General features: G+C 45.0%; 53 protein-coding genes (1 of these 53 running past the window's edge). All 53 read left to right on the top strand.

From position 1 onward, the window contains the following. Positions 1-1,208: the 3' portion of an ABC transporter ATP-binding protein gene (locus tag VM640_RS01470; protein ID WP_325389186.1), read on the top strand. It extends 307 nt beyond the left edge of the window; the window shows 1,208 of its 1,515 coding nt (coding positions 308-1,515); its start codon lies off the left edge, out of view; it ends in the stop codon at positions 1,206-1,208. 1 nt (position 1,209) lies between these two features. Then, positions 1,210-2,280 (top strand): ABC transporter permease, encoded by a 1,071-nt coding sequence (locus VM640_RS01465; RefSeq protein ID WP_325389184.1) that lies wholly within the window; start codon positions 1,210-1,212, stop codon positions 2,278-2,280. Further along, a complete protein-coding gene (locus tag VM640_RS01460; RefSeq protein ID WP_325389182.1) occupies positions 2,277-3,206 on the top strand; it encodes an ABC transporter permease in 930 nt (309 codons plus the stop codon). The genes VM640_RS01465 and VM640_RS01460 overlap by 4 nt, the downstream gene beginning before the upstream one ends. Positions 3,207-3,374: 168 nt before the next feature. Next, entirely contained in the window at positions 3,375-3,974 is a 600-nt protein-coding gene (locus VM640_RS01455) for a DUF3786 domain-containing protein (RefSeq protein ID WP_325389181.1), read from the top strand. 126 nt (positions 3,975-4,100) lie between these two features. Then, entirely contained in the window at positions 4,101-5,021 is a 921-nt protein-coding gene (gene ku / locus VM640_RS01450; RefSeq protein ID WP_325389179.1) for a non-homologous end joining protein Ku, read from the top strand. A 25-nt stretch (positions 5,022-5,046) separates the two neighbouring features. Continuing rightward, a complete protein-coding gene (locus VM640_RS01445) occupies positions 5,047-5,979 on the top strand; it encodes an ATP-dependent DNA ligase (RefSeq protein WP_325389177.1) in 933 nt (310 codons plus the stop codon). Between the two features lie 147 nt (positions 5,980-6,126). After that, positions 6,127-6,363 carry a hypothetical protein gene (locus VM640_RS01440; RefSeq protein WP_325389175.1) on the top strand — a complete coding sequence of 79 codons (237 nt, stop codon included), beginning with the start codon at positions 6,127-6,129 and terminating at the stop codon, positions 6,361-6,363. A gap of 164 nt (positions 6,364-6,527) precedes the next feature. After that, on the top strand, positions 6,528-7,439 hold the full coding sequence (ligD, locus tag VM640_RS01435) for a non-homologous end-joining DNA ligase (protein WP_325389173.1): 912 nt from the start codon (positions 6,528-6,530) through the stop codon (positions 7,437-7,439). Positions 7,440-7,516: 77 nt separating this feature from the next. Further along, complete coding sequence (gene dprA / locus VM640_RS01430) at positions 7,517-8,680, top strand: DNA-processing protein DprA (RefSeq protein ID WP_325389171.1); 1,164 nt, start codon at positions 7,517-7,519, stop codon at positions 8,678-8,680. A 107-nt stretch (positions 8,681-8,787) separates the two neighbouring features. Then, on the top strand, positions 8,788-10,878 hold the full coding sequence (gene topA, locus VM640_RS01425; RefSeq protein ID WP_325389169.1) for a type I DNA topoisomerase: 2,091 nt from the start codon (positions 8,788-8,790) through the stop codon (positions 10,876-10,878). A 12-nt stretch (positions 10,879-10,890) separates the two neighbouring features. Beyond that, positions 10,891-12,204 carry a methylenetetrahydrofolate--tRNA-(uracil(54)-C(5))-methyltransferase (FADH(2)-oxidizing) TrmFO gene (gene trmFO, locus VM640_RS01420; RefSeq protein WP_325389167.1) on the top strand — a complete coding sequence of 438 codons (1,314 nt, stop codon included), beginning with the start codon at positions 10,891-10,893 and terminating at the stop codon, positions 12,202-12,204. A gap of 39 nt (positions 12,205-12,243) precedes the next feature. Next, the gene (gene xerC, locus VM640_RS01415) at positions 12,244-13,140 is read left to right on the top strand and encodes a tyrosine recombinase XerC (RefSeq protein WP_325389165.1); all 897 of its coding nucleotides are present in this window, start codon (positions 12,244-12,246) and stop codon (positions 13,138-13,140) included. Positions 13,141-13,486: 346 nt separating this feature from the next. After that, complete coding sequence (hslV, locus tag VM640_RS01410; protein WP_325389163.1) at positions 13,487-14,017, top strand: ATP-dependent protease subunit HslV; 531 nt, start codon at positions 13,487-13,489, stop codon at positions 14,015-14,017. A gap of 11 nt (positions 14,018-14,028) precedes the next feature. After that, the gene (gene hslU / locus VM640_RS01405; RefSeq protein WP_325389161.1) at positions 14,029-15,411 is read left to right on the top strand and encodes an ATP-dependent protease ATPase subunit HslU; all 1,383 of its coding nucleotides are present in this window, start codon (positions 14,029-14,031) and stop codon (positions 15,409-15,411) included. A gap of 33 nt (positions 15,412-15,444) precedes the next feature. After that, positions 15,445-16,233, top strand: a complete 789-nt coding sequence (codY, locus tag VM640_RS01400; protein WP_325389158.1) for a GTP-sensing pleiotropic transcriptional regulator CodY — start codon at positions 15,445-15,447, stop codon at positions 16,231-16,233. Between the two features lie 47 nt (positions 16,234-16,280). Beyond that, on the top strand, positions 16,281-16,727 hold the full coding sequence (locus VM640_RS01395; RefSeq protein ID WP_325389156.1) for a hypothetical protein: 447 nt from the start codon (positions 16,281-16,283) through the stop codon (positions 16,725-16,727). A 181-nt stretch (positions 16,728-16,908) separates the two neighbouring features. Continuing rightward, on the top strand, positions 16,909-17,652 hold the full coding sequence (gene rpsB, locus VM640_RS01390; protein ID WP_325389154.1) for a 30S ribosomal protein S2: 744 nt from the start codon (positions 16,909-16,911) through the stop codon (positions 17,650-17,652). 167 nt (positions 17,653-17,819) lie between these two features. Continuing rightward, the gene (tsf, locus tag VM640_RS01385; protein ID WP_325389152.1) at positions 17,820-18,473 is read left to right on the top strand and encodes a translation elongation factor Ts; all 654 of its coding nucleotides are present in this window, start codon (positions 17,820-17,822) and stop codon (positions 18,471-18,473) included. A gap of 103 nt (positions 18,474-18,576) precedes the next feature. Further along, the gene (gene pyrH, locus VM640_RS01380; protein WP_325389150.1) at positions 18,577-19,305 is read left to right on the top strand and encodes a UMP kinase; all 729 of its coding nucleotides are present in this window, start codon (positions 18,577-18,579) and stop codon (positions 19,303-19,305) included. Beyond that, complete coding sequence (gene frr, locus VM640_RS01375) at positions 19,298-19,855, top strand: ribosome recycling factor (RefSeq protein ID WP_325389148.1); 558 nt, start codon at positions 19,298-19,300, stop codon at positions 19,853-19,855. The genes pyrH and frr overlap by 8 nt, the downstream gene beginning before the upstream one ends. Positions 19,856-19,919: 64 nt before the next feature. After that, the gene (locus VM640_RS01370; RefSeq protein WP_325389146.1) at positions 19,920-20,687 is read left to right on the top strand and encodes an isoprenyl transferase; all 768 of its coding nucleotides are present in this window, start codon (positions 19,920-19,922) and stop codon (positions 20,685-20,687) included. 11 nt (positions 20,688-20,698) lie between these two features. Next, positions 20,699-21,487, top strand: coding sequence for a phosphatidate cytidylyltransferase (locus VM640_RS01365; protein ID WP_325389144.1), 789 nt, complete (start codon positions 20,699-20,701; stop codon positions 21,485-21,487). A gap of 7 nt (positions 21,488-21,494) precedes the next feature. Further along, the gene (gene ytvI / locus VM640_RS01360; RefSeq protein WP_325389142.1) at positions 21,495-22,601 is read left to right on the top strand and encodes a sporulation integral membrane protein YtvI; all 1,107 of its coding nucleotides are present in this window, start codon (positions 21,495-21,497) and stop codon (positions 22,599-22,601) included. 18 nt (positions 22,602-22,619) lie between these two features. Further along, entirely contained in the window at positions 22,620-23,768 is a 1,149-nt protein-coding gene (locus tag VM640_RS01355) for a 1-deoxy-D-xylulose-5-phosphate reductoisomerase (RefSeq protein ID WP_325389140.1), read from the top strand. A gap of 49 nt (positions 23,769-23,817) precedes the next feature. Then, positions 23,818-24,882, top strand: a complete 1,065-nt coding sequence (rseP, locus tag VM640_RS01350) for an RIP metalloprotease RseP (RefSeq protein ID WP_325389194.1) — start codon at positions 23,818-23,820, stop codon at positions 24,880-24,882. 13 nt (positions 24,883-24,895) lie between these two features. Beyond that, the gene (gene ispG / locus VM640_RS01345; protein WP_325389138.1) at positions 24,896-25,981 is read left to right on the top strand and encodes a flavodoxin-dependent (E)-4-hydroxy-3-methylbut-2-enyl-diphosphate synthase; all 1,086 of its coding nucleotides are present in this window, start codon (positions 24,896-24,898) and stop codon (positions 25,979-25,981) included. Further along, entirely contained in the window at positions 25,982-27,703 is a 1,722-nt protein-coding gene (locus tag VM640_RS01340) for a proline--tRNA ligase (protein ID WP_325389136.1), read from the top strand. Positions 27,704-27,736: 33 nt separating this feature from the next. Beyond that, complete coding sequence (locus VM640_RS01335) at positions 27,737-31,432, top strand: PolC-type DNA polymerase III (protein WP_325389134.1); 3,696 nt, start codon at positions 27,737-27,739, stop codon at positions 31,430-31,432. A gap of 309 nt (positions 31,433-31,741) precedes the next feature. Then, positions 31,742-32,200 (top strand): ribosome maturation factor RimP, encoded by a 459-nt coding sequence (gene rimP / locus VM640_RS01330; RefSeq protein WP_325389132.1) that lies wholly within the window; start codon positions 31,742-31,744, stop codon positions 32,198-32,200. Between the two features lie 17 nt (positions 32,201-32,217). Next, positions 32,218-33,573: a transcription termination factor NusA gene (gene nusA / locus VM640_RS01325; RefSeq protein WP_325389130.1), complete on the top strand. Its 1,356-nt coding sequence runs from the start codon at positions 32,218-32,220 to the stop codon at positions 33,571-33,573. Between the two features lie 4 nt (positions 33,574-33,577). After that, positions 33,578-33,844, top strand: coding sequence for an RNase P modulator RnpM (rnpM, locus tag VM640_RS01320; RefSeq protein WP_325389128.1), 267 nt, complete (start codon positions 33,578-33,580; stop codon positions 33,842-33,844). Then, positions 33,841-34,137, top strand: coding sequence for a L7Ae/L30e/S12e/Gadd45 family ribosomal protein (locus VM640_RS01315; RefSeq protein ID WP_325389126.1), 297 nt, complete (start codon positions 33,841-33,843; stop codon positions 34,135-34,137). Before rnpM ends, VM640_RS01315 begins: the two co-directional genes overlap by 4 nt. A gap of 46 nt (positions 34,138-34,183) precedes the next feature. Continuing rightward, entirely contained in the window at positions 34,184-36,790 is a 2,607-nt protein-coding gene (infB, locus tag VM640_RS01310; RefSeq protein ID WP_325389124.1) for a translation initiation factor IF-2, read from the top strand. Positions 36,791-36,886: 96 nt separating this feature from the next. Further along, positions 36,887-37,264, top strand: coding sequence for a 30S ribosome-binding factor RbfA (rbfA, locus tag VM640_RS01305; protein WP_325389122.1), 378 nt, complete (start codon positions 36,887-36,889; stop codon positions 37,262-37,264). After that, complete coding sequence (locus tag VM640_RS01300) at positions 37,254-38,234, top strand: DHH family phosphoesterase (RefSeq protein ID WP_325389120.1); 981 nt, start codon at positions 37,254-37,256, stop codon at positions 38,232-38,234. Before rbfA ends, VM640_RS01300 begins: the two co-directional genes overlap by 11 nt. After that, positions 38,218-39,102, top strand: a complete 885-nt coding sequence (gene truB, locus VM640_RS01295) for a tRNA pseudouridine(55) synthase TruB (RefSeq protein ID WP_325389118.1) — start codon at positions 38,218-38,220, stop codon at positions 39,100-39,102. Before VM640_RS01300 ends, truB begins: the two co-directional genes overlap by 17 nt. A 36-nt stretch (positions 39,103-39,138) precedes the next feature. Beyond that, complete coding sequence (locus VM640_RS01290; RefSeq protein WP_325389116.1) at positions 39,139-40,101, top strand: bifunctional riboflavin kinase/FAD synthetase; 963 nt, start codon at positions 39,139-39,141, stop codon at positions 40,099-40,101. 94 nt (positions 40,102-40,195) lie between these two features. After that, positions 40,196-40,462 carry a 30S ribosomal protein S15 gene (gene rpsO, locus VM640_RS01285; protein WP_325389114.1) on the top strand — a complete coding sequence of 89 codons (267 nt, stop codon included), beginning with the start codon at positions 40,196-40,198 and terminating at the stop codon, positions 40,460-40,462. Between the two features lie 252 nt (positions 40,463-40,714). Then, a complete protein-coding gene (locus VM640_RS01280) occupies positions 40,715-42,907 on the top strand; it encodes a polyribonucleotide nucleotidyltransferase (protein WP_325389112.1) in 2,193 nt (730 codons plus the stop codon). 169 nt (positions 42,908-43,076) lie between these two features. Continuing rightward, the gene (locus VM640_RS01275; protein ID WP_325389110.1) at positions 43,077-43,832 is read left to right on the top strand and encodes a polysaccharide deacetylase family protein; all 756 of its coding nucleotides are present in this window, start codon (positions 43,077-43,079) and stop codon (positions 43,830-43,832) included. 20 nt (positions 43,833-43,852) lie between these two features. Then, the gene (locus VM640_RS01270) at positions 43,853-45,124 is read left to right on the top strand and encodes a D-alanyl-D-alanine carboxypeptidase family protein (RefSeq protein ID WP_414647861.1); all 1,272 of its coding nucleotides are present in this window, start codon (positions 43,853-43,855) and stop codon (positions 45,122-45,124) included. Positions 45,125-45,129: 5 nt separating this feature from the next. Continuing rightward, on the top strand, positions 45,130-46,398 hold the full coding sequence (locus VM640_RS01265) for a M16 family metallopeptidase (protein ID WP_325389108.1): 1,269 nt from the start codon (positions 45,130-45,132) through the stop codon (positions 46,396-46,398). 20 nt (positions 46,399-46,418) lie between these two features. Further along, the gene (gene dut / locus VM640_RS01260; RefSeq protein ID WP_325389106.1) at positions 46,419-46,898 is read left to right on the top strand and encodes a dUTP diphosphatase; all 480 of its coding nucleotides are present in this window, start codon (positions 46,419-46,421) and stop codon (positions 46,896-46,898) included. Between the two features lie 61 nt (positions 46,899-46,959). Continuing rightward, positions 46,960-47,262, top strand: coding sequence for a hypothetical protein (locus VM640_RS01255; RefSeq protein ID WP_325389104.1), 303 nt, complete (start codon positions 46,960-46,962; stop codon positions 47,260-47,262). A 15-nt stretch (positions 47,263-47,277) separates the two neighbouring features. After that, entirely contained in the window at positions 47,278-47,559 is a 282-nt protein-coding gene (locus VM640_RS01250) for a YlmC/YmxH family sporulation protein (protein WP_325389102.1), read from the top strand. 116 nt (positions 47,560-47,675) lie between these two features. Further along, positions 47,676-48,479 carry a 4-hydroxy-tetrahydrodipicolinate reductase gene (gene dapB / locus VM640_RS01245; protein WP_325389100.1) on the top strand — a complete coding sequence of 268 codons (804 nt, stop codon included), beginning with the start codon at positions 47,676-47,678 and terminating at the stop codon, positions 48,477-48,479. Positions 48,480-48,564: 85 nt separating this feature from the next. Next, positions 48,565-49,500 (top strand): dipicolinate synthase subunit DpsA, encoded by a 936-nt coding sequence (gene dpsA / locus VM640_RS01240; RefSeq protein WP_325389098.1) that lies wholly within the window; start codon positions 48,565-48,567, stop codon positions 49,498-49,500. After that, positions 49,497-50,084, top strand: a complete 588-nt coding sequence (locus tag VM640_RS01235; protein ID WP_325389096.1) for a dipicolinate synthase subunit B — start codon at positions 49,497-49,499, stop codon at positions 50,082-50,084. The genes dpsA and VM640_RS01235 overlap by 4 nt, the downstream gene beginning before the upstream one ends. 113 nt (positions 50,085-50,197) lie before the next feature. Continuing rightward, positions 50,198-51,193: an aspartate-semialdehyde dehydrogenase gene (locus VM640_RS01230; protein WP_325389094.1), complete on the top strand. Its 996-nt coding sequence runs from the start codon at positions 50,198-50,200 to the stop codon at positions 51,191-51,193. A gap of 253 nt (positions 51,194-51,446) precedes the next feature. Then, on the top strand, positions 51,447-52,673 hold the full coding sequence (gene dapG / locus VM640_RS01225) for an aspartate kinase (RefSeq protein ID WP_325389092.1): 1,227 nt from the start codon (positions 51,447-51,449) through the stop codon (positions 52,671-52,673). Positions 52,674-52,695: 22 nt separating this feature from the next. After that, positions 52,696-53,574, top strand: coding sequence for a 4-hydroxy-tetrahydrodipicolinate synthase (gene dapA, locus VM640_RS01220; RefSeq protein ID WP_325389090.1), 879 nt, complete (start codon positions 52,696-52,698; stop codon positions 53,572-53,574). 309 nt (positions 53,575-53,883) lie between these two features. After that, positions 53,884-54,966 carry a cytochrome c3 family protein gene (locus VM640_RS01215; protein WP_325389088.1) on the top strand — a complete coding sequence of 361 codons (1,083 nt, stop codon included), beginning with the start codon at positions 53,884-53,886 and terminating at the stop codon, positions 54,964-54,966. A 309-nt stretch (positions 54,967-55,275) separates the two neighbouring features. Then, complete coding sequence (locus tag VM640_RS01210; RefSeq protein WP_325389087.1) at positions 55,276-56,940, top strand: ribonuclease J; 1,665 nt, start codon at positions 55,276-55,278, stop codon at positions 56,938-56,940. Positions 56,941-57,671 lie beyond the last annotated feature (731 nt).

Here is a 57,671-nt window from a genome sequence, read left to right as displayed (position 1 = left end):
GCGGAGAACTAGGAAAGGTACATTACCGGCGCAAGGAGAATGAAGCCCTGGTCCGGGAACTCTCAGCACAATATCATCTGGAGATAGACCCCTCGATGAAGGTGAAAGACTTGACCGTAGGTTTGCAGCAGAGAGTAGAAATTCTGAAGGTTTTTTACCGTAAAGCCAGACTTTTAATTTTAGATGAACCGACGGCTATGCTCACTCCTCAAGAAGCAGAGGAACTTTTCTTAGTTATGGATAAACTCCGTTCGCAAGGAGTACCCATTCTTTTTATTAGCCATAAGCTTGATGAAGTCAAGAAGATTTCGGACCGCATAACCGTAATGAGAGCAGGAAAAGCGGTCTCTACACTCGAGACCAAAGCCACGACCCCACAGGAACTGGCTAACTTAATGGTTGGCCATGAGGTTATCCTTCAGGTCTCTAAACCTCCTCAGAAGGCTGGAGAGCCGATCCTCGAAGTTAAGAACTGCGTGGTTTCTTCCGGCCGGATCGACAAGGTAAAGGGGTGCTCCTTTGAAATTCAGAGAGGAGAAATCTTTGGGCTCGCCGGAATTGATGGCAATGGGCAAGCTGAGCTTGTGAATGCTCTTACCGGGATTACACGCATTAAAAGTGGCCAGATCTTCTTCAACGGAAAAGAGATTACGACAGCCTCGGTACGCCAACGAATCAATGCCGGAATCGCCTATATTCCACAGGATCGTCAGGTAGATGGGTTAGTGATGGACTTTAAACTTACCGAGAATTTTATGCTGCGGGATTTTGCGCAAAAGCCATATGCCAGGGCAGGACAATTGCAGAAACAGGTGATTGAGCAGCACTCGAATCGCTTGGCCGAAGACTACGATGTTCGCCCCCGCCAAACGCAAACGTTAGCACGTAATCTTTCCGGTGGAAATCAACAGAAGGTTATTCTCGCCAGGGAAGTAAGCAGGGACCCGGAGCTCCTCATTGCGGCTCAACCCACGCGCGGGCTTGATGTTGGAGCGATCCAATTTATTCACAATAAGCTCCTTGATCTTCGTACCGAGGGCAAGGCAATTTTGCTTGTGTCCTTAGAACTCGATGAAATTATGGCACTTTCCGATCGAATCGGGGTTATTCATGAAGGCAAGCTAATGGACATTCTGCCGGGTGGGGAAGTAACGAAAGAAGAATTGGGATTACTAATGACAGGTGTAGGCCTGGAGAAGGAGGGGTAAGATGCATAAGGCAGTTCAAGGAATCATTACCCCTTTAATTGCGGTTGGGATAGCGGTTCTTATTGGCGCACTTGGAATGATCGCAACTGGGCATGACCCACTTCAGGCGTATGGCGCTTTATTTGTGGGTGCGTTTGGGACAAAAGTCAATTTCGCGAATACCTTAGCTAACGCCGTTCCTCTTATACTTTCCGGCTTAGGGGTCGCGATCACCTTTAAAGCAGGACTCTTCAATATTGGGGCTGAAGGGCAATATTGGATGGGAAGTATGGCCGCGGTCTGGATCGGATATTCCCTACCAGGTCTACCTCCAGTACTTCATGTCGGTTTGGCCTTTTTAGTCGGTATGTTGGTTGCTGGACTCTGGGCAGGGATCATTCCTGGTTTAGCCAAGGCCTTGGTCGGTGCACATGAGGTTATTACAACGATGATGATGAGTTATATTGCCATTTACTTAAGCCATTACATGCTGGAAGGTGGGCCCATGATGGCTCCAGGTTATACACCACAGTCTCCGATGATTCTACCCTCGGCCCAGTTAGGGATGCTCGTTGAACGGACGCAGTTGTCCTGGGGAATCGTAGTGGCACTTGTTGCAGCTTGCGTGGTGTACTGGATTATCTATAAGACGACTTTAGGGTTCCGCTTGCGGACGGTGGGTCTAAACCCCCGGGCGGCCAAGTACGCAGGAATCAATGTATCGTTTAATATGGTACTCGCCTTATTCCTTAGCGGTGCACTGGCTGGCTTAGCAGGAGCAGTCCAAATGCTAGGTGTCCAGCATCGTCTCTATGACAGCTTTTCTTCGGGGTACGGGTATACCGCAATTGTCGTGGCCTTGCTGGCGAATAACAATCCGTTTGGCGTTATTTTAGCGGCCATTTTCTTTGCTGCCTTATCAACCGGTGGTCAAGCGATGCAAATTGCCTCTGGCGTGCCTGCTCACCTCACGGAAATGATCTCTGGAATTATCATCTTTCTGGTTGCTGCCAAAGAATTCGGAGCTATCTTCCAACGCAAACGCACGGTCAAACGTAACTTAACCGAGAGCAAGGGGGGGTTGAAGGTATGATTTTAAATGAACTGGCCAAGCCGGAATTGTGGGCAGCAACGTTAGCTATGGCGACTCCGATTGCGCTACCTGCTCTAGGGGGAACGTTTTCGGAACGCAGCGGTGTTGTTAATATTGCTATGGAAGGGATTATGCTGATTGGGGCCTTTTTTGCCGTTCTTTTTTCTTACTTGACCCATAATCCTTGGCTCGGCTTAGTGGGAGCAGTGATGATGGGAGGTCTCATCTCACTTTTGTTCGCCTGGTTCACGATCAACATCGGCGCGGACCAGATTATCGTGGGGATGGGGATCAATATCTTTGCTGCAGGGCTTACGGCCTTTCTATTAAACACAATTTTTGGCTATGGGGGAACTCCACGTGAGACTCTGGCTCTGCCCAATATAACCCTACCACTGGTCAAGGATATTCCGTATCTTGGACCGATTATTGGACAGCAAAATTCGGTGGTCTATTTAATGCTCGTCCTAGTCATCGCCTCTCATTATTTTCTCTTCCATACGAATTTAGGTTTAAGAGTTCGAGCCGTTGGCGAAAACCCGCAAGCGGCTGATACAGCAGGGATCAATGTCAGGAAGATCCGTTATTTAGGGGTAATCCTAGGAGGAATGCTTTCGAGTTTAGGGGGAGTCTATTTATCTTTAGGCTTACTGAATAGCTTTGAAGTGAATATGAGCAGCGGTCGGGGGTATATCGCTTTGGCTGCCATGATTTTTGGTAAATGGACTCCGTTTGGTTCACTGGGAGCGGCTCTTTTGTTCGGTTTCGCAATGGCCCTGAGTATGGTACTGCAGGGGACGGGAATCTCAGCGAATATTATTCAAATGCTCCCATATGCCTTAACAATTCTTGCTTTAACCGGCCTTGTGGGGCGGAGCACTGCTCCAGCAGCCGATGGAATTCCCTACCGGCCGGATGGACAATAAAAAAGCGAGGCGAAAAATTGTCTTCCCGGAGAAAATGCTATAATAAACTCAGCGCCAGCAAGGAGTTCCATTATCAACAAAAGATCGTTCAAGTGAGGGCGGAGTCCCTAGAATTAAGGAGCTTGGACATTATCCAATGGATCGAAGATAGAGGTGGGGGTGAAGAGGATGAATTATGATGCAGCCTATGAAACGGCATTGACCCGCTTTCAACAAACTTCGTTAGAAGAAATTGCTCAGTTTTCAGGATATCCAGTGGTCGACACCCAAATTCAGGTGCACTTCCTTGGACAACAATTTACAGTGGAACATCCTTCAGGAAGATTCGAACCTGAGCCTCAATTAGAGGGAGAACTCCCGATCTTTGCCCAGATTCTCATTTTGCATTATTTGGCGAATCCAGTCCAAACAAATGTGTCCGGACAATTCATTTCCTATAAAGAGCTTCCTGGTGGCGGAATTTACATTCAACCTTTTACCAACCGGGCGATTCGTCCAATGGTCCAGTTTTTTGGCGAGCAACCGGAACGTATACTTGATATCGGAAAACGCGTCGATGGGCTTCCGGTGAAGCTGGGGGATGCAGCGGTAACACTGAAAGTGTTCCCTAAAGTGCCTGTAACGCTTGTACTCTGGGGTGGCGATGAGGAATTCCCGGCCTCAGGAAATATCTTATTCGATAGCTCGGCCTCGGAATTTCTCTCCACCGAGGACTATGCTGTTTTAGCGAATTTTGTTGTTATGACGCTGAAGAAATATGCAGAGTAGACCTCCATGTCGCTAAAATTCACCCTCCTGTCTAGGAGTGGTGGATTTTTTTTATTATAGATCAATTGTATTGTATGGAACAAATTCATCTGGTCTACACTAAAACCTGAAGGAGGTGTTTCTCCATTGCATACCTTATGGAAAGGATCAATTAGTTTTGGCCTTGTCAATGTGCCGATAAAAATGCATGCCGCGACTGAATCCCAGGAGTTTCACTTTAACTATCTTCATGAGGCCTGCCATAATCGGGTTCGTTATATCAAAAAGTGTCCACATTGTGATCTTGAAGTCAAACCCGAGGATCTCGTCAAAGGTTACGAATATGAAAAAGATCAGTATGTCCTCTTGGCGGATAAGGATTTAGAAGCGTTGGAACAGCCGATGAGCCGCTCGATTGATATCCTCAACTTTATCGATCTCAAAGAAGTGGATCCGATTTACTACCAAAAGTCATATTATTTAACACCAGAAGATACAGCACAGAAGGCCTATCGTCTTCTCTGTCAAGCGATGGCGGATACAGGTAAAGTTGCAATTGCTCGTTTCACCATGCGTTCTAAACAATATTTAGCCTGCCTAAGATCTTTCGATGAAGGACTGATTCTGGAAACGATGTATTATCCGGCAGAAATTCGACATCTCGAAGTGACTTGGGACAAGGTTACCCCGACAGAGACCGAAATTGCAATGGCGCAGCAATTGATCGAGAATCTTGCGGTACCCTTCGATCCAGAAATGTATCGGGATGAGCTCCGTGAGCAGATGAGAGAAATGATTGAGCGGAAGGTCGCTGGCGAAACGTATAAGGTTATCGCTGCACCTGAACCTGGTAAAGTGGTTGACTTGATGGAAGCGCTGCGCGCGAGCCTGGCCGTTACTGAACAAGAAAAAGGAAAACCAGAGCTTAGAGTCGCGGCTAACGGAAAGCTGGATCGGACTGGGGATCAAGGTATTGAAACGGAAACAACGCAGGTGAAACCAACGAATCAAGAGAAGTCGACTCTAACACCACGCCGAAGGAAAGCAAGTCGTGCCAAAGGAGCATAGGGTAAGCAAAGCAAGGAGGAAAAAGATGGATCCAATCCTTCCCTTTGAACCAGTGCGAACGGAGAAATTTCCGGTGGGAGAGAACTGGGTAGCTCAGATCAAGTGGGATGGGGTAAGAATTTTGACCTATTGGGATGGAAGTTCGGTTCGGCTATTTAACCGTAAAAAGAATGAACGGACGGCTCAATTCCCGGAGCTAACGGACATTAGGACATACTGTCAGGCTTCTTCCGTTATCTTAGATGGCGAAGTGATTGCTTTGGAGAAAGGCAAACCTTCCTTTCACCGGGTGATGAAGCGGGACGGTTTAAGAAGGCTGAAGAATTTGGAATGGGCGCGTCGCCATGTTCCGGTTGAGTACATGATTTTTGATATTCTCTTTTACAACGGTGCGTGGGTCATTTCACGAACGCTTGAAGAAAGGCAGAGTCTGCTGCAGAAGATTTTTCAAACAACGGAAAAAATTCACCCAGTTGATAATTTCCCCGCTAGTACTTCTTTATTTCAGACGATTCAGACGCAAGAAATGGAAGGAATTGTGTGTAAGGACCTTCACTCGGCCTATGTCCTGGGAGGTAAGGATCAGCGCTGGCAAAAAATCAAAAATTACCGAGATCTTCAGGCCGTTATCGGTGGAGTAACTCTGCGCGGGAAGGTGGTTAATGCTCTGTTGTTAGGAGCTTATGATGAGGAGGGACGACTTTGGTATATCGGACATGCAGGAAGCGGCAAACTAACGCAAGCCGAATGGCAGGAGTTAACGCGCCAACTATTACCCCTAATGCAGGAAAGCAGTCCATTCATCAATCAACCATCGCGCCTCCAAGGAGCGTTTTGGGTCGAACCACAGCAGACGGTGAAAGTTAAGTTTCTGGAATGGACAGAAGGAGGAACACTGAGGCAACCTAGTATTCAGGCCCTAATCCAAGTTCCTCCTCATGAGTGTCTACTGGAGTGATGTGGTCAAATAGATTGTTTATGGGGTTCTTGCAAGCAGAGTTACGTTACAAACGTTCGGACGGACGCTCGCGGACCAAGCTAAGGGCATAACTGCTTGATACAAGTTGCGGGAGGCCCTCCCAATTCGCCGTCTCGATAGTCTCCAGTGGAGAGTATCGCACTTGTTTGGCTCACGGTCGGCGACCCTTCGCCGTTGGAATGCCTTCTTGAGCAGGCGGCTTGGGGCGAAACCCGATCCTGCGCCGGTAAGCAATTTTCTGAGGCATGCGGCTTGGCCAAAACTCTCCACCGGAGAATTTTGTCACCGGAGGCTTTCGGCCCTGTGACTCGTCCCGCTATATTAGGAGCAGTTTTGCCCAAGCTTGGGGCCTGCTTGCGTTGAGTCCTCACTTACTGTAATCGTAACTTGCTTCGAAGGATTGCATGAATATTGACCCACAAGCTACACAACCCAGACTTTTTCACCTCCGATGGTGCTTAGTACCGGAATTGGGGTCTAGCCCGAAATGAAAATAAAGTAGATTAAGTTAGGTAATGGAGGCCTATATGCCCGAACTAAACCAAGAAACTCTTCCCGTGAATGTAAACGGGCATATTTTGTCCGTCAGTCACTTAAACAAAGTATATTTTCCGGAAATCGGACTTACGAAAGGGGAAGTCCTGCAATATTATACAGACATGGCTCCGTATATCTTGCCCCACATTGCCCGTAGCCCTTTCGTCATGGTACGTTTTCCGGAAGGTATTCATGGCGATTCTTTTTATCAAAAAGAGTGCCCGCCTCAAGCACCCGAATGGGTGACCCGCTATAATGACACTCATTCTCAATCTGGTTTAACTTATGTTGTCTGTGATCAATTGTCGACGCTAATTTACTTGATCAATCTAGGGTGTATCGAAATTCACGCTTGGGCTTCGACGATCGATCATCCAGAGCGACCGAGATGGGCTGTTTTTGATCTCGATCCAGATCCCCCCTCAGGGATCCAGGAAGCATATCAGGTTGGACGCTGGCTAGGAGAAATTCTCCGCGAACTCAGAATCAAATTTCTGGTTAAAACTTCGGGCTCGAAAGGGATCCACATTTTAGTGCCGTTGATTCCTCAGTTCTCTTATGCTGAGGTCCAACGCGGCGTAGAAGGAGTGTGCCGATTTTTGTTAGGACAGCGCCCAGAAGCCTGTACACTTGAACGGAGTATTCGAAAACGGGAGGGAAAAATCTATCTTGATTATTTGCAAAATGGTCGGGGAAAAACAATGGCAGGAATCTATAGTATTCGCCCCACAGTCCAAGGACAGGTTTCGACACCGCTTCTTTGGGAGGAGGTCGTGGCAGGGGTTGACCCCTCACAGTTCAACGTGAGAAATTTAAAGAAACGTTTAGCAATGGTCGGAGATCTGAGCCAAATTATGAAGGAAAAGACGGATTTTAATATTATTCTACACTATTTCACCTAAACAAGGGAATTTCGACATACTTTGTAGCAGGAGAACCTTCCCAGAATACCGAATTTTGAGCTCGGGGAGGGAAAGATATGACAATGGTTTCGAATAAAACACGAGCTGAGAGCGATATCCTTGAGGAAAAGCTTATCCGGATAGCGTTCCATTCTATTCCAGGGGTAGGTAGTGGACGGTTACGCCAGTTGATCGCCTACTTCGGAAGTGCGCTCAAAGCCTGGCAGGCCACGGAAAACGGGCTAAGAAAGTTAGGAACCGAATCCTGGGTCAATCTTCTGATTCAGCAGCGGTCTCAACTCGATCCCAGGCAAATTGAGAACGATTTAGCACAAAAAGAGATTAAGACGGTTATTCCGGAAGAAAAACATTACCCGGCCTTGCTGCGTGAATTGGCAGATGCACCCCCTTTACTCTATTACAAAGGCAAGCTTGAGCCGGGTGAGGAAGGAATAGCCATTGTGGGTTCACGTAAAGCAACACCCTATGGACGGGCTGCCGCGGAATTTCTGGGGAAAGAGTTGGCTAAGCAAGGGCTTGTTGTTGTCAGTGGTTTAGCTCGGGGAATTGATACGGCCGCCCATAAAGGAGCTTTAGCGGGTAAGGGTAAAACCTGGGCAATTTTGGGGAGCGGCTTGGATTATCTTTATCCACCGGAGAATAGGAGATTGGCGGAGCAGATCCTTCTTGAAGGAGCCCTTCTGAGTGAATTTCCCCCAGGCGTTCCTCCTGAACCGCAGTTTTTTCCGATGCGGAATCGATTGATTAGTGGCGTTGCCCAGGGTGTTGTCGTTGTTGAAGCGGCACTACGAAGTGGGGCGTTAATTACGGTTGATTGTGCCCTCGAACAAGGGCGGGAAGTTTTTGCGATACCTGGGCCGATCTTTAGTGGACAAAGTAAAGGATGTCACCAGTTGCTACGTCAGGGAGCAAAACTGGTAGAGGACGTTGAAGATATTTTATCCGAACTTTCGTTTGCTCCTCGTGATTTAAATACGGAGATGATAGGCAAAGATAATTCGAAGCGTGTGAATAATCTGGACTCCAAGCGAACTAAAAACCTGCCTGAACAGTTGGAAATCTTGTCCTTTCTTAGCGACCTCCCCCTGCATATCGACCAGATCGTTTGGCAATCTTCACTAACCTCCTCACAGGTTGCACTTCTTTTACTCGAATTACAACTGGCCGGAGAAATTGAGCAACTTCCGGGTCAACGTTATGTATTAGCTCATAAGTGCTAGACATACTAAAGAAAAGAAGTTACTATAAGGCTAGTTTTAAGCTTAAAAGGGTTTAACTCTTTTTAGATTGTACATAATGAAGATAGAGAGGATTCTTGAGGTGAATTATGGCAAAGACACTCGTAATTGTCGAGTCTCCGGCCAAGGCAAAATCAATCAGCAAATTTTTAAGCAAGCAATATACAGTTAAAGCATCAATGGGACATTTGCGGGATTTGCCCAAAAGCCAATTGGGAGTCGATATTGAAAATGATTTTGAACCTAAATATATTGCAATCCGTGGTCGCGGTGATTTGATCAAGGAACTCCGGACTGCAGCTAAAGCAGCTGACAAGATCTTGCTGGCTTCCGACCCGGATCGGGAAGGAGAAGCGATCGCTTGGCATCTGGGGCATTTATTAGGAGTTGATATTAATAGCAATTGCCGGATCGAGTTTCACGAAATTACGAAACCGGCCATTATTGCAGCAGTTAAGCAACCTCGTCAAATTGATATCCATCGGGTAGATGCGCAACAGGCGCGTCGTGTTCTTGATCGGTTAGTGGGGTATCAGTTAAGTCCGCTCCTTTGGCGAAAAGTGAAAAAGGGGCTTAGTGCTGGGCGGGTTCAATCGGTTGCAGTTCGACTTATCTGTGAGCGGGAAGAAGAGATCAGGAACTTTATGCCTGAAGAATATTGGAGTCTTACCGCCCAACTGCAGGCGGTTGGGGGAACGTTCAGTGCTAAACTGGTTAAAAAGTCAGACCGGAAGATTGTTATTGCCAGTGAAGAGGAAATGAAACAGATCCTCCTCGAGATGGATAAGGCAACTTACTCCGTTCAAGACGTCCGCAAAAAGGAAAAAAAGAAGCAACCTGCTCCACCATTTACGACAAGTACTTTACAACAGGAAGCGTATCGAAAACTGAATATGTCGCCTAAACGAACAATGATGCTTGCTCAACAGCTCTATGAGGGGTTGGATATAGGTAAAGAAGGCTCAGTCGGCCTCATTACCTATATGCGTACAGATTCTGTAAAAATCTCGGAAATCGCCCAAGCTGAAGCCAAGGACTGGATTCTTCAACAATACGGCACTGAGTACTATCCTCCGCAGACCAGGGAGTATACGAGTAAGGGGAGGACCCAAGAAGCTCATGAAGCGATTCGCCCGACGTCTGTTTTACGAACTCCGGATGCTCTGAAGAAATTTTTAAGCCGAGATCAACTTCGTTTATACCGATTAATCTGGGGACGTTTTCTGGCCAGCCAGATGAGTGCTGCTTTGCTGGATACCTTAACTGTTGATGTTAGCGCAGGAGCGTATCTTTTCCGGGCGAATGCTTCAACCGTTCGTTTTCCAGGTTTTTTAGCGGTTTACGAAGAAAGTCAGGATGAAGGTAACAAGGAGCCTGAGGAAGGTTCTTTGGTAGCCCAGGTAGTGCAAGGAGAAACTCTACAAAAACTGAATCTTCAAGAGAAACAGCATTTTACCGAACCCCCGGCTCGTTATTCTGAGGCCTCTTTGGTTCGCAAAATGGAAGAGGAAGGGATTGGCAGGCCAAGTACGTATGCCCCGACGATCGAAACGATTCAAACTCGAGGGTATGTAGCCAAAGAAGGGAGACAACTTTTACCGACAGAATTAGGTGAAATCGTGATTTCCTTACTCAAAGAGAATTTCTCGGACATCGTTAATCTCGAGTTTACCGCGAATTTTGAAGAGAAGCTTGATGAAATCGAAGAAGGGACCGTACCTTGGCGGACGGTAATTCATGATTTCTACACTCCTTTTGCGAAGAGTTTGGAAGAAGCTGAGGAAAAGATCGGCAAAGTTCAGATTGAGGATAAGGTATCCGAGGAGATCTGTGAGAATTGCGGTCGTAATATGGTCATTAAAATGGGACGCTATGGTAAGTTTCTCGCCTGTCCAGGATTTCCGGAGTGTAGGAACACCAAGCCTTTACTTGAACAGATCGAAGCTAAATGCCCAAAATGCGGTAATCCCTTAGTTGTACGACGCAGCAAAAAAGGTCGGAGATTTTATGGATGTAGCACCTATCCGGAGTGTGATTTTGTGTCTTGGGAACTCCCTGCACCGGAGCCTTGTCCGCAATGTGGAGGGCTAATGGTTATTAAAGGTTCAAAACAGGGTAAGCATTATGTTTGTACAAATCCCGAATGTCGCTTCGATAAGCCGGTTGAGGAGCAAGAATAGAGGAGAATAGTTATGGCAGAGGTAACCGTAATCGGGGCAGGTCTAGCGGGAGCAGAAGCAGCTTGGCAATTAGCGCAAAGGGGAATTTCGGTTGCACTCTATGAGATGCGGCCAGAAAGAATGACCCCAGCTCATCATACCGGAAACTTCGCGGAGCTGGTGTGCAGCAATTCCTTGAAAGGTGCAGGGTTAGACAATGCTGCCGGTTTATTGAAGGAAGAAATGCGTCACTTAGATTCCCTCATCGTGAATGCTGCTGACCATCATGCTGTTCCGGCGGGAGGAGCGTTAGCGGTTGATCGGGAACTCTTTGCTACTGAAATCACAGAACGGTTAGAGCAACACAATTACATCCAGGTGCATCGAGAAGAGCTAAAAAAAATTCCGGAGCAGGGAATCGTAGTAATTGCAACCGGTCCTTTGACCGCGGATGACCTAGCCCAGGAAATTCAGAAGCTGACCGGCGAAGAATCACTCTCCTTTTACGATGCTGCATCACCTATTGTTACCCTCGAATCGATTGATTTAACGAAGGCTTTTTGGGCTTCACGTTATGATAAAGGAGACCCCGACTATTTGAATTGTCCGATGACCGAGGAAGAGTATAAACGCTTTTATGCGGAACTACTACAGGCGCAGACTGCCGAGGTTAAAGGATTTGAAAAAGGAAAGGTTTTCGAGGGCTGTATGCCTCTTGAAGTGATGGCCAGCCGCGGCGAACAGACTCTTACCTTTGGCCCCTTAAAACCTGTGGGTTTAGTCGATCCTCGAACGGGGAGTAAGTCGTATGCAGTTGTCCAGCTTCGAAAAGAAAACCGTGAGGGCACACTTTTTAATCTGGTGGGTTTCCAAACTCACCTCAAGTGGGGAGAACAACAGCGTGTGTTTCGCCTGATTCCAGGTCTGGAAAAAGCGGAATTTGTTCGCTATGGCGTGATGCACCGTAACACCTTCTTAAATGCTCCTCAAGTTTTAAAGGCTGATTTCAGTTTAAAGAAACGTCCAGGACTTTTCTTTGCAGGGCAAATGACAGGGGTCGAAGGATATATCGAATCTGCTGCTAGTGGTCTAATTGCGGGAATCAATGCAGCTCGCGTTTTAAGGAACCAGTCATCGTTGATCTTTCCGGCTGAAACGGCATTTGGGGCTTTAGCGCTCCACCTTGAGGGTTCACCCAGTACTGATTTTCAACCGATGAATATCAACTTTGGGTTGCTCCCACCGTTAGGGGAGCGGATTAAGGCAAAACGGGAAAAAAATCACCGGATTTCAGAAAGAGCTCTGGTAAGATTGGAAGAATTTCTTCAACAAAATATGTTATTATAGAGTTAATGCTCTTCTGTCTGTGGACTTGGAGGTTGGGTTATGTTAGTAGACGACGCGCTTGCACTCTTTGATGGACAACTAAAGACCCAAAATCGTTCAGAAAATACAGTGATCGCTTATCATAACGATATTGTCCAATTCTTAAATTTCTTGAGTAAGGAAAAGAGAATTGACCTTGGCGAAATTTCCTTAGAAGAGATTTCTGTGGAGTGGGTCCGAAGCTTTTTAGGTGATCTCACGGATCAAGGATTAGAGCGTAAAAGTATGGCGCGAAAATTAGCAACTCTTCGCTCCTTTTTTAAATTCCTGTGCAAGGATGGATATCTCGACCATAATCCAGTTCAACGGATATCAAGTCCTAAGTTAGGAAGAAAGCTTCCAGAGTTTCTCTACTTGGAACAGATGGAAAAGCTCCTCCAAACGCCAGACTGTACTACTGTTTTAGGAACCCGGGATCAAGTCATTTTAGAACTTCTCTACGGTTCAGGATTACGGGTGAGTGAGTTAGCGGGATTAAATCAGGAAGATGTTGATCAGGATCAAATGCTTCTTCGGGTTCGGGGGAAAGGCCAAAAGGAACGGCTCGTCCCCATGACAAAATATGCCCTCGAGGCAATACAAGCCTACTTAAGCATGCGGGAGAATTCACAAAAAGCATTGTTGTTAAACTATCAAGGTTCTCGGCTTTCCGTTCGTTCGATCCGTAGAATTCTTGATAAGCTGACTGCGGAGGCAGGATTGCCCCAGCATATTCACCCGCACATGCTGCGTCATTCCTTCGCTACGCATCTCCTGGATGGTGGCGCAGACCTAAGAAGTGTCCAAGAACTATTAGGACATGCCAGTCTCTCTTCAACTCAAATTTACACGCATTTAACCCGGGAACACCTGCGTCAGGTCTATGATGAAACCCATCCTCGCGCAAAATCAAGCTAATACTTGAGCGTATTTCTTAATTCTTAAGCTTTTGATGTAAGTGACCGCGAACATTCGCGGGTATAGCGTGAAGCGAGTGAAGATTCCGTAGGGAAAGTAGGGACAGATGGCTTGGCCATGGAAGACTGATGCCGCGGGTGCAAGGATGCACAGGAGCGGCGAACAGGCAGAAGGCAGAAGGGTTTTGGCCCTACTCCGAAGGAATTGAACGAGTAGCTACGGTGCGGTGAGAGCAAACAATTACATCATAAACTATAAATATTCACAAAAAGACAACAATTTAATACAACTCTACTTGACTCCTCATTAAGAAACCAGTAAACTCCCATTAGAAGGAGGATTTCCAATGTTTCATGCAACGACTATAATAGCGGTTAAACAAGGAAATAAAGTGGCTATGGCTGGAGACGGACAAGTCACCTTCGGCGAAAATACAATTATGAAACACAAGGCAAGGAAGGTACGCCGGCTGTTTCATGGCCAAGTTTTGGCCGGGTTCGCAGGTTCGGTAGGAGATGCCTTCACTCTCTTCGATAAATTTGAACAGAAGCTTGAGGAGCATAATGGTAATCTTCAACGAGCTGCTGTAGAATTAGCTAAAGAATGGCGAACGGATAAAATGCTTCGTAATCTGGAAGCCTTGCTTCTCGTAGCGGATAAGGAAAGTCTGCTTCTGTTATCTGGCTCAGGCGAAGTGATTGAACCAGATGATGGGGTTGCGGCGATCGGTTCAGGCGGAAATTATGCCTTGGCTGCGGCAAGAGCTTTAATCAAACATTCCAGCTTGAAACCCGCTGAGCTGGTCAAAGAAGCTATGGTAGTAGCCTCAGCGATCTGTGTTTATACAAATGATCAAATTATTGTCGAAGAATTATAAGGGGTGAGCGCATGGAACAACTCACACCACGAGAAATCGTCCGTGAATTGGATCGGAATATCGTCGGTCAAAAACAAGCCAAAAAAGCGGTTGCGATTGCTTTACGCAATCGCTATCGTCGAGCTCTTCTTCCTGAAGGGTTACAGGAGGAAATTCTCCCCAAAAATATTCTCATGATTGGCCCAACTGGAGTCGGAAAGACAGAAATCGCCAGAAGATTGGCGAAGCTGGTGCGTGCTCCGTTCATTAAGGTAGAAGCCACGAAGTTTACTGAAGTGGGTTATGTCGGACGGGATGTCGAATCGATGATCCGTGATCTTGTGGAGATTTCCTTACGCATGGTTAAAGCGGAACGTATGGTAGAAGTGGAAAGTAAAGCTGCAGTAGCTGCCGAAAAACGACTCGTCTCGTTACTCGTTCCAGGAAAACGCACGGAATCCCATGGTTCAAATCCCTTGCAATTTCTTTTCAATCAAAATGAGGAGAAAGAACCCGAAAATGTCACACCGGAAATCGAGCAGAACCGTTTGCTGGTGGCCGAAAAACTTCGACGCGGAGAACTTGAAGATAAGGTGATAGAAGTTGAAGTCGAGGATAGTCAGCCTCTGCTTCCTGATCTTATTGGCAATACGGGGATGGAACTCAACTCGAATCTTCAGGATATGATGTCAGGAATGCTTCCGAAAAAACGTAAGAAACGCAAGGTTACGGTGAAAGAAGCACGCCGCATACTGATTTTGGAAGAAGCTCAGAATATGATTGATCATGATGAAGCGGTTCAGGAAGCGATTCGCCGTACTGAACAGGAAGGTATCGTCTTCCTAGATGAGATTGATAAAATTGCTGGGCGCGAGGGTTCCTCAGGCCCGGACGTATCGAGAGGCGGTGTTCAACGCGATATTCTTCCTATTGTTGAAGGATCGACCGTTGTTACGAAATATGGTTCGGTTAAGACGGAACATATCTTATTCATCGCCGCAGGTGCGTTCAATGTGACCAAGCCTTCAGATCTTATCCCAGAATTGCAAGGACGTTTCCCGATCCGGGTTGAACTTGAATCCTTAAGCATTGAAGATTTTAAACGAATTCTCACTGAACCCCAATCTTCGCTCATTAAGCAGTATAGTGCTTTGCTGGAAACTGAAGGGATAATGGTGGAATTTACCGAGAATGCTATTGAAGAGCTGGCACAAGTCGCGTTTGATGTTAATTCTAATACCGAGAATATTGGGGCCCGGAGACTCCATACAATTGTTGAAAAGGTTCTAGAAGAACTTTCGTTTGAGGCTTCAGAGCTTCCAGATGACTACACCGTAACGATCAACCGTGAATATGTGCAGCATCGTTTGGGAGATGTTGTTCGTAACCAAGATCTTTCACGCTATATTTTATAGCGTAATGGTATTTATTAAAGGGGGAAACACAACATGAAAACTTTATTGGAAAAAGCACGTACAATTAACAAAATTATTCAACGTGCAGCAGGCAATCCTGTAGATTTCGAAGAGATGGCAAAAGTCCTAAGTGAAGCTATTGATGCCAATTGCTACATCGTAGGTCGTCGAGGGAAAATTATGGGCTACAGCTTCATGCCTGATTTTACCTGTAACGCGATGGAAGAAATCGTTGTGCATTCAGAACGTTTTCCTGAAAGCTATAATGAGGGTTTAATGAAGATTTCGGAAACGACGTCAAACACAACCCAAGTCGCTAATGGTTGCGTTTTCAATAGTAGTGAACGTTGCCGCTTCAACAATAAAATTTCAACGATCGTTCCAGTCCTTGGAGGCGGCGAAAGAGTGGGTACTCTCGTCTTGGCTAAATTCGATGAAGAGTTCACAGACGAAGACCTCGTTTTGGCTGAATACGGTGGCACAGTGGTTGGTATGGAAATTTTACGGGTTAAAGCGGAGCGCGCTGAAGAAGAAGCCCGTAAAAAAGCGGCTGTTCAGATCGCGGTAGGAACACTTTCTTATTCCGAGCTCGAAGCGGTTGATCATATCTTCGCTGAATTAGGCGGCGGCGAGGGTTTACTCGTAGCCAGCAAAATTGCTGACAGGGTGGGGATCACTCGTTCGGTAATAGTTAATGCTCTTCGCAAATTTGAATCCGCTGGCGTGATTGAATCCAAATCTCTGGGAATGAAAGGAACCTATATTCGGGTTCTTAATGACTATCTGTTAGAAGAACTGGATAAGATGCGTCATAACAAATAAAAATAATCAATACGAAAAGAAAATTAGGGAAAAAGGATGGGATGTTTATGCAAGAAGAAGAGCATGAATATCGATATCAACTTAGACCCTTGATTCTCCCAGGAACGCTGTTTTTAATTGGGTATCCGGTCATAACCTTGTTTTTAGTGCTAGCCTTGAAAATATCGGCGCTTGAGCAATATATTTTGACTGGGCTGTATGTCGTGACCACGCTCGCAATTTTTTGCTTGTGGATCTATGGCAGAAGTAAATATCTGAGAATTGAAGACGATAGCATTTGCTTCTATTCGTTATCAGGGGCTCGAGAGCTCGGTCCGGAAGATATCCGGCGAGTTGTGCTTTGTACCTCGTCTAAGGGTGAAGAAATTGTTCAAATTAAAACCGCCCGTAATCAAGTATATTATATCTCTGAGCTGTATTTTCCCTTTCCAGAACTGATGAGTGATTTTGAGCAATTTGTTAAGAGTCATTCGATTCGTTCGAATATTTGTTAAAGAATCGTGTATAATTCCTTCAAATATGAGCTGATTTTGTTGCAAAGAAAAACCGGGTATGGTATCCTACTATAGGTGAATTACACACGCAGTGGGATTATCGATTCAAGTTCCCTGATTTTAGGGTGAATCGTAAGATGAACCTGCGGAGGGAAAAAACAAAGAGAGGTGGTGCAACACAATGGCTGTTATTTCTATGAAACAATTACTGGAAGCCGGTGTTCACTTCGGTCATCAAACACGTCGTTGGAATCCTAAGATGGCTCGTTACATTTTTACGGAGCGTAATGGTATCTATATCATTGACCTGCAAAAAACCGTAAAAAAGGTTGACGAAGCCTACAATTTCGTGCGTAATCTTGCTGCAGACGGAGGTACGATGTTATTTGTCGGTACCAAAAAGCAGGCGCAAGAGTCAGTGAAAGAAGAAGCTGAACGTTGCGGAATGTATTTTGTGAACGAACGTTGGCTCGGTGGAATGCTGACAAACTTCCAAACCATCCAAAAGCGCGTAACTCGCCTTAAGGAATTAGAGCGGATGGAAGCTGAAGGAGTCTTTGAAATTCTTCCCAAAAAGGAAGTTGCTAATCTACGTCATCAGATGGAGAAGTTAGAACGCTTCTTAGGTGGGATTAAGACAATGAAGAAGCTCCCTGATGCTTTGTTTATCGTTGATCCACGTAAAGAGCGCATCGCCGTTGCAGAAGCACGTCGGTTAAATATTCCGATCGTTGGTATCGTCGATACTAACTGCGATCCGGATGAGATCGATGTTGTAATTCCAGCTAATGATGATGCCATTCGTGCGGTTAAACTCTTAACTGGAAAAATGGCTGATGCTATTATTGAAGGTCAGCAAGGTAGCCTTGATGAAGAAGAGGCTACTGAAGCACAGAATGTGGCTGAGGAAGCTAGCGCTGAATAATTATCCCTCGGAGATTAAAGATAGGGAATAGAAAGAGGGGCAGGGTGAAGAAGGGTTGGCTATGCTTCCCTGATGCTCATCCTGCCCTTTTTCTTTAAAACTTTTTCTTAAACAAAACGGAATTTATAGTCGGATTTTAGATATACATAAAGTTGGAGGGTTTTGAAATGGCTGAAATTACTGCAGCTCTGGTTAAAGAGCTTCGTGAACGTACTGGCGCAGGAATGATGGATTGTAAAAAGGCTTTGACTGAAGTCAGCGGGGATATTGAAAAAGCGATCGATTTGCTTCGTGAAAAAGGCTTAGCTGCTGCTGCCAAAAAAGAAGGTCGGATTGCTGCCGAAGGAATCGTGTATTCATATATTCATGGCGGCGGTCGGATTGGCGTTCTCCTTGAAGTAAATTGTGAAACCGACTTTGTGGCGCAAACTGACGATTTCAAACTTTTTGTTCGAGACATTGCCTTGCATATCGCTGCTGCTCGACCTGCATATTTGGTCAAAGAAGAGGTCCCTGAAGAAGTGTTACAGCATGAGAAAGATGTTCTTAAAGCTCAGGCCCTTAATGAAGGAAAACCTGAGAAAATTGTTGAAAAAATGGTTGAAGGTCGAATCGCAAAATTCTATAAAGAAGTCTGCTTAATGGAGCAAGAATTTGTTAAGGACCCGGAAAAAACAATCCACGATCTCGTTTTGGAAAAAACTTCAAAGATTGGCGAACGGGTTGTCATCCGCCGCTTTACTCGCTACGAGCTGGGCGAAGGAATTGAAAAAAAACAAGAGGATTTTGCAGCTGAAGTTATGAAGGAAATGAACCGCTAAGGAAAGCATATAGAGAACACTTAGGTGTTCTCTTTTTCGAATTACAGGAATCCGCAAAGGAAATTGGCTCGGTAATGTAGTAATATGTAAAGGAGGTTCAACCATGGATACACCACGATACCACAGAGTCGTTCTAAAATTGAGCGGCGAAGCTTTGGCAGGAAGTCAAGGCTTTGGGATTGCGCAAGAAATGTTGGTAACGGTCGCAAAACAAGTCGCAGAAATTCGAAAACTAGGAGTAGAAGTTGCCCTGGTGGTTGGAGGGGGTAACATATGGCGAGGAATCGCCGGCAGTTCCCAAGGTATGGATCGGGCTACCGCCGATTATATGGGAATGCTAGCGACAGTAATAAATGCGCTCGCACTACAAGATGCTCTGGAAAATGCAGGAATGGCAACCCGTGTTTTATCGGCAATCGAAATGAGACAAGTGGCAGAACCTTATATCCGTCGGAGGGCTATTCGCCATATGGAGAAGGGGCGGGTCGTGATCTTTGCTGCAGGTACAGGTAATCCATACTTTTCGACCGATACCACCGCAGCGCTGAGAGCGGCAGAAATTGAGGCAGAGGCCATTCTCATGGCGAAACGGGTAGATGGCGTGTATGATTCTGATCCGTTGAAAAATCCTGCTGCAGTCAAATTTGATAAACTGAGTTATTTAGAGGTTTTAAGTCGGGGCTTAAAGGTTATGGATTCAACGGCAACATCTTTATGTATGGATAACAATATTCCTCTTATTGTTTTTGATTTGAACAAAAACGGTAATATTTACAAAGCGATCATGGGTGAGCCTATTGGCACTTATGTAGGGAGGGAAATTAATGATTAGTGATGTCTTTAAGGATGCGGAAGAGCGTATGCGTAAAGGGGTAGAGTCCTTACGTAAAGAGTATACGATCATTCATGCAGGTCGGGCTAATCCAGGTATGCTTGATCGGGTCATGGTCGAATATTACGGAACCCCGACTCCTATTAAGCAGCTAGCAAATATTTCGGTACCTGAACCGCGGATACTTGTTCTTCAACCTTGGGATAAAACCGCTTTGCCGGCGATTGAGAAGGGGATTCTGAAGTCGGATTTAGGACTAAATCCTTCCAGCGATGGCAGCGTAATCCGCCTGATTATTCCGCAGTTAACCTCTGAACGGAGAAGTGAGCTTGTTAAGACGGTTAAGAAAAAAGCGGAAGAGGCACGAATAGCAATTCGAAACATCCGGCGGGATGCCAATGATCAAATTAAGAAACTTGAAAAAGATCATACTGCCTCCGAGGACGAGGTTAAACGATCGCAAGAGGATGTTCAAAAGATGACCGATAAGTTCATTAAAGAAATTGACCATGTTATGGACACAAAGGAACAAGAGATTATGGAAGTTTAACGGATGACCCCCTCATTTTCAGGGGGTCTTTGACCACCCGTAGCCGTCAAATGGAGGTGAGAAGATGTGGCTCAACTTTAGGAATAAGGATAAAGAAGTGTTTTCTTCTGAGAAGATAGATCTTCAACATCTACCACGCCATATCGCAATCATCATGGATGGGAATGGCCGGTGGGCGAAGAAAAGAGGATTGCCTCGTAAAATGGGGCATAGTGCAGGAGTCGAAGCCCTTCGCGATGTGGTCAAGACATGTTCAAACTTGGGAGTCGAAGTTTTAACGGTTTACGCCTTTTCAACTGAAAATTGGAGAAGGCCTAAGGAAGAAGTCGGAATCTTGATGAGTTTATTGACGGAATATCTACGTCGAGAACTCAGAGAACTCCATGAAAATAAGGTCAAAATTAAAACTTTGGGGGATATCTCACTTCTGCCGATTGAAGCCCAGAAGGAATTAGTGAAAGCAACCAAGCAAACTGAGAGTAATTCAGGTTTGATCCTTAATTTGGCTTTGAACTATGGGGGACGCGCAGAGATAACAAGGGCTCTACGCAAACTGGGTGAAGAAATCCTGCAAGGAAAGTTAACACCTGAGGAAATCGATGAACAACGAATCAGTTCCTCATTATATACAGCAGATTTACCGGATCCAGACCTTTTGATTCGAACCTCCGGAGAAATGCGCCTTAGTAATTTTATGCTCTGGCAACTAGCGTATACAGAAATTGTAGTGACCGAACAGCTCTGGCCTGATTTTAATCCTCAAACATTACTTGCAGCCATTAAAACGTATCAACAACGGGAACGCCGTTTCGGTGGCATCAATAAGGAATAAGGGAGTTATCTATGTTAATTAGAACCATAAGCGCGTTGATCGGAGCACCTCTCCTGCTCGGCTTAACTTATCTTGGCGGGCCTTATACGGCGTTTTTGGCTGCAGTAATTGGACTATTAACGCTCCATGAATTTCAGGAAATTGCGCGTAAGTTAGGAATAAAGGTATGGAAAAAGACGACATTTCTAGCTGCTATCCTTTGGCTAATACTCGTGGTTCTCGGCTTGCGAGAGTGGATGTTTCCTTTTTCAATTTTCTGGTTGCTATTTGCGCTAGGACGGATGGGAATCCAATATCCTCGCATTCGGCTTTCTGAGGTTGGATATAATTTTCTCAGCGTTATTTATACAGTGGTTCTCAGTTCACATTTGTTTTTACTTCGTTCTTTGGAACAAGGACTGGCATGGGCGTTTTTAGCGTTCACTTTGGTATGGGCTACCGATACCTTTGCATACCTTATTGGGAGAGCTATCGGAAGACATCCTCTAGCACCTCAAGTAAGCCCAAATAAGACAATTGAAGGTTCACTGGGTGGGCTTTGTGGAGCAATCTTAGCGGGTTTAATCGCCTCACGACTCATGGGGGGGATGCCTTGGAGTTTCTTCTTGGGACTGAGCTTGATAGTAGGAATCAGTGCTCAAATCGGAGATCTTTTTGAATCCGCTATAAAACGGAGTGCAGGCGTTAAAGACTCAGGACACTTAATCCCGGGTCATGGTGGTTTCTTAGATCGCTTTGACAGTATGCTCTTCGCATTCCCGATTGTTTATTATTTAGTTCTGATTTCGACAGTGGGGTGATTCGAACTTGAATAATTCTCAGAGAAGTCAGTTAAGGCTTAACCTAAACCGTTTAGCTGTTGTGACGAGTATACTCGTTGGCCTCAAACTATTCACCTATTTCGTGCAAGAATTTTTGCCGGTCTTTGGGCGAGTCATGAATACATTGTTTTATGCCTTCTTACCCTTTATCCTTGCTTTTTTGATTGCCCTTTTAATGGAACCTTTAGTTATCCAGTTGATGCAGGTTATGAAACTGAAACGTCCGGTTGCTTCCTTGGTTACCCTTATTCTCGTGATCGTGGGTATTGGGCTCTTTGTTACGTTAATTACCGTCAGGCTCTATAATGAATTATTAGACCTGTCGCTATCCATACCTGACTACAGTTACTTTATGAGCGTACTTAATCAACTTATCGATCGAATTGAAAAATTTGTGGTCATCAATCCTCAAATCCAAGCAACGTTGAACTCTTCTGCTGCAGGACTCTTAAACTCCTTACAAAATTGGGCTACATCTGCAAGTTTAGCACTTCTTAATTTTTTGGCGGCAGTACCTGGTTTTTTTATAGTTTTGGTTATCGCTATTGTGGCTACATACATGATGAGTTCGAGCTTTCTTGGCGTTAAACGCTTTGTTCAGGGACTCATTCCCCGAAGATGGCATACGAGTGCTCAATCGGTAGGGCAGGATCTCGGATTAGCTATTATCGGTTTTGTTCGAGCGGAGACGATCTTGATTTCTATTACGGGTGTAACATTAACCCTGGGGTTGTTGCTAATGGGTAATCGTTATGCGTTTACCATTGGTTTTATCTCTGCGTTTCTCGATCTTCTACCGATTGTCGGAACAGGTATGATCTATGTTCCTTGGGCTATCGTGCTCCTCTTCATGGGAGCAGTACCTAAGGCCCTTCAACTTCTTGCAGTCTGGGCTGTGGCGTTGACTATTCGGCAGATTATCGAACCTAAGATTATGTCGAAAAGCATCGGGCTTCATCCCTTACCCACCCTGATTTCGATGTATGTGGGTTTAAATCTTTTTGGAACAGTGGGCTTAGTACTCGGTCCCGGCTCGGTTATCGCTTATGAAGCATTGAGAAAAGCCGGGGTTTTTACAGACCCTAAAAACTAGGACGGAAGTGTGATTGGTGTGAAGATTTTAAGTGTCCTTGGTTCAACGGGATCAATCGGGACACAGACCTTGGACGTCGTTCGGGAAAATCCGGATCAACTGCAGATCTATGCTCTGGTAGCAGGTACTCATGTGGAAGAAATGGAACGTCAGGTTCGTGAATTTAAGCCTCACCTTGTAGCCATGATGGAGGAGAAAGCAGCCCTTGAATTAAAAGAGCGCTTGCGTGATTTGCCTGTCGTTGTTGAACAAGGAATGGACGGGATTATTCGTACGGTAACGGCCGAGAAACCGGATACAGTGGTCACGGCAATTAGTGGCCGAATTGGGCTAGAACCAACATTGGCTGCCTTGAGGGCGGGCAAGAATATTGCTTTAGCCAACAAAGAGACGCTGGTCGCAGGGGGAGAACTGGTAATGGAGGAGGCACGACGCCTGGGGCGTTCGATTATCCCCGTTGATAGTGAACATTCGGCAATTTTTCAGTGTTTAGAGGAACCAAACGGGCTTCTTGAGAAGATCCTGATCACGGCTTCAGGAGGACCCTTTTTAGGGTGGCCTCGTGAGAAATTAAGAGAAATAACCCCGGAGATGGCTTTAAAACATCCTAATTGGAGCATGGGAGCCAAGATCACGATTGATTCAGCAACGATGATGAATAAAGGATTGGAAGTTATTGAAGCGCATCACCTTTTTGGCTTGAGTTATGATAAAATCGAAGTGTTGATTCATCCCCAGAGTATCGTTCACTCGATGGTTCAATATCAAGATGGAAGTATCTTAGCTCAACTTGGCCGTCCAGATATGCGTCTTCCGATCCAATATGCCTTAAGTTATCCGACACGCTGGCCGAGTTCGTTTGAAAGACTGGACCTAAGAGGGAAAACGTTGACCTTCCAGGAACCTAATCTCAAAGAAATCCCAGCCTTGGCCCTAGCCTATGAAGCAGGCCGGCGGGGGGGGACTCTTCCTGCGGCGATGAATGCAGCGAATGAGGTTGCTGTTTACGCTTTTCTCGAAGGAAAGATCGAGTACTTACAGATCGTTGAAATCGTGGAGAAAATCTGTGAGGAACATGAGGTGTTGGACGCCACAGATCTGGAAAGTATACTAGAGGCGGATGATTGGGCTCGCCAACGTGCGCAAGAACGAATTAAGGATAGGTAAATTGAGTTCTTGTGGTTAGCAAGGTGAGCGATGAGGAGGGGATTATGTGATCATTAATGCCTTAGCCATTGTTTTTGTCTTCGGTTTACTTGTGATGATTCATGAATTTGGGCACTATATTATAGCTCGCCTGAATGGAATCAAAGTATTAGAATTTGCTTTTGGTTTTGGACCGAAAATTGTTGGCTTTAGGGGGAAGGAAACCGAGTATAATCTTCGAGCTATTCCTTTAGGTGGATTCGTCCGCTTATATGGAATGGACCCAGAGGTCAATGAAGATGGGGAACAGATCCTGGCTCCCTCGCATGATCCGCAAAGCTTTATGAACAAAAAGGTCTGGCAGAGAATGGCTGTGATTGCAGCTGGTGCAATTATGAACTTCGTACTGGCAATTTTTCTATTTGTACTTGTTTTTGCTTATTATGGTATTCCAACGGCAGCAAATGGGAACGCGATTGGCTCCTTAGTCGAGGGAAAGCCTGCTGCGCAGGTTGGAATTCAAACTGGAGCCAAAATCCTCGCCATCGATGGGGTGGCTACTCACGACTGGAATACCTTGGTGAATGCTATTCATTCTAAACCGAATCAAAAGGTTACCCTAATGGTTGAACAAGCCGGAAAGCAGGAAACCTTTACCCTGCAAACGGAAAAGGACGAAAAAACGGGTTATGGTATGGTCGGAATTGCCCCTGAAGTCATTTATGAAAAAACCTCCCTCTTAAACTCTGTCAAATATGGAATGGAGAGAACGGTTGAATTTACCCGGCTCATTGTAGTGGCGTTAGTCCAAATGATTACGGGTAAGGCTCCGGCTGAATTAGGGGGGCCAGTAGCCATTGCCCAGGTTATTGGTGAAGGTGCTCAGCAAGGATGGGCAAGTTTACTGAGTCTAACCGGAATGTTGAGTATCCAACTCGGTATCCTGAATCTTTTTCCGATTCCGGCGCTGGATGGCAGCCGTTTAGTGTTTCTTTTCGTTGAAGGACTAAGAGGAAAACCGGTTAAACCCGAACGGGAAAACTTTATTCACTTTATCGGTTTTGTCTTACTATTCGCCCTAATGATTGCTGTAACCTATCAAGATATTGTTAAACTTTTTGTGGGCAAAGGGTAGGAGGCCAAGAGCTGTGCCAAGGAAACAAACGAAAGTGGTTAAGATTGGTAATGTAAGCATCGGGGGCGGGGAGCCTGTGGTGATTCAGTCAATGACGAATACGGATACACGAAATGTTAAAGCGACGCTGCGACAAATCGAAGCATTAGCTCGAGCAGGTTGTGAGATTGTACGCGTCGCAGTGCTCGATCAGGATGCTGCTCATGCCATCAAAGACATTACAGCTCAGAGCGTACTCCCGGTTATTGCCGATATTCATTTTGATTACCACTTAGCTCTCATTGCTATTGAACAAGGTATTCACGGACTGCGGCTTAATCCAGGAAATATTGGAGCCCGTTGGAAGGTCAAAGAAGTTGTCTGCGCGGTCAAGGAACGAGAAATTCCCATCCGCATTGGCGTAAATGCCGGTTCTCTAGAAAAGGAAATTCGTGAAAAGTATCAGGGCGTTACCGCTGAGGGCATGGTGGAAAGTGCTTTAAAGCATATTCATGTGCTGGAGGAAGAAGGGTATGACAAAATAAAAGTCTCCTTAAAAGCTTCCGAAGTTCCGCTGATGCTTAAAGCCTACCGATTGATGTCTGAGACCGTAGATTACCCGTTGCATGTGGGAGTCACTGAGGCAGGAACCGTTCGTTCGGGTTTAGTGAAATCAGCCGTTGGCATTGGAACTTTACTTGCCGAAGGAATTGGAGATACGATACGCGTCTCCTTAACAGGTGATCCTGTGCAAGAAATCCCTGTTGCCCTGGAGATTTTAAGGACTTTAGGGCTGAGAGAACGTGGAGTTGACCTGATTAGTTGCCCAACCTGTGGTCGGACTCAAGTTAATCTTGCTGAACTGGCCGAACAAGTGGAAACGAGGCTTTCAAGTCTTCCCGCTTTGGACAGGCCTTTAAAAGTTGCAGTCATGGGTTGTGCAGTCAACGGTCCGGGTGAAGCCCGCGAAGCTGACTTCGGAATTGCAGGGGGAAAAGGGATGGGACTTCTCTTCCGCAAGGGTGAAATTGTTGCCCGATTACCAGAAGATGAACTTTTGCCAGCCCTACTTAAGGAAATTGATAATTACGTAAAAGAGCATGGAAAGGATGAACACTAAATGCGTGTTAGCCAGGTACTGAATCCTACGTTGCGAGAGGTTCCGGCTGAGGCTGAAGTTGTGAGCCAAAAGCTGATGCTTCGCGCCGGTTTGATCCGTAAAGCAGCGGCAGGTGTTTATACGTATTTGCCCTTAGGCTTAAGAATTCTAAAGAAAATCGAGCAAATTGTTCGGGAAGAAATGGACGCTAAGGGGGGGCAGGAGGTTCTGCTCCCAATCATTCAACCAGCTGAACTTTGGCGGGAATCGGGCCGTTGGGATGTTTATGGACCGGAGATGTTTCGTTTAACAGATCGCCACGAACGCGAATTTTGTTTGGGACCGACCCATGAAGAGATTGTGACCGATTTAGTACGTGGTGAAGTCCGCTCTTATAAACAATTACCGTTACTTCTTTATCAAATTCAAAATAAATATCGTGACGAACGACGTCCTCGTTTTGGCTTAATGAGAGGTCGGGAATTCATAATGAAGGATCTTTATTCCTTCGATCGGGAGGAAGCGGGACTCACTGAGAGTTATAATAAAATGTATGAGGCCTATACACGGATTTTTACGCGGTGTGGCTTAACGTTCCGGCCAGTTGAGGCGGATGCCGGCGCCATCGGGGGGACCGGGGGAACTCATGAATTCATGGTTCTTGCTGATTCCGGCGAAGCTGCTGTTGTCTACTGCCCAGAATGCGACTACGCAGCCAATGTTGAAAAAGCAGAATGCCAACCGCAAGCCATCGCGGGTGAGACGGTTACGGACAACTACAGTTTGGTTTTGACACCCCACGCGAAGACGATCGAGCAGGTTGCAGAGTTTCTCGGATTAGACCAACACGAACTCGTTAAATCGATGTTATACCAAGGGGATGATCAGTTATTCTTGGTTCTTGTTCGGGGTGATCGCGAAATCAATGAAATCAAGCTCAATAATATGCTTGGACCCTTTGTCAATTTGCAGCTTGCGGCTCCTGAAGCAGTACGTCAGAGCTTAGGCTGCGAGCCTGGTTTTGTGGGACCGATTAATGCTCCCCAAGATCTCAAAATCGTCGCCGATTTAGAAGTTCCCTTAATGAAAAAAGCAGTCTGTGGGGCGAATCAAGCAGAACACCATTATGTCAATGTCTTGCCAGAGAGAGATTTCCGGATGGATCAGGTTTTCGATCTCCGCATGGTTGTGGCTGGAGAGAAATGTCCTCAATGTGGAGGTGCCTTACAGGAGGCTCGTGGAATCGAGGTTGGGCAAGTCTTTAAATTAGGAACCAAGTATTCGAAAGCGCTCAATGCTAACTTTTTAGATGAAAATGGGCAAGAGAAACCTTGCGTCATGGGGTGCTACGGAATCGGGGTCAGCAGAACGATGGCGGCTGCTATTGAACAAAACTATGACCAAGATGGGATCATTTGGCCAATACCAATTGCACCCTTGCACGTTATTGTCGTTCCTGTAAGTATGAAGGATCCTCAAGTTGTAGAAACGGCGGAGAAACTTTATGAAGAACTCCGCCAGGCGGGCGTAGAAGTGATGATCGATGATCGGGACGAACGTGCAGGAGTCAAATTTAAAGATGCTGATCTTGTAGGCTATCCTCTGCGCGTGACAGTAGGAAGCAAGACACTCGCTCAAGGGCAAGTTGAACTACGACTACGTAAAACAGGAGAGATGGAACTCATGAAGGTTGAGGAACTGACGAGTCGTGTACGTGGTATTATTACGGAGGCATTAAAGTAAGAGTATTAGTCATTATGGGTTGGAGGGATTCGCGTGCCAAAACCTGTTTTACTCGGGGAGGTTCTCTTCTTGAGTCAACTTCCACCCGATCGGCAGGAATCATTCCGTTCCTATTTTACGACAATTGAATTAAAGCAGGTGGAGGTTCTTCCGCTCGAAAGGAAATGGATCCTTCATCTTTCTTCTGCTCATTTTATCCAACGCGAATTCTTAGACGACTTCACCTGTTTTCTCAAAGAGCAGGTACCTGAGGTTGAAGAAATAAATTGCTCTGTGGAATATGAATCCTCCGTCCTGAATATAGAGGAGCTTTGTCACAGGCATTGGCCGGAGGTCGCTCGAGATATCGCCGAAATGTTACCCGTTTTCAAAGGGTGGTTAGGGGAAGATTCCTCATATCAAGCACGGGATGAAGAACTTAAGTTCTTTGTTCCCAACGCATTGGGAATTGAGTATTTCAACACGAAAAAAGGGGCTGTGGAACGCTATTTCGCGACGAAGTTCAGTCTCAAGTGCTCAGTTTCCTGCGAGTTGAAGGCGAGTCTAGCCAACGAAGATATTTTCGCGCAAACAGTTGCTGAGGAGCAGGAAATTCTCCAACACATGTTAACTCAGTCTAAGGAAAAAGCGAAAGATAAACCCGAACGCCCTGAAACTAATCTGATTCGGGGCAAAGAATTTAATGGTGAGATTGTTCCACTTCATGAGGTACAGGATGAGGAACGACAGATCATAGTAGCGGGCGAACCCTTTGGGATAGAATACCGAAAGCTGAAATCTGGACGTCAGCTATTGACGTTTAGCCTAACGGATAAGACAGACTCGATCTCAGCCAAGGTATTTCTGAATGAAGGCGAAGAGAGCCTAGACCTGAACGAAGAAAAGTGGATTAAAGTCCGTGGCTCAGTGCAGTATGATAAATACTCTTCTGAACTGACCTTGATGCCCAAGGATATTATGTGTACCAAGCGGGTGATTCGGCTGGATGAAGCGCCAGAAAAACGCATTGAGCTCCATTTGCATACGCGGATGTCCACATTGGATGGAATGTCCACGGCAGAGGAACTCGTCGAACGCGCTAAAGCTTGGGGGCATGAAGCAATCGCCATTACGGATCACGGAGTCGTTCAGGCTTTTCCGGAAGCCGTAGATGCTGGGTTAAAATATGGAGTCAAGATCATTCTTGGCGTAGAGGGATATTTGCTGGACGATACTCCAGGTCCCCTGCCCTTAAACCAACGGAAAACACGTCATATTATTTTGCTTGTTAAAAACTATACGGGCTTAAAAAACCTCTATAAGTTGATTACTATTTCTCATCTTGAGTATTTCCACCGGCGTCCACGGATTCCGCGCTCGAAACTCATTGAACATCGCAAAGGGCTGATTATTGGCTCCGCCTGTGAAGCGGGAGAATTGATTCAGGGGATTCTGGCGAAGAAGTCCTGGGACGAATTGAAGGAAATCGCCACGTTTTATGATTACCTCGAAATCCAGCCAATCGGGAATAACGAATTTATGCTTCGGACGAACCAGGTGGAGAATGAAGAAGGACTCAGAGAGATTAACCGCACGGTCTGGCGCCTAGGCCGTGAGCTTAATTTGCCAGTCGTCGCGACCGGAGATATCCATTTTCTAGATCCCGAAGATGAATTTTATCGAAGAATTCTCATGGCTGGAAAAGGGTTTGAAGATGCCGATAAGCAGGCCCCCTTATTTTTCCATACCACAGAGGAAATGCTTAAGGAGTTTTCTTATCTCGGGGAAGATGAGGCACTCGATGTCGTTGTCCACGCACCCAAGAGAATTTCAGATCAAATTGAAGTTTTAAAACCCTTCCCAGATGATTTACATTCCCCTACAATTCCGGGAGCAGAAGAAAAGATCGAGAGTATGTCTTGGCAACGGGCGAAGGAGCTTTATGGTCAGGAGCTGCCGGAAGTGGTTAAAAATCGCTTAGACAAGGAATTAAAATCGATCATTGGCAATGGTTTCGCGGTGCTCTATCTCATTGCCCACTTGCTCGTTAAAAAATCCAATGAGGATGGGTATTTGGTTGGCTCTCGAGGATCAGTAGGGTCTTCGCTCGTAGCGACGATGACAGGAATCACTGAAGTTAATTCTCTACCGCCACATTACCGCTGCGTGAATCCGGATTGTTTGCATTCAATTTGGGTTGAGGATGGAAGTGTGGGTTGCGGTGCAGATTTACCCGATAAAAACTGTCCGAGATGTGGTCAACCCATGGCTAAGGATGGGCATGACATTCCGTTCGAAACCTTCCTTGGGTTTAAAGGTGACAAGGTGCCTGATATTGACTTAAACTTCTCAGGAGATTATCAACCTCGTGCCCATAAATATACTGAGGAAATTTTCGGAGTAGGGTATGTTTTTAGGGCCGGGACAATTGCCACGATTGCAGATAAAACGGCCTTTGGTTATGTCAAGAATTATGTTGAAGATAGAAAGCTACAGGTTCGGCCAGCGGAAATGTCTCGCTTAATCCGAGGTTGCTCTGGTGTTAAAAGGACGACTGGGCAACATCCTGGAGGGGTTATGGTTGTCCCCAAAGAATGCGATGTTTACGATTTTACCCCCTTGCAACGCCCTGCAGATGATCCTAAATCTGATACGATTACGACCCATTTCGATTATCATTCGATTTCAGGTCGTCTCGTCAAGCTGGATATTTTAGGTCATGATGATCCAACGGTCATACGGATGCTGGAGGACTTAACGGGGCTTGATGCAAAGAAGGTTCCTCTTGACGATGAAAAGACAATGTCTTTATTCTGTTCACCAGAAGCCTTAGGCGTGACATCGGAGCAAATTCGCTCGAAAAGTGGAACCTATGGTATCCCAGAATTCGGCACGAAATTTGTGCGTCAAATGCTGGAAGATATCCAACCGAAGACCTTTTCTGACCTCGTTCGAATATCTGGGTTTTCACATGGAACAGATGTCTGGCTGGGAAATGCTCAGGAACTTCTGCGCAGTGGGACAGCTGGGATGTCCGAGCTTATTGGCTGCCGAGATGATATCATGGTATATCTGATTCATAAAGGTCTGGAATCGGGAGGGGCCTTTAAAATCATGGAAAGTGTACGTAAAGGGAAAGGGCTTAAGCCGGAAGATATTGAAGAGATGAAGGCCCATGAGGTTCCCGATTGGTATATTGAATCCTGCATAAAAATTAAGTACATGTTCCCGAAGGCTCATGCTGTTGCCTATGTAACGATGGCCTTTCGCATTGCCTGGTTCAAGGTGCATTACCCGGAAGCATATTATGCCACTTTTTTTACCGTCCGTGCGGATGAATTTGATGTTGACTTAATGGTTCAGGGAGCTGACGCTTGTCGGCGTAAGATGGAGGAGATTGAAGCCAAAGGCAATGATGCCTCGACCAAAGAAAAAAATCTCTTAACCATACTTGAATTGGTTTTAGAAATGTTATGCCGAGGGATTCCTTTGCGTAAAGTCGATCTGTGGGAATCTGATGCTACTAAATTCCAGATTACACCCTCTGGCATCCTACCTCCTTTTACTTCGCTTCAGGGTTTGGGCGATAATGCCGCACGCAGTTTAGCGGAAGTTCGTAAAGAAGGAAATATTAAATCGATAGAAGATATACGCTTACAGGCAAAGCTAAGTAAAACTGTCATTGAAATTCTTCAAAACCACGGTTGTCTAAAAGAACTTCCCGAACAGAATCAGCTGAGTCTCTTCTAATCCATTATTTCCCCCCGAAAGTGTTGCGCACAGGTAAAGGATATGCTATAGTTGTAACAGGAAATTTGTAGGATTGAGTTAAGGAGTGGGTTTTGTACCCACTCTTTCATTTGCACTACCAGAAAATATAAACTTTACGGGTTGTCTAATGGCAACTAAGTAGTCGACTACGCGAAACTTGGCGTCAGCCAAGTTTTCTTTATCCTACGATGCATGTATTTATGTCCGGCAGGATAAGGCAACTAGGCATAAAAAAGTATAACTTCGTAAGACTACGTATAAAGGGGTTAGAATAAAGGAGAGATACACATGGGACAGCCAGTTGAACAAAAAGTTGAAGCTTTAGTTAAACCCATTATCCAGGAACTAGGGCTTGAACTGGTGGACGTTGAGTACATAAAAGAAAGCGCGCATTGGTACCTCCGGCTTTATATTGATAAGGAGGATGGAATAGACTTAGACGATTGTACAAATGTAAGTCATGCCGTCAGCGAACTTTTAGATAAAAATGATCCTCTTCCACAGGCTTATATGTTAGAAGTATCTTCTCCAGGCTTAGAACGCCCCTTAAAGAAGGAGGAGGATTTTATCCGCTTTCAGGGGAAGCTAATTCGCATCCAGACTAAGCAGATCTTTCAAGGGTATCAAGAATTTACGGGATACCTGGTGGGACTTGAGAATGAAGCAATTATTCTTGAATATGAAAAAGAGAAGGTAATACTTCCAAGAAATATAATTAAAAAAGCGAATTTAGCATTGGAGTTTTAGAGGAGGAAAAGTTGAAAATGAATATGGAGTTCATTGAGGCCTTGCATGAACTGGAAAAAGAGCGAGGAATTTCAGCCGAAATTTTATTTGAAACGATTGAAGCAGCACTTATCTCAGCTTATAAAAAGAACTTTGCATCCTTACAAAATGTCAGAGTCAGTATTGATCGGACAAGCGGTGAGTTTAAGGTTTTCTCACGGAAAACGGTAGTTGAGGCGGTTGAAGATAACCGTACTCAGGTCACGTTGGAGGAAGCTCGTAAAATTGATCCCAATTATAATCTCGAGGATATCGTCGAGTATGAAGTAACTCCTCGTGACTTTGGCCGGATCGCAGCTCAAACGGCGAAACAGGTTGTCGTCCAAAGAATCCGTGAGGCTGAGCGGGGGATGATTTATGACGAATACATCAACCGCGAAGGTGACATCGTTACTGGTGTCGTTCAACGATATGACCAGAAAAATGTTATCGTTGACCTGGGTAAAGTCGAAGCTATTCTCACGGCTCAGGAGCAAATTCCGGGTGAGACCTATCAGCCTTTTGAACGAATCAAGACCTATGTTGTAGAAGTTAAGAAGACAACCAAAGGACCTCAGATTATGCTGTCGAGAACACATCCAGGTCTCATTAAACGTCTTTTTGAACTAGAAGTCCCGGAAATTCATGATGGCTATGTTGAGATAAAAGGAGTATCTCGTGAAGCGGGTGCACGTTCAAAGCTTGCCGTTTATTCACGAGAGCCCAATGTTGATCCAGTGGGTGCGTGCGTGGGGCCAAAGGGAAGTCGGGTTCAAACAATTGTCAGTGAACTCAAGGGAGAGAAAATCGACATTGTCAACTATTCGCCCGATCCTCAGGAATTCGTGGCTAATGCGCTGTCTCCTGCTAAAGTAATTGGGGTTTACACTAAGCCTAATGAGAAAGTTGCCCTTGTCGTTGTTCCTGATTATCAGCTCTCTTTAGCTATTGGTAAAGAAGGGCAAAATGCGCGTCTGGCAGCTAAATTGACCAATTGGAAGATTGATATTAAGAGTGAATCGCAAGCCTTGGCTCAAAATCTTATTCCTGAGGATAACGATCAAGATGCGACGGAATATAATGAGTACAGTGAGTATGAAAATTACGATGAGAATTATGATGAGTATGAAGAATACGATGAGTATGATGAAAATGCCGAAATAAATGAGGAATTTTCGGATTACGATGACGAATCTGTTGAATATAATGAAGGTGTTGGTTACGACACTAAGGATGGTTATGAAGGATACGAAGAGACCGTGTCAGAGTGTAAAACAGAAGTGTCTGGAGAGTTAAGCGAATCGGATTCTGCCAATCCTCCTAAGGAGAGTAAAAAGAAAAAAGGGAAGAAGTGAGAAGATGAAGGTGCGCAAAGTTCCGATGCGAATGTGTTTAGGCTGCCAAGAAATGAAGCCCAAAAAAGAGCTTGTTCGGATCGTGCGGACTCTGGAGGGAACCGCAGAACTCGATCCAACTGGTAAACGGAATGGTCGGGGAGCTTATATCTGCCCACGAGTGGAGTGCTTTAAGGCGGCGGTTAAAGGGCATCGGTTTCAAAAGGCATTAGACATCGCTCTCTCACCTGAGTTAATTCAAGAATTAGAAGGAAAGTGGGAGGGTTCGTGATAGAACGGATTTATTCACTTTTAGGTATAGCCCGCAGAGCAGGAAAAATATCCTCTGGTGAGTCCCAAGTCGAAGCCATGTTAAAGAAACGTAAAGGTTACCTACTGATTTTGGCTGAAGATGCACCAGGTACGCATAAAAAATATATACAATGGGCTGGAGATTTAAAGATACCGGTTCTCATACTTGGTCAAAAATTAGAGCTGGGAAAAGCAATTGGGTTATCTCAGCGTTCGACAGTTCTGGTCATGGATGAGGGGTTTGCCAAAGCGATCTTAAAGGTAAGGAGTTGACGGCCTGGAAAAAATATCGGGTGCTGAATATGTGGGGGTGGTTGTATTGAGTATACGTGTTCATGAATTGGCAAAAGAGTTAAATTTAAGTAGTAAGGATGTTATGGCAAAACTAGGAAGTATGGGAATTGATGTTAAAAATCATCTAAGTGCAGTAGAAAAAGGGGACGCAGATAGTCTCCGTGCCCAAGTTCCTCATCAAAAGGGTGAGGACCAAGGCAAAGAAGTGCCCCTCACTGTAGCCCCGGGGGAAAATAAAAAAGAAGTTTCAAAACCTCAAACAGGAATGGGAGATCGTCCGCAAGGACCGCGTCCAGGAATGGGAGATCGTCCGCAAGGACCACGTCCAGGAATGGGAGATCGTCCGCAAGGACCACGTCCAGGAATGGGAGATCGTCCGCAAGGACCACGTCCAGGAATGGGAGATCGTCCACAAGGGCCGCGTCCAGGAATGGGAGATCGTCCACAAGGGCCGCGTCCAGGAATGGGAGATCGTCCGCAAGGGGCACGCCCGGGAATGGGAGATCGTCCGCAAGGACCACGCCCGGGAATGGGAGATCGTCCGCAAGGACCACGCCCGGGAATGGGAGGCCGTCCGCAAGGGGCACGCCCGGGAATGGGAGGCCGTCCGCAAGGACCACGCCCAGGAATGGGAGGCCGTCCGCAAGGGGCACGTCCAGGAATGGGAGATCGTCCACAGGGCCCCCGTCCAGGCGCCGCGCGTCCTCAAACTACGCCAGGAACTTCAACGATCGAACCACCGAAACGGCAAAGCCCAGATAAGAAAAAACCACAGGATCGCTTTTTTGAACGTAAAAAAGAGATGGAGAAAGACATCCATTCCCGTCAACATCAACATAGACGTAATGTTCGTCATGAACACAAAGAGGTTCGTGACACCACTCCAAAGCATATTGTGATCCCCGAGTCGCTTACTGTTCAAGATCTAGCTTCTATAATGAGCCGAAAATCAGGTGAGCTCATCAAGAAGCTCATGGATCTAGGTGTCATGGCTACGATTAACCAGGAAATCGATGCTGAAACCGCCACGATTCTGGCTACGGAGATGGGAGTTACTGTTGAAGTCAAAATAGAGAAGCCTTTAACCGAAGTCGAAGAAGTTGGGGATGATCCAGCCGATTTAATATTACGGCCCCCTGTTGTTACAGTCATGGGGCACGTAGACCATGGTAAGACATCCTTACTTGATGCCATTCGCATGACGAATGTGACGGCTTCTGAGGCTGGGGGAATTACCCAGCATATTGGTGCTTATCAAGTTGAAATTAAAGGGCAGAAAATTACGTTCCTTGATACACCTGGCCATGAAGCCTTTACAGCGATGCGTGCTCGTGGTGCTCAAGTTACAGATATTGCGGTTCTTGTTGTAGCTGCAGATGATGGGGTTATGCCTCAAACGATTGAGGCGATCAATCATGCCAAAGCAGCGGGAGTTCCAATCATTGTTGCGATTAATAAGATTGATAAGGAAAATGCCCAACCTGACCGCGTGAAACAAGAATTGACCGAATATGGTTTGGTTGTTGAGGAATGGGGGGGCGAGACGATCGCAGTTCCTGTATCCGCAAAAGAAAAGAAAAATATTGGTCAACTCCTCGAGATGATTATTCTCGTTGCTGAGATGCGTGAACTTAAAGCAAATCCGAATCGTCTTGCTGCAGGTACAGTCATTGAAGCCGAACTTGATAAAGGAAAAGGTCCTGTAGCGACGGTCTTAGTCTCCAAGGGGACATTAAATGTAGGAGACATCATTTTAGCCGGTTCGGCTTTCGGAAAAGTTCGAGCAATGGTTGATGATAAAGGACGCCGTGTAAAGAAGGCAGGTCCCTCTATGCCTGTAGAAGTTCAAGGGCTTAGTGAGGTGCCCGATGCCGGCGATGTATTTAATGTTGTGATGGATGAGAAACATGCCCGTCTAATTACGGAAGCGCGTGCGAACGTGAAAAAAGCTGATGAGGTACGACAAATCACAAAAGTCAGTTTGGAAGACCTGTTCGACCGGATTAAAGAAGGGGAAGTTAAAGAACTCAATGTTATTATCAAAGCCGATGTACAAGGCTCGATTGAGGCTCTCAAACAATCCCTACTCAAACTATCGACGAGCGAAGTTCGAGTCAATGCCATTCACGGAGGGGTTGGGGCAATAACTGAGACAGATATCATGTTAGCAGCCGCTTCCAATGCGATTATTATTGGCTTTAATGTCCGACCGGATTCTAACACGAAAGCCACGGCTGACTTAGAAGGGGTAGATATTCGCCTCTATCGTGTCATTTATGATGCGATCGAAGATGTCAAAGCAGCTATGACAGGGATGCTCGATCCTGACTTTAAAGAGGTTGTCCAAGGCCGAGCTGAAGTCCGTCAAGTCTTCAAGGTTCCGAAAGCGGGTACTGTTGCCGGAAGTTATGTAACCGAAGGGAAAATTACTCGGGCATCCAAAGTTCGGGTAATTCGCGATGGCGTAGTTATCCATGAAGGAAATCTAGAGTCCATCAGACGATTCAAGGATGATGTCCGCGAAGTGATGGAAGGGTATGAGTGCGGAATTGGCGTGGAAAACTTTAATGATATAAAAGAGGGCGATATTATCGAAGGATATATCATGGAAGAAGTGAAACGCGAACTTTAATTCAAACCCTTGGTTTCCTACGAGGATAAGTCGACTAGACTTCAGGTGTTGGTAATTCTTCACCTGAAATAAGTCTCCTATATGGAGGAATGACCTATGGCAAAACACCGAGCAAGTCGCTTGGGAGAAACATTAAAAGAGGAAATATCTCAGATGATTCGCGAGGAACTTAAAGATCCTCGAATTGGTTTCGTAACCGTGACAAGCGTTGAAGTTGCGGAGGATTTGGGACATGCCAAAGTTTTTGTCAGTGTCCTCGGAGATCCTCAACAAACGAAGGATTCGTTGGAAGCACTCAAACGAGCCTCTGGCTTTGTTCGGAGCGAAATTGGCAAGCGGATCCGTCTAAGACATATTCCCGAAATTGTTTTCAAATATGACGCGTCGATTGAACATGGTGCTCATATCGCTGAGCTCTTGCGCGAGGTTCATACAGAAGAGACGGGGAACGAGGACGATTCTCATGGAAAATGATGTCTCGACTCTTATCGCCAATGAATTAAGAAAAGCGCCGGAAGTGGCGCTTTTTTCCCATGTTTCTCCAGACGGGGATTGCCTGGGATCCATGCTCGCGTTGGGATTAGCTTTAAAAAAGCTGGGTAAAAAGGTTTTTTTGTATAATCCAGATGCAGTTCCTCATAATTTGGATTTTTTACCGGGAGCTGAGAAAGTCCAAAATGAACTTCCTCACCCGCTCCCCCGAACCCTGTGCTTTGTGGATTGTACGGATTTAAGACGCGTTAATCTCGATCCTAGCCAACTACCGGAACATACCGTTATTCTTAATATAGATCATCACATTTCGAACCTGAATTTTGGCACGATCAACTGGGTGAAACCTGGGGCGAGTGCCAGTGGGGAAATAGTGATGAACCTCATACAAGAACTTGGGGTACCGCTAGATCAAGAAATCGCGACGAATCTCTATACAGCTATTGTTACAGACACAGGGTCGTTTCAGTACAGTAATACTACGGCCAAAACACATCGTCAAGCTGCAGATTTAATGGAAAGCGGGATTGATTTTTTACATATCCATCACTGCATCTTCGATCAAAAGCCTTTAGCCCAGGTTGAACTTCTTAGGAGAGGACTGACTGAACTTAAACTTTATGCTGAAGGACAACTTGCTGTGATGACTTTACACCAAGAGGACTTCGAGGAGGCTGGAGCTACTGAGGGTTTGAGTGAAGGTGTTATAAACAATGCCCGAAGCATTGAGGGCGTTGAAGTAGCTGTTCTTTTTAAAGAGATAGAACCTCAGAAAATTCGAATTGGTTTTCGCTCGAATCTTTGGTTTAATGTCAATGAATTAGCTGCACGTTTTGGTGGAGGAGGGCACAAAAGGGCTGCAGGATGTACGATGGAAACTTCGCTCGATGAGGCGAAGAGATCCGTGATAAAGGCGATTGAGGAGGAATTTAACATTGGACGGGGTCATTAATGTCCACAAACCAGTAGGCATGACTTCTTCTGATGTTGTGGTCTGGTTACGAAAGCGCTTGAACACCCGTAAGGTAGGACACACCGGAACGCTTGATCCTGAAGTGAATGGAGTACTGCCGATCTGTGTGGGTCGAGCCACGCGGTTAGCAGAATATCTCACAGATCAGGGTAAATCCTATCGAGCCGAAATTACCTTCGGAATTATCACCGATACTCAGGATGCCGAAGGAAAAGTCCTGCATTCCATTCGGCCCGAGGTGAAGGCGGACGATTTTCTTAAAATTTCTCCACAATTTTTGGGTTCTATCCAGCAAATACCTCCCATGTACTCAGCAGTCCGTTATCAGGGAAAGCATCTTTATGATTTAGCAAGGCAAGGTATAGAAGTGGAGCGTGCCCCCCGCACGATTAACGTTCAAAGGCTTGAACTGCTTTCGTGGCAGGAGAGTGAATATCCTAAAGCAGTTTTTGAAGTAGACTGTTCCAAAGGAACCTACATTCGAACTTTATGTCAGGACCTTGGAGACGCCTTAGGTTGTGGTGCACATATGTCGAAATTAGTTCGTTTACGCTCAGGTCCGTTTAGACTTGAGGAAAGCTGGACTTTGGAGCAAATTGGTGAAGCCATCGAACAAGGTAGAGTTGATTTTCTCATCCCCTTTAATCGTGTTTTGGATTTACCAAAGATTATTCTCACCCCAGAGAGGGCTGTGGCGTTCAGGCATGGTTTACCGACTTCTGAAAGGGAGATATTCGGGGGGCACCTTCCAGAGACGGGACAAGTCCAAGTCTTCACTGAGAATGAATTTATCGGTATAGGAAAATGTCAAGACCAATCCCTTTATCCCTATAAAGTGTTTCCGTAAGCTTGATTCGCAAAATAATGAGGAGGTATTAACTCGGTGCAGGTTATCAGACAGTTACCCGAAAAGCCGACCGAATCTTGTGTACTCGCCTTGGGCAATTTCGATGGTGTACATCTGGGACACCGGCGCTTACTGGAGAGTGGATTAGAGACAGCCCAGAAAATGAAGATCAAACTGAGTGTGCTTCTGTTCGAGCCTCACCCCTTAAAGCTCCTTTTCCCAGAAAAAATGATTGGGTTACTGACGACCTCAGAGAAACGTCTGAGGATCTTAGAACAACTCGGAGTGGATACAGTTTATCTTCTCCCGTTTACCCATCAAACTGCGGATACAACTCCTGAAAAGTTTGTATCCGATATTCTTCTCCGAGTTGGTGCACGGTATGTCGTAGTCGGTTTTAATTATTCTTTTGGCTCCCAAGGTAAAGGTACTCCCGAGGATTTGCAAGGTCTGGGAGAAAAATATGGATTTGGGGTTAGCGTTCTCCAGGCACAAACTATGGCAGGAAAAGTTATCTCTTCAAGCAGCATCCGTAAAGCTTTGCTTCAAGGAGATATTCGGCAGGCGCAAAGTATGTTGGGCCGGTATCCCTGTTTATGCGGGAAGGTCGTTAAAGGCGAACAAAGAGGCCGAACCTTAGGTTACCCTACTGCAAATATTGAATCCGCTGAGGATCTTTTGATCCCTAAGCGGGGATCTTATGCCGTCTGGGCTGAGTTTGAAGGGAAAAAGCTGATCGGTATGATGAATATCGGCATGAAACCTACCTTTCATGCTGAATATAAGACCACGATCGAGGTTCATTTCTTTGATTTCCAAGGAAATCTTTATGATCAAGAGTTAACTCTTGATATCGTCGAACGGCTTCGGGATGAACGTAAATTTTCAGGCGTTGGTGAGTTGCTGGGACAACTACAAAAGGATGCCGTACATGCGAAAAAAATTCTCGAACAAGAAAAGATTGAGGGCGGACTTTACAAATCCTCAGTTTTTCGGTAAAATACACTAGAATACTATGAACCGCTGACTCGGCTGGCCGTACTCCGGCGGCATCTGGGCAGCAGGCGATTTAAAAAAATGGAGGTATTGCAACATGTTAACAGCAGAAAAGAAAAAAGAGATTATTACCAAGTTCCAACAACACGAAGGAGACACAGGTTCTCCGGAAGTTCAAATTGCGCTCCTGACCGAGCGGATCGCTTATTTGACAGAGCACTTCAAAACGCATAAAAAAGACCATCATTCTCGTCGTGGACTTTTAAAAATGGTTGGACAGCGTCGCGCACTTCTCAATTATTTAAAAGATCTCGATTTTAATCGTTACCGTAAGATCCTCAGTGATCTTGGCTTACGCCACTAATACGTTGCTGAATATCGGAGAGGGATGAGAAGCAGATTTGGTCTGCTTCTTTCTTTATATTAATAATATATCCACTTCTCCTAAAACTTTCGGGCTTATCTTGAATAAAATCAGCTATCTCTGTCCTAAATACGGCATTTATCGTGAATTTCATATAGTTCGGTAGTTTTTTTATCCATTATGCAGGAAATAATAATAACATGTCGAAAAGAAAACAAGTTAAGAAGTGGATAGAATTAAGGAGGTTCCATAGTGCAACAAGGAGTATTAGAGCGGTCTATTCAGGTTGGGGGAAGAACCCTGACATTCCAGACCGGAAAAATCGGGAAACAGGCCGGGGGTGCGGTCTTTTGCCAGTATGGAGATACGGTGATTTCAGCATTTGCAACTGGAAGTGCTGAACCACGGGAAGGAATTGATTTCTTCCCTTTAACTGTTGAGTTTGAAGAACGGTTATATGCAGCCGGAAAAATACCTGGAGGGTTTATTAAACGGGAGGGTCGTGCGAGCGAAAAGGCTATTTTGTCGGCACGACTTATTGACCGTCCGATTCGTCCGTTATTTCCTGAAGGGTATCGAAATGATGTGCAAGTTGTGGCCATGGTTATGTCGGTTGACCAGGATTGCGCTTCAGATATTACAGCGGTTAATGCTGCTTCAGCAGCTTTGACGATTTCCAATATCCCCTTCGAGGGACCAGTAGCAGCTGTTACAGTAGGGCTGATCGGGGACGAATTCGTCGTTAATCCTACAGTCAATCAAGCAGAAAAAAGTCGTATGAATTTGACGGTTTCTGGAACGAAAGATGCGGTCATGATGGTCGAAGCGGGTGCCCAAGAAGTTCCCGAAGACCAGATGCTGGAAGCAATTATGTTTGGCCATCGGGAAGTTCAGAAAATCTGCCAATTTCTCGAGCAATTCCGTGTTGAAGCTTTAGAATTGGGACTGGCTAAAGAAAAACAAGAAGTCAAAATTAATCGGATTCCTGATTCAATTGTGGAAGCCGTAAACACCTATGCTTTTACTAAAATGGATCAAGCGGTTCGCACGGAAGAAAAAAAAGCGCGCGAAGAAGCCGTTAAAGTGGTTAAAGAAGATGCTTTAGCCCATCTTGCCGAGAAGTTCCCCGAGGAACTGAAATATGTGGATCGGGCCCTCGAAAGTTTAGTTCACAGAATTGTTCGCCGCTTAATCTCAGTCGAACATATACGCCCCGATGGTCGTGCCTTAGACGAGATCCGACCGATTACGATCGAAACTGGTTTACTTCCTAGAGCGCATGGAACGGGGCTTTTTACACGCGGTCAAACTCAGGTCATGACTGTGGCCACGTTGGGAACTGTCGGTGATGAACAAATCCTTGATGGTTTAGGGCTTGAGAAATCAAAACGCTATATTCACCATTATAATTTTCCACCTTTTAGTGTGGGCGAAACTCGTCCCATGAGAGGTCCTGGTCGTCGTGAAATTGGTCATGGCGCTTTAGCAGAACGGGCACTTCTTCCGGTTATTCCGACTGAAACAGAGTTTCCCTATACGATCCGGCTCGTTTCTGAAGTTCTTGAATCTAATGGTTCAAGTTCGATGGCCTCGGTCTGTGGCAGCACGCTTGCTTTAATGGACGCTGGTGTTCCGATTAAAGCTCCAGTTGCTGGTATCGCTATGGGCCTAATTAGTGAAGAAAATCAAATTGCAATCCTCACAGACATTCAGGGACTTGAAGATCATGATGGAGACATGGACTTTAAAGTGGCTGGAACGAGTGAAGGGGTTACGGCACTCCAGATGGATATCAAGATCAAGGGTGTTTCCCGTGAAGTCCTAGAGAAAGCACTGATCCAAGCTAAAAAAGGACGTATGTTTATTCTCGACAAAATCTTAAACGTGATTGATAAACCGAGAACTCAACTTTCTCCATTTGCACCACGAATTATTACAGCTTCAATTCATCCAGATAAGATTCGTGATGTCATCGGACCTGGCGGCAAAACAATCAAAAAGATTATCGAGGAGACAGGGGTCGAGATTGACATTGAGGATGATGGACGCGTCTTTATCTCTGCTATTGATGGTGAAGCTGGGGAAAAGGCACTCAAGATCATTCAATCTTTGACTCAGGATATTGAAGTAGGTAAGATCTACAATGGTCGAGTTACCCGAGTTATGGACTTCGGAGCATTTGTCGAAGTGATTCCTGGCGTTTTAGGTTTGAACGGGAAAGAAGGACTAGTCCATATTTCTCAACTGGCGCACACTCGGGTGGAAAAGGTCGAGGATGTAGTCAAAGTAGGGGATTCGATTCTTGTTAAAGCAACGGGGGTCGACAAGCAGGGTCGTCTCAATCTCTCCCACAAAGAAGCTATTCCGAACCCTAATCCTAGCGCGAATGCAAATTCAAATTCTAACACGAATTCGAATTTGAATAACAATACAAGAAGCAGGTAAGAGAACAAAAAATTCTCAACTTTAATACGAGAGCTTTAAAGGAAACTTACTTCATTTAAAGGAAACTTACTTCAGATGGAGCTTTAAATTTCATCTGAAGTTTAGTCACCGGATAAACTTCTGCATCGGCCTCCCCATGCATACATCTGTAATGTAAGGGGGTAGGCCGATGTATCTCTACTTTAAACTTTCACACCGGGCCTTGACGATTCTAGGTCTGATTTTCGTGTTGTCCTTAGGGCTCTTTTTTGAACAAAGAATTGTCGCAATATTAGCGTCAGTGCCAGAGCCAATTGAGCAAATTAAAACCGAAGAGAAAGTCATTGCTTTAACGATCAATGTGGATTGGGGCGAAGAATATATCCCAGGCATACTCGACGCGTTGGATCAAGGGCAGGCAAAAGCTACCTTCTTTTTAACCGGTCGCTGGGCGAGCAAAAATCCAGAATTAGTTAAGGAAATTCTAGTGCGTGGACATGAAATAGAAAATCATGGTTATTCACACCCGCATCCTGATCATTTATCCGTAGCGGCGAATGAGCAAGAAATCGTCAAGACGGAAAAAATTATCGAGAGTTTAACAGGGCAGAAAACACAGTATTACGCTCCTCCCTATGGTGAAAAAGGGATATTCGGGTTGAAGGCAGCTCAAAATCTAAGCTATCAGACGGTCTTGTGGACTTTAGATACGGTCGATTGGCGTCCAGAAAGTTCGCCTGACATCATAGCCCAAAGGATCTTAAATCCTGCTGTTCGGTTTGGGGTCAAGCCCCAAAAACAGGGGGCTATTGTTTTAATGCACCCTAAAAAAAATACAGTTATAGCGCTCCCACGAATTTTGAAGGAACTGAATAGCGAAAGTTTCCGAATGTTGAAATTATCGGAATTGATAACATTGAAGCCAGTCGGAAATACTACCTCATAGCATATAAGTGAGGTGGTTCAATGTTCAGGCCAAAGTGGACGCAAGCCTGTTTCTGCGCTCTTTTTTTTACTGTATTGGGAGTTCAACCAGTTCAAGCCACGAACCTATCTCAGAAGATGGCTGAGTCAGAAATTTCAAATTCGCAAGTAATCGCACTGACTCAGAGTCCAGTGAAGAAGGCTCCAATCACAGAAAAAACGCCAGAAACAAGCCAAATCTTGAGTAAGCAACCTAGTCCGGCAACAGCAAATCCGTCAGGACGCCCCACCTTAAGTGCAGATGCAGCAGTGCTCATGGATGCAATTACGGGGGATGTCCTTTTTGACAAACAAGCCCATAAACGACGAGCGCCAGCGAGTACCACGAAAATGATATCAGCAATCCTAGGGCTCGAACTAGGGAGACCAGATGAAATTGTAACGGTGAGCCCCAAGGCTGCAGCGGTAGGAGAATCTACGATTCATCTTGATCCAGGGGAAAGGGCCACACTTTATGAACTAGTTACTGGGGCTTTAATTAAGTCGGGAAATGATGCCTGTGTCGCGATTGCTGAACAAATCGCCGGAAGTGAAGAACAATTTGTCCGGATGATGAATCAAAAAGCCCTTTTCATTGGCGCGAAGGATACGCATTTTGAGAATACGAATGGGTTACCCAATAAAAACCATTATTCGACCGCGTATGATCTAGCCTTAATCGCCCGCTATGGCTTGCAAATCCCAGCTTTTACGTCAATTACTCGGCAAAAAGAAACGGAAATACATTTCTTGGAACCAGACTTCTTTATGGATTTACGCAATACCAATAAGCTGCTCTGGAACTATCCTTATGCTGATGGCGTCAAAACAGGAACTACAAACGCTGCAGGAAAATGTCTAGTAGCTTCAGCAACTAAAAATGGGCGTCAATTGATCGCAGTTGTGCTTCATGCTCCTAACCGCTTCGGGGATGCGCAGAAACTTCTGGAATGGGGATTTGCTCAAACGGAAACCACCTCAGTGGTAAAGTCAGGGGAAATGGTCGCAGAATTTCCTCTAAGTGGTTTTGAACCGCTGCAAGCCTTAGCACAGTATTCCGTGGAAGTTAGTCTTGCCGCGAGTGATAAAACTAAGATTGAGAAAAAAATTCAGTGGACGAGGTCAACAGACTTGCCCATTCAAGCCGGTGAAAAGCTCGGAATTTGCGAAGTCTGGTTAAATGGCCAGAAAATAACAAGTGTCCCCCTGCTCGCAGAACGTGAGGTTAAAGCGTTCAAACCACGATTTTTATCATTAAACTCTGAGGGGATGTGAAGACAGTGTATAAGAAGACTGTTTTACCCAATGGCGTACGAATTATTACGGAAAAAATTGATTATGTCCGTTCTGTTTCGATCGGATTATGGATCGGTGCCGGTTCCCGAGATGAAAGGGAAGGGTATGAAGGAATATCCCATTTCATTGAACATATGCTCTTCAAAGGAACAAAAAACCGGACAGCACGTGATTTAGCTGAGTCCTTGGAAAGTGTGGGAGGACAACTTAACGCTTTTACGACGAAAGAATATACCTGCTTTTATGCGAAAGTTCTGGATGAAGACATGGATCTTGCGAATGATGTCTTAAGCGATATGTTTTTCAATTCCTTATTCGATGAAAAGGAAATTGAAAAGGAGAAAAAGGTTGTCATTGAAGAAATCAAAATGTACGAAGATTCTCCAGATGAATTGATTCATGATCTTTTTTCTGAGTATGTCTGGAATGATCACCCCTTAGGAAAACCTATTTTGGGTACAGAGGAGAGTATTCGCGGTTTAAGTCGGGAGAAAATAATCGATTATCTGGGTCATCACTACGCCCCTGAGAATATGGTCGTCGCAGTGGCTGGAAAAATCAATCATGAAGATATCATCAGGAAATTAGCTCCCGTCTATGGTGAATTTACAAGAGGCGGAAAACGTATTCTCGAAGGAACTCCGAAGGGACAAACGATTCAGCGCTATAACACCAAAGATACAGAGCAAATGCACCTCGTCATGGGGGTACCGGGTCTAGGGCAGGATGATGAGGACATTTATCCAATGCATATTATCAATAATGTTCTGGGGGGAGGTTTGAGTTCCCGATTATTCCAAGAAATTAGGGAACAACGCGGTTTAGCGTATTCCGTTTATTCTTACCACTCGACTTATGTTGATGCGGGAATGTTTGCGATCTATGCGGGTACGACTCCTAGTAATACTCAGGAGGTTGTCGAATGTATCCTGGCCGAGCTTCAAAAGATGAGATCCAAAGGGGTAACCGCTGATGAACTGGCGAAGACGGTAGCCCAAGTCAAAGGAAGTCTATATCTAGGATTGGAATCCGTAAGTAGTCGCATGAGCCGTTTAGGTAAAACCGAATTGAGTTATAATCGGGTCATTTCGCCCGAAGAGATGGTTGAAAAGTTGGAGAAGGTAACTTTAGAAGACGTAAAAAGGGTTATGAACCGCCTTTGGATCAAGGATAAGTTCAGCCTTGTGATGATGGGTCCCGCGGGTCACGATGTTGATTTACAGAGTTTATTTCAAAAGGTGAGTTGGAATTAATAGCTAAAGTGGAGGAAGAAATGAAATATATTCCGGTTAAAATTAAAAACATGAGACCGGAGCATGAACTTATTGTTCCGGAGTATGCGACTCAAGGGGCTGCCGGAGTAGATCTCCATGCGATCATGGATCAAGACTTAGTGCTTTTTCCAGGGCAAACGTCAAAGGTCCCAACGGGAATCGGGATCGAGTTACCTCAGCCTGATGTCGTGGCCCTGATTTTTGCCAGGAGTGGGTTAGCTTCAAAAAATGGCCTTACCTTAGTCAATGGGGTAGGCGTGATTGATTCAGATTACCGTGGAGAAATTCAAGTGGCCCTAATTAACTTGGGTCAAGAACCCTTTACCATTCACACGGGGGATCGAATTGCCCAAATGATTATCATGCCGGTTTTCCTGGCCAAATTTCTTCCTGTGCAAGAACTCACGGAAAGTGAGCGTGGTGAGGAAGGATTTGGATCAACAGGGATTCATAATTCCAGAAACTCTAAACTGGAATGAGTTGAAAAAGTTCTAGGGATGTTAACCTTGTCATACTATCCCTTAGAGGAGTGGTATAAGGATGCAGACCTTAGGACTTTTTTGTTTAGGCCTTGGAGTTTTAGCCTCACTTAGAGCCCGAGCCTATCTCATGATGTGGCGCTCTGAACCAAAACAGAGTTTACTTTCGAGTGCGATAGCTCAAATGGTGGGCACTGCAGGGGGGATTTATCTCTCTTTAGAATTATTGTTTTCATTCTTAAAAATTCCAGAGAGTTGGTGGAACGAAACAGTATTCATCGTTGAGCCTCTCGCGTTAGTTTCCTTAGTTTTGGCAATTATTCAGCCTTTTGCGATACGGGCTTGGCTAAGAATTCGAAAGTAGAAGGAGGAAGGTGAAATGCTTTTAAGTGATTTGGCAGGAAAAGAAATCATCAATCTATACGATGGAGCGAGACTGGGAACTGTTGGGGATGCTGATCTAACAATTTCTTCAGGAGGTTCGATCGAAGCCATTATTTTAAGCTCACGTTCAGGATTTAGAAGCTTTTGGGGAAATGGAAGAGAGAAAGAACGGGAAGATCTGGTTATTCCGTGGCAAGCAGTAAAAAAAGTGGGTTCAGAAGTGATCATCGTCGATATGAATAATAAAGCAGACGGAATGAATAGATATTCCGTTTGACACAACTTTAACAATTTACTACAATAAAAGGTAACTTATACTGACCCCGCATTGCTAATTGCTTAGCAACGGGGTTTTGCCATATTATTATAGGTTCCAAATGGAGGGATTTGAAATTGAAAAAGATACGCCTATGTGTTGCCGGTGCAGGTGGCAAAATGGGACAAGAAATCGTAAGAACCATCCTTAAGCAGGAAGATATGCTATTAGTCGGCGCATCAGACACGCGACACACCGGAGTGGATGTGGGATATGCGATCGGGACTTCAAGAATCGGACTCGACATGTCAGGCCCCTTAGATACGGAGATGTTACGTACAAGTCAAGCCGATATACTCGTTGATTTTACAAATCCCCAATCCGTCTTAAAGAATGCGAAACTGGCAATTGCCGAGGGAATAGTTCCAGTTATCGGTACGACAGGCTTGGATGAAACGGATATCGCTGAAATTCGAGAGTCTGTGGATCGGGAAAAATCCGGTGCCTTTATTGCACCGAACTTTGCGATTGGAGCAATTCTCATGATGCGATTTGCGCAAGAAGCGGCGAAACACTTCCCAAATGTTGAGATCATTGAGCTCCATCATGACCAAAAATTAGATGCTCCATCAGGGACTGCTCTTAAAACTGCAGAATGGATCTCCGAGGTCCGTAAACCTATGGTGCAAGGGCATCCTAATGAATACGAGAAAATTCAGGGCGCTCGTGGTGGGGATGTGGATGGAATTCATATTCATTCCGTTCGCTTACCTGGACTTGTCGCTCATCAAGAAGTTCTATTTGGAGGATTAGGTCAAACCTTGACCATTAGGCATGATGCCTACTCCCGCGAAACCTATATGCCAGGAGTTATGCTCGCAATTCGGAAAGCCTTAGGACTTACTTCCTTAGTCATCGGACTGGAGAATTTCCTCGAATAGGAAATTCTCTGGGGGAACCGCATTCATCCCACCCTCATATACTGGTTAGTAGTCATGGGACACAAGTCTCAAAGGGGGCATAAAGATGAGTGCGGGTCTGAAAGGAATTCGACTAGCCGTGATTGGAGGGGATGATCGAGAGCTGTTTTTGATCCCCGAATTAAAGAAATTGGGGGCCTACATAGTCGGAGTCGGATTTGAAAAAGCAGCGCCGACTGAAGGGTTGAATCAGGCATCCTCTCTGATTGAAGCTGTTAAGCAAGCGGATGCTCTGCTTTTTCCAATGTATGGCACCGATGAACGTGGGGTCGTCAAAGCAAAGTATTCTAATTCTCCGATAGTTCTTAATAAGGAAGTGTTGCAAGCTATTCCAACACATGTTCCGCTTTTTATCGGCTGGGCTCGAACCGCCCTGAAGTCCGCGGCAGACATGCTGGGAATAAGAATCGTTGAAACTGCATTTCTGGATGAGATCGCCATTCTTAACTCAATTCCGTCTGCCGAAGGTGCAATTGCGATGGCGATGGATTCATCCGTGATTACGATTCATGGAAGTCAGAGTTTTGTTCTCGGTTTGGGACGTAATGGCTGGACAATTGCTCGCACCTTAAAAGGAATGGGTGCTCAGGTCACGGGGGTAGCCCGTAAACCAGCGGATTTGGCCCGGGCAACCGAGATGGGACTGAAGGTCGTCCATTTTTCTGATTTAGAAGATGAAATTGGCAGGGCGGATTTTATTTTCAACACGGTTCCTCAGCTCATGCTCGACAAGGTTATGTTGGAGCAAGTCTCAAAGGATGCAGTCATCATTGATATTGCCTCAATTCCCGGCGGAACGGATTTTGAATATGCTGAATTATTGGGAATAAAAGCCATGCTGGCCCCAGGCTTGCCGGGGATGGTTGCTCCAAAATCGGCAGGCAAGATTCTCGCTCAAGTATACCCGCAACTCATTCTTCGCTACTTGACAACGATTATGAACACTTCTCTAAGGCTTGAAGTGGAGGTGCGAAGCGAATGAAGTTTGACGGATTACAGGTTGGGCTTGCTTTAACAGGTTCTCATTGTACATTGCATGAAATTATAGGAGTTTTACAACGCTTAGTGGATGAAGGGACAGATGTGACCCCGATCATTTCTTATGCAGTTGAAAGCACGGATACGCGTTTTGGTAAAGCAGAGGATTGGATAAGAAAATTTACTGAAATTACACACAAGGATCCGATTCATACGATCCAGGATGCTGAACCGGTGGGACCTCAGAAGAAGTTCGATTGTATGGTTATTGCTCCTTGTACGGGGAACACTCTGGCGAAATTGGCTAATGGAATTACGGATACGCCCGTACTGATGGCGGCAAAAGCTCATCTTCGGAATCAGCGCCCGTTAGTCATTGCCATTGCAACAAATGATGGTTTAGGGCTAAATGCACGCAATATTGGGACTCTATTGATTACAAAAAATATTTATTTAGTTCCTTTTGGGCAGGATAGCCCGGTTAACAAAGCGAATTCCTTAGTAGCCCATATGAATATGATCCCGGATACGATCCTTTCGGCGTGCGAAGGAAAGCAAATTCAGCCCCTGTTAGTTGATTATCAGTGATTACGTTAGATCAATGAAAATTGAATCGGTGCCCTGCTTATGAAAAGAGCACGGCACCCTTTTCACTAGTTTTTTCATATATATTTTAATAAATTTGAGGAGGAGCTTATTAAATGCCAAATGTTGCTATTGTTGGTGCCAGCGGAGCCGTTGGACAAGAATTCCTAAAAATCCTTGCAGAGAGGAATTTCCCGGTTGATGAATTACGTCTCTTGGCCACAAAACGGTCAGCCGGTAAAAAAATTAATTGGCAAGGACGAGAACTTGAGGTGCAAGAGACTACTCATCAAAGCTTCAAAAACATTGATATAGCCTTATTCGCGGGTGGATCATCAAGCACAGAGTTTGCTGAAGCAGCCGTAAATAGTGGTGCAGTCGTTATCGATAACAGTAGCGCATTTCGCCTTAATCCGGAGGTTCCCCTCATCGTACCAGAAGTTAATCCAGAAGATGTCAAATGGCATAAAGGAATTATTGCTAATCCAAATTGTTCAACCATTATTGCTAACGTAGCACTCAAACCTATTTATGATTTGGCTGGAATCAAACGGGTCGTCGTTTCGACCTACCAAGCGGTATCGGGAGCTGGACGTGAAGGAATCGAGGAACTGGAAGCTCAGGTTCGCGCCACTGCCAATGGTGAAGATGTCGTTAGTCGGGTTTTTCCCTATCAAATTGCGTTTAACTTAATCCCCCGGATTGACGTGTTCGGGGATGGGGATTACACCAAAGAAGAATGGAAGATGGTCAGAGAAACCCGTAAAATCTTTCATGTACCGGAGATGGCGATTACCGCTACAACTGTTCGGGTACCTGTATTCCGCAGTCATTCCGAGTCGATTAACATAGAAACCGAGCGTAAAGTAACCGTGGCTGAGGTCAAACAGGCTTTGGCTAAAGCCGCAGGTATAATTATTGTTGATGATCCGGCGAAGGATCAATATCCTATGCCTTTATATACTTCGGACACGGATGAGGTTTATGTTGGAAGAATTCGGGAAGACTTCTCGATTGCGAATGGACTCAACATCTGGGTTGTAGGCGATCAGATTCGTAAAGGGGCCGCCACGAATGCTGTGCAAATCGCCGAACTACTCTTAACGAAATAGCCCCCATGTCAAAAAGCGCGAAACCCTTTCCAAACAAGTGCGATAGTCTTCTCGACTATCGGGGCTTTTGTCTCGAAAGCTTCATTCGCCTTGTCCCCTTCGAGGATAAGTCAACTAAGGCTTGCGTTTCGTTCCTCAACTCAAGCCAAGCTTCCTATAACGCCCCTCCGCCGCCTGTGCGATAAGCTACGCTTACGGGCATTTAAGATTTTTTCAAAGAAAAATAAAATAACTAAGGGGGAGGAGTTCGGGTATGCGCGTCTTAGTACAAAAATTCGGGGGGACTTCATTAGCAACAGCAGAACGGCGCTCTCAAGTTGCGGCTAAGGTATCAGAAGCGGTAAGAGAAGGATATTCTCCCGTTGTGGTTGTATCTGCTATTGGTCGAACTGGAGATCCCTATGCAACCGATACGTTTATAAATATGGTCAAAGAGATTTCTTCTGAACTTCCTCAGAGAGAATTGGATTTATTAATCAGTTGTGGAGAAGTTATATCTGGAGTTGTGATGGTAAGTACTCTCAATAGTTTGGGGTTTGATGCTGTGCTTTTAACCGGTGGTCAGGCGGGGATTATTACGAACGACAGTTTTGGGGATGCTCGGATTATTCGGGTTGAACCACGACAAATCGTGGAATATTTGAAAGAGGGCAAAGTTGTTGTTGTCACAGGGTTTCAAGGAATCACAGAAAATGGCCAAATCACGACCTTAGGAAGAGGTGGAAGTGATACGACAGCCTCAGCCTTGGGAGTTGCTTTGAATGCCGAGGCCATTGATATCTATACCGATGTCGAAGGAATTATGACGGCAGATCCCCGCATAGTTGAAGATGCTAAGATTCTTGATGTGGTTACTTATAATGAAATTTGTCAATTAGCGCATCAGGGAGCGAAGGTGATCCATCCTCGGGCGGTAGAAATAGCTATGCAACGAAACATACCTTTACGGATTAAATGTACGTTTTCTAATGCTCCGGGTACCCTGGTGACAAGTATACAAGCGGATATGGGTGCAGGTACAGATATCACGGGAGACCGAACGATTACCGGAATTGCCCATACTCTCAATGTCACTCAAATTTGCGTGCCAACCCTTAACTTGCCTGACACCTTACAAGCTGATAAACAAATTTTTAAGGGTATGGCTCTAGCGGATATTAGTGTAGACTTTATTAGTCTTCAGCCTGAAGCTGTTCTCTACACGGTGCGGGATGAGGAGGCTGATAAAGCGGTTAAAATTCTTAAAAATATGGGCTTTAATCCTTCGATTGATCCAGGTTGTGCGAAAGTATCAATTGTGGGAGCTGGAATCCATGGAGTACCCGGAGTGATGGCAGATATGGTTGAAGCTTTAGCTGATGCAGATGTCCGTATTTTACAATCGGCTGATTCTCATACTACAATATGGGTTTTGGTAGATAAGGAAAATATGGTTAAAGCAGTCCAAGCGTTGCATCGAAAATTTCAGCTTGGGGCTTAAATTAAAAGGGGAGTTGAGAGATATGAGATTAGGTAGGATCTTGACCGCAATGGTTACGCCGATGAACGACAACCTAGAAGTGGATTATCAAGAAGCGAGACGTTTGGCGAAGTATTTAGCTGAGCATGGTTCTGACGGTATCGTTGTCGCTGGCACTACGGGAGAATCGCCGACCTTAAGTGGTGAAGAAAAACTCGAATTATTTAAAGTGGTAAAAGAGGCTGTCGGAAAGAACGTAATTGTTTTTGCTGGTATTGGATCGAACTCAACCGCAGCAAGTGTTGCTTTAGCTCGAAAGGCAGTCGATACCGGTGTCGATGGCCTAATGGCAGTAGTTCCCTATTACAATAAGCCTTCTCAGGAGGGGATGTACCAACATTTTCGTACGATCGCTGAAGCAACGCCTCTACCGCTCATGCTCTACAATGTTCCTGGCAGAACATCTGCGAATTTACTCCCCGAAACTGTTCTCCGTTTGAGTGAAATTCCGAATATCGTCGCTCTCAAGGAAGCGGTTGGAGTGATGGATCAGGTGAGTGAGCTCAAACGAATACTTCCTGAAGATTTTGAGGTTTATAGTGGGGATGATTCGCTCACCTTACCCATGCTGGCACTTGGTTGTAGCGGAATCATCAGCGTTGCTTCCCATGTCATTGGGGATGAGATGAAGAAAATGACCGATGCTTGGTTTGCTGGAGATACCAAAACAGCGCTGCAATGGCATCTTAATCTTATGCCAGTCTTTAAGGGCATCTTTATTACGGCGAATCCGGTTCCAATTAAATACTTAGTGAATACACTTGGCCTCAAAGCAGGAAAAGTTCGTTTACCTTTAGTTGATGCAACTCCAGAGGAAGAAAGATTCTTAACAGAACTTCTTCAGAAAATTAAAGAAAACTAGTTCTCGAGAAATCAAAAACCATTGCTAGATTATTATAGCAATGGTTTTTGATTATTAAATTATTTGTGGATTTTAGGAAGCTTATAAGAAGTCAATAAATAAATATGAAAAATTTGTGAAATTTCTGTGGAAAATTATAAGTATGTTTGTTAAAATAATCACAGAGATAAATTTTACTAATGAAAGAGCTTGCTTCTCTGGGAATCTAGGAATTTGAACAGGAGGACAGGACTAGCAATAAGGGGGGTCTAGTATCGAAGTGATTCTTCTTTGTATGGCAAAATTTGAATGAGGAATGGGGAAAAGTACGTGAAAAAAGTAAAACAGATTGTGCTTGCCTTAGCTTTCACAACACTTACGAGTATAGTCATCGCTGGATGTGGAACGCAACAAGCAGCAGCACCTAATGATCAATCGAAACAGCCTGCAGCGACACAAGTTGCCAAGGCTACATATGTAGGAACCGAAACCTGTAAAGCCTGTCATGCTGACAAAGTCCCTGATGTAGCAATGACAGGTCATGGTAAGGCCTTTAAACCACTCTCTGATTTTCCAACTACTCAACCTTTAGGTGAAATTACGATTTATGACTCAGCTAACACCGAAAAAGCTGTTTCCACGAAAATCGACCTTTCCAAAGCAAAGGTATATGGCGTTATGCTGAATCAATACGTTGTTGCTGAAGTACCTAAAGAAGCTGGCTTCAAGGACCCAATTTATCGCGTAGCTAAAATGGAAAAAAGCGGCGATAAATACACTGTCGTTGCTGCCGGTGAAAAAGACATGAATAAAGATGGAAAGAGTGATTGGACTGCTTCGAGTTTCACCTGTGGTAAGTGCCACGCCCCTGGAATCGCAACTAATTCTCCAGATTCTGGAACAACAACTAATTCTCCAGATTTAGGAATCTCTTGTGAGTCCTGTCATGGAGCAGGAAGTATCCATGTTTCTGCTGAAAATAAAAAAGGAACCTTGGATGTCTCAAGTAAGTCTTGTGTTGCCTGCCATGCACTTGAGCCGGCCAAAGATGCTAAAGGCAATTACACCACGCAAAATCACTATGGAACGCGTGACTTTTTTGCAAGTACTCACTATGAATCCGGTATAGACTGTCTCTCTTGCCATTCTTCGCATAAATCGAATGCGAACGGACAACTCCTCAAAAAAGACAATCCCACTGAAATTTGTGCTACTTGTCATGCTGGGAAAAGCTTCGACTTAAAAGCGATGATGTGGAAGAATCCGACGGACGCACACGGTCACATTACAGCAGATCACAGTTTTGGAGCCATTAAATACGCAGATTTAGGGGATGACCCAGCAACTAAAGAGCTTGACATTAAAAATCAAAAGGTCCTTGACATTATTCAAAAGAACTTTCCTAGTAAGTAACCATATATTTTGAGTTAAAACAATAAAAAAACAAGCAGTAATTACTGCTTGTTTTTTATTGTTTTACATCAATTTTAATAAGATTGATGTTATCTTGCCAGTTTTGCTTGAAAGCGCTATAATGTAGAAAGATTAATTGTGCGGCTAGTTTCAAATTGATGCGTCGAAATACTGGCGAACACCAGGGGCGTTGTGTTTGTTGCAGTATTTCGTCATTTTGTTGTCTTTAAGTGCGTCTTATGAAACATCACTAATTCATTGGCACAATATCATGATAAAAAAGGAAAATAATGGCGGAGGTGTTTATAATTGCCAAAAGAGCACAAGGTACAGATTATTCCATTGGGTGGATTAGGCGAGATCGGTAAAAATATGACAGTGATCCGTTATGATAATCAAATGGTATTAATTGATGCTGGGATGGCATTTCCAGATGAAGAAATGCTAGGCATTGATATTGTCTTACCTGATTATTCATATCTGATTGAACATAAGGAGATGCTCCAGGGTATATTAATTACCCATGGACATGAAGATCACATCGGAGCTTTACCCTATCTACTCAAGGATTTAGATGTTCCTATTTTTGCGACAAGACTAACTCTAGGATTAATTCAATCGAAATTAAAAGAAAGTAATTTAAATCATATCAAAGCAACAGTGGTTCAGTCACGTGATATGATTAAACTAGGAATATTCCGGATAGAATTTATACGAGTAAGCCACAGTATCCCGGATGCGGTGGGGATAGCTATTCATACTCCGCTTGGAACGATCGTCCATACAGGAGATTTTAAGCTTGATCACACCCCAGTCTCAGGTGATATCATGGATATTCATAAGTTCTCTGAGCTTGGTGACAAAGGGGTACTCTGCTTAATGTCAGATAGTACCAATGTAGAACGCCCTGGTTTTACAAAGTCAGAGCGTAGTGTTGGGCGAATATTTGAAGATGCTTTTAGAAATGCGAAGGATCGAATCATCATAGCCAGCTTCGCTTCTAATGTACATCGGATCCAGCAAGCAATTACGGCAGCTTATAGAACTAATCGTAAAGTTGCTGTCGTTGGACGGAGTATGGTTAATGTCGTAGGGATTGCTGCAGAGTTAGGTTATCTCGATATTCCTGAGGGAACGTTGGTTGATGTAGATGAGATTGTCAATCTTCCAGGAAACCAGGCTTGTATTTTAACTACAGGTAGCCAGGGAGAACCCATGTCGGCCTTAACGCGTATGGCTAATAATGACCACCGTAGTGTGGAAATCCAGCCTGGAGATACAGTAATCATTTCGGCTAGCCCAATTCCCGGAAATGAAAAATCTGTGGCTCGTACTATTGATCGCCTATTTAAGCTGGGCGCAAATGTGATTCATGGTTCGATTAACGGTGTTCACGTGTCTGGACATGCTAGTGAGGAAGAACTTAAACTGATGTTAAATATGGTTCGCCCACAATACTTCATTCCCGTACATGGAGAATATCGCATGCTGGTCAAACATACCCAACTTGCCGAACAATTAGGGATGCCCAAAGATAATATCTTTTTAGCTGAAAACGGCAGTGTTATTGAATTTACACGGCATGGAGCAAGCATGACTGGAAAGGTAACAGTTGGGAAGGTATTAATCGATGGTTTGGGTGTCGGAGATGTAGGTAATATCGTCTTGCGGGATCGCAAACAACTTTCACAAGATGGAATTCTGATTGTTGTCATGACGATTAGCCGTTCTACAGGAGCTATCGTATCAGGACCTGATATCGTAACCCGGGGTTTTGTTTATGTTCGTGAATCAGAATCCATGCTTGATGAGGCCAAAGAAAAAGTTCGTCAAACGATGGCTCGTTTAAGGGAGAATCATGTGACAGAATGGGCTGTGCTCAAGGGACAAGTACGAGACACATTGAGTAAACACTTTTACGAAAAGACTCGTCGTCGCCCTATGATCCTGCCTATTATTCAGGAAGTAGAATAAATAAGAAAAATTAATATCATTTGGGAGATAAGAGGGGCTGCGGCCCCTCTGTTTTTGTACTAACAGAAAGTATAAGTCTGGGTGCAGATAGTATAAGTGCAGCCAGCGGCTTTCGTTCTCCTACGATGCAAGTGGTTAAGTCCGGCAGGATAAGGCAACTAGGCCTACCACCTTCGCTAGGGCTTGGTGCTAGCCAAGTTTTCTTTATCGCTAAAGCTCGGCGAAAGCCGGGTTTTCTTTATCAAAGTAGATGAGGCTCATGCATATTTTTATCCAGTTCTTAATATAATAGTTGACAGTGAATCTCACATCGTGATATTCTAATACGGCATCATTCATGGGTCCACAAACTTGAAAAATCAAGCGAGATCTTGTTAGAACAGAATTAATTAACAGTTGACTTTTAAACGTCTTTGAGTTAAAATAATCAACGTTGTCTTCGAAGTTCAAAAACGAACTCGGACATAAAACGGTTGACTAAAACGACTTAGCCTGTTATAATTAAGTTCCGTCACGGAGTGGCGATGATGTCGAAAGTTGAGCGATCTTGACTTATTCGATAATAAAAATTTACTATCTGAGTTTAATTCCGGTCTTTGAAAACTAAACAACAAAGGAACAGCCAAGTGACTCGTTAACGAGTTTGAGATGAATTTGAGCAATCAAATTTTCTTCATAAATTTTATGGAGAGTTTGATCCTGGCTCAGGACGAACGCTGGCGGCGTGCCTA

The organism is Desulfitobacterium sp., from assembly GCF_035539115.1.
In the GTDB taxonomy this organism is placed as follows: domain Bacteria; phylum Bacillota; class Desulfitobacteriia; order Desulfitobacteriales; family Desulfitobacteriaceae; genus Desulfitobacterium_A.
This window is presented reverse-complemented; position numbering and strand designations above follow the sequence as displayed.

What these genes read in the sequence shown, in the direction of transcription:
- VM640_RS01465 (WP_325389184.1), top strand. Translation starts at nt 1,210, where the DNA reads ATGCATAAGGCAGTTCAAGGAATCATTACCCCTTTAATTGCGGTTGGG.
- VM640_RS01460 (WP_325389182.1), top strand. Translation starts at nt 2,277, where the DNA reads ATGATTTTAAATGAACTGGCCAAGCCGGAATTGTGGGCAGCAACGTTA.
- VM640_RS01455 (WP_325389181.1), top strand. Translation starts at nt 3,375, where the DNA reads ATGAATTATGATGCAGCCTATGAAACGGCATTGACCCGCTTTCAACAA.
- VM640_RS01445 (WP_325389177.1), top strand. Translation starts at nt 5,047, where the DNA reads ATGGATCCAATCCTTCCCTTTGAACCAGTGCGAACGGAGAAATTTCCG.
- ligD (WP_325389173.1), top strand. Translation starts at nt 6,528, where the DNA reads ATGCCCGAACTAAACCAAGAAACTCTTCCCGTGAATGTAAACGGGCAT.
- dprA (WP_325389171.1), top strand. Translation starts at nt 7,517, where the DNA reads ATGACAATGGTTTCGAATAAAACACGAGCTGAGAGCGATATCCTTGAG.
- topA (WP_325389169.1), top strand. Translation starts at nt 8,788, where the DNA reads ATGGCAAAGACACTCGTAATTGTCGAGTCTCCGGCCAAGGCAAAATCA.
- trmFO (WP_325389167.1), top strand. Translation starts at nt 10,891, where the DNA reads ATGGCAGAGGTAACCGTAATCGGGGCAGGTCTAGCGGGAGCAGAAGCA.
- xerC (WP_325389165.1), top strand. Translation starts at nt 12,244, where the DNA reads ATGTTAGTAGACGACGCGCTTGCACTCTTTGATGGACAACTAAAGACC.
- hslV (WP_325389163.1), top strand. Translation starts at nt 13,487, where the DNA reads ATGTTTCATGCAACGACTATAATAGCGGTTAAACAAGGAAATAAAGTG.
- hslU (WP_325389161.1), top strand. Translation starts at nt 14,029, where the DNA reads ATGGAACAACTCACACCACGAGAAATCGTCCGTGAATTGGATCGGAAT.
- codY (WP_325389158.1), top strand. Translation starts at nt 15,445, where the DNA reads ATGAAAACTTTATTGGAAAAAGCACGTACAATTAACAAAATTATTCAA.
- VM640_RS01395 (WP_325389156.1), top strand. Translation starts at nt 16,281, where the DNA reads ATGCAAGAAGAAGAGCATGAATATCGATATCAACTTAGACCCTTGATT.
- rpsB (WP_325389154.1), top strand. Translation starts at nt 16,909, where the DNA reads ATGGCTGTTATTTCTATGAAACAATTACTGGAAGCCGGTGTTCACTTC.
- tsf (WP_325389152.1), top strand. Translation starts at nt 17,820, where the DNA reads ATGGCTGAAATTACTGCAGCTCTGGTTAAAGAGCTTCGTGAACGTACT.
- pyrH (WP_325389150.1), top strand. Translation starts at nt 18,577, where the DNA reads ATGGATACACCACGATACCACAGAGTCGTTCTAAAATTGAGCGGCGAA.
- frr (WP_325389148.1), top strand. Translation starts at nt 19,298, where the DNA reads ATGATTAGTGATGTCTTTAAGGATGCGGAAGAGCGTATGCGTAAAGGG.
- VM640_RS01370 (WP_325389146.1), top strand. Translation starts at nt 19,920, where the DNA reads ATGTGGCTCAACTTTAGGAATAAGGATAAAGAAGTGTTTTCTTCTGAG.
- VM640_RS01365 (WP_325389144.1), top strand. Translation starts at nt 20,699, where the DNA reads ATGTTAATTAGAACCATAAGCGCGTTGATCGGAGCACCTCTCCTGCTC.
- VM640_RS01340 (WP_325389136.1), top strand. Translation starts at nt 25,982, where the DNA reads ATGCGTGTTAGCCAGGTACTGAATCCTACGTTGCGAGAGGTTCCGGCT.
- rimP (WP_325389132.1), top strand. Translation starts at nt 31,742, where the DNA reads ATGGGACAGCCAGTTGAACAAAAAGTTGAAGCTTTAGTTAAACCCATT.
- nusA (WP_325389130.1), top strand. Translation starts at nt 32,218, where the DNA reads ATGAATATGGAGTTCATTGAGGCCTTGCATGAACTGGAAAAAGAGCGA.
- rnpM (WP_325389128.1), top strand. Translation starts at nt 33,578, where the DNA reads ATGAAGGTGCGCAAAGTTCCGATGCGAATGTGTTTAGGCTGCCAAGAA.
- rbfA (WP_325389122.1), top strand. Translation starts at nt 36,887, where the DNA reads ATGGCAAAACACCGAGCAAGTCGCTTGGGAGAAACATTAAAAGAGGAA.
- VM640_RS01300 (WP_325389120.1), top strand. Translation starts at nt 37,254, where the DNA reads ATGGAAAATGATGTCTCGACTCTTATCGCCAATGAATTAAGAAAAGCG.
- rpsO (WP_325389114.1), top strand. Translation starts at nt 40,196, where the DNA reads ATGTTAACAGCAGAAAAGAAAAAAGAGATTATTACCAAGTTCCAACAA.
- VM640_RS01275 (WP_325389110.1), top strand. Translation starts at nt 43,077, where the DNA reads ATGTATCTCTACTTTAAACTTTCACACCGGGCCTTGACGATTCTAGGT.
- VM640_RS01270 (WP_414647861.1), top strand. Translation starts at nt 43,853, where the DNA reads ATGTTCAGGCCAAAGTGGACGCAAGCCTGTTTCTGCGCTCTTTTTTTT.
- dut (WP_325389106.1), top strand. Translation starts at nt 46,419, where the DNA reads ATGAAATATATTCCGGTTAAAATTAAAAACATGAGACCGGAGCATGAA.
- VM640_RS01255 (WP_325389104.1), top strand. Translation starts at nt 46,960, where the DNA reads ATGCAGACCTTAGGACTTTTTTGTTTAGGCCTTGGAGTTTTAGCCTCA.
- VM640_RS01250 (WP_325389102.1), top strand. Translation starts at nt 47,278, where the DNA reads ATGCTTTTAAGTGATTTGGCAGGAAAAGAAATCATCAATCTATACGAT.
- dpsA (WP_325389098.1), top strand. Translation starts at nt 48,565, where the DNA reads ATGAGTGCGGGTCTGAAAGGAATTCGACTAGCCGTGATTGGAGGGGAT.
- VM640_RS01235 (WP_325389096.1), top strand. Translation starts at nt 49,497, where the DNA reads ATGAAGTTTGACGGATTACAGGTTGGGCTTGCTTTAACAGGTTCTCAT.
- VM640_RS01230 (WP_325389094.1), top strand. Translation starts at nt 50,198, where the DNA reads ATGCCAAATGTTGCTATTGTTGGTGCCAGCGGAGCCGTTGGACAAGAA.
- dapG (WP_325389092.1), top strand. Translation starts at nt 51,447, where the DNA reads ATGCGCGTCTTAGTACAAAAATTCGGGGGGACTTCATTAGCAACAGCA.
- dapA (WP_325389090.1), top strand. Translation starts at nt 52,696, where the DNA reads ATGAGATTAGGTAGGATCTTGACCGCAATGGTTACGCCGATGAACGAC.